This is a genomic window from Microbulbifer pacificus (assembly GCF_033723955.1).
GTDB lineage: Bacteria > Pseudomonadota > Gammaproteobacteria > Pseudomonadales > Cellvibrionaceae > Microbulbifer > Microbulbifer pacificus.
The window spans coordinates 1495515-1553185 of record NZ_CP137555.1; the positions used below are offsets into that span (position 1 = coordinate 1495515).

Genomic DNA, 57671 nt, shown 5'->3' on the forward strand with positions numbered 1-57671 from the left:
GCGTTGAAATCGCAGTTGAATTGCGGTTCCACACCAAAATATTCCGTCAGGTAATCGTTATCCGGCCGGTCCGCCTGCAGGTACACCGCTAGCGGACGCAGGTTCATATCCACGGTTTCCCGAGCAAATTTCACCAGGGTGGCAAGAAAAGCTTCGATCTCTTTGGGGCCGAGTGTCGGGCGCGCGTTGTCTGCGTAATGCAGCGGGTACATGCGCAACGACAGCCCATCTTTTTCTTCTACCATTTCCACCCGACAGGCATCAGACACGATGCGCTTGTAACGCACAATGCGCTGCAATCCGTCTTCCAGAGATGCCGATGACATCATGGCGTAGCCGAGCGCGTGAAACATGCCGGGGTGGAACTGCTCTGCAACCTGCACACTGAAATCCTGCTTCGGCAGATGCGCGTTGCAGTGGGCAACCAGCTTCACCAGTTTGGACACCGCTATACGTGTGTCCTGGGAATTCAGATCCGCGTCGGTAATACCGCTGACCTCGAGCGCTTGTTGCACGTCGATATTGTTCAGCTGCATGGCCTTGGTAATCGGAATTACCCAGCCGCTCAACGCAATGAAATCATCACTCACTGACCAACCCTCTCCATCGCTTTGCATTAACGATTCTTCAAGACACTCGTCAATTAAACACGGATTCGTATTTCGGTCGACCCGCATTCTAAATCGAGTCAGAAGCAACCAACAAAACCGTACACAATTTGTACAAGCGCACCATTTTACTCCTTGTGCGCGCGAGAACAATAGATTGGCGCGCACTGCAATGGTCATTTTCGCCGGCCTGCGTAATGTAGGCATCGACAAATTCAGATACCGCAGGGATATCCGCTGAAATTAAAAAATACATAGACAATCGTCCTATTTTTAATTTCCGCGTCGCGAATTGCGGGCCGTAAGCGAGAGAAAAATATGCTGAAAGTAATGATGGCGTCCGGCCTGGGCGCGCTGATGATGAGCGGTTTCTGCACCGCCGCAATCGCGAAAACAGAAGCGACCCCGAAGCCCGCCAGTGCCGTGACCCTCGCGCAGCAGCAGGCGGTGCGCGATGAACTGCCGTTTGCCGACCGCAAGGATTTTGAACTGGCAGAGAAGGGCCTGCTGAAGCGCCCACAAAATGTGGAAATCCGGGATGACCAGGGCAATCTGGTGTGGAGCCTCGAGCAGTACGACTTCCTCAGCGGCGAGCAGAGCTACGACACCATCAACCCGAGCCTCGAACGCCAGGCCAAGCTGAACATGCACTACGGCCTGTACAAGGTGACCGACCGGATATATCAGGTGCGCGGCTACGACCTTTCCAATATCACCTTTGTCGCCGGCGACACCGGCTGGATTGTGTTCGACCCACTGCTGACGCCGGCCCCGGCGAAGGCCGCCTTCAAACTGGTCACGGAAAACCTGGGTGAGCGCCCGGTGCGCGCGGTGGTGTACAGCCACGCGCATATCGACCATTTCGGTGGGGTCAAGGGTGTCGTCAGCCAGCAACAGGTGGACAGCGGCGAGGTGCAGGTCATTGCCCCGCGCGGCTTTATGGAACACGCGGTAAAAGAAAACGTACTGGCCGGCAATGCCATGCTGCGCCGCGGCAGCCTGCAGTACGGCAATGTGCTGGCCAAGGGACCGAAGGGTCAGGTGGACTCCGCCATCGGCAAGGGCGCCTCCACCGGCGTCATCGGCCTGATCGCGCCGACACGCACCATCGACAAGGATGAGGAAACGCTGGTCATCGACGGTATTGAGATGCGCTTCCAGAACACGCCGCACACCGAGTCCCCCGCGGAGATGAATACGTATTTCCCGCAGTTCAAGGCGCTGTGGACTGCGGAAAATGTGACTGGCACCCTGCATAACGTGTACACGCTGCGTGGTGCCGAGATCCGCGATGCCCAGGGCTGGAGCAAGTACATCAACCGGTTGATCCACGGTTACGGGAAAGAGGCCGAGGTGATCTTCGCTTCCCACAGCTGGCCGCGTTGGGGCAACGAGTACCTGCTGGAAGTACTGCGCAAACAGCGCGACATCTACGGCTACCTGCACGACCAGACCCTGAACCTCGCCAACAAGGGCGTGACCATTAGCGAGATCCAGGACGCGATCACGGTGCCGGACAGTCTCGCCCACGAGTGGTACAACCGCGGCTATCACGGCTCCTACAAACACAACGCCAAGGGCATCATCAACAAGTACCTCGGCTATTTCGATATGAACCCGGCGAACCTGAATCCGCTGAGCCCCGCGGACTCCGGCCCCCGCTATGTGGAGGCCCTGGGCGGCGCCGAGGCGGTGATGCAAAAGGCCCGCGAAGCTTTTGATAAGGGCGACTACCGCTGGGCCGCGGAACTGCTGAACCACCTGGTGTTCGCACAACCGGACAACACCGACGCCCGCCTGCTGCAGGCAGATATTTTCGAACAGATGGGCTATCAGGCAGAAAACATGGGCTGGCGCAACGCCTACCTGGTGGGCGCCTATGAACTGCGCAACGGCCCACCCACCGGCGCACTGGCGACCCGCGGTGGGCCGGACTTTATCAGCGCCATGTCCACCGAATTGATGTTCGATTTCGTCGGCGTAAAGCTGGACACAGACAAGGCCGAGGGCAAAGAACTCATCATCAATTTCGTACTGCCGGATCGCGACGAAACATTCCTGCTGGAACTGGCCAATTCCCACCTGAACAATATCGCCGGCGTGCAGAGTAAAGGCGCGGATGTAACCGTGACCATGAACCGCAGCGACCTCGACAAGCTGTTCACCAAGCAGCAGTCATTCCAGGAGCTGGTGAAATCTGGTGCGCTCAAAATGGATGGCGAGCCGCAGGCCTTCATTCAGTTGATGTCGATGCTGGAAGAGTTCCCCTTCTGGTTTAACGTCGTCACTCCCTGATTTACCCGACACACACGGTTCAAGCAAAAAAAAGGCGGCCCCAGGGGCCGCCTTTTTTATTCCGTCGGGGTGCGTTTATTTTCGCTGCACTTCGACCTTGTCTACCTTCTGGAAACCGCGTGGCAGCTTGTTGCCGCGACGGCCGCGTTCACCCTGGTAGTGCTCCAGTTCCGAGACCTTGATCTTGGTGTGGCGCTTACCGGCGTGGATCACCAGTTGGTCGTCGCCCTCCAGTACCGCGATGCCCACGAGGATTTCCTCGCGGCTGGCCGAGCGGGCCGACGGGATGTTGATGATCTTGTTGCCCTTGCCCTTGGCCAGTTCCGGCAGCTCCGACACCGGGAACACCAGCATACGGCCCTCGCTGGAAACCGCCGCCAGCAGCGCGGCGTCGGGATTCTTGATTTCCTGCGGTGGCAGCACCCGCGCGTTCTGCGGCAGGCTCAGCATCGCCTTACCGGCCTTGTTGCGCGACTGCAGGTCGGCGAAGGTGGCGATAAAGCCGTAGCCGGCATCACTCGCCAGCAACACCTTCTGGTCGTCGCTGCCCATCAGCAGGCCTTCGAAGGTGGCACCGGAGGGCGGGTTGATGCGCCCGGACAGCGGTTCACCCTGGCCGCGCGCTGAAGGCAGGCTGTGGGAGGCGATGGAGTAACTGCGGCCGGTGCTGTCGAGCAGCAGCGCCATCTGGTTGCCCTTGCCATGGGCGGCAAACTTGAAGCTGTCGCCGGCCTTGTAGCTCAGCGAGGTGGGGTCGATATCGTGACCCTTGGCCTGGCGGATCCAGCCCTTGTCGGACAGCACCACGGTGATCGGGTCACTGGTGAGCAGGTCGGTCTCGCTGAAGGCCTTGGCCTCCTCGCGCTCGACGATCGGCGCACGGCGGTCATCGCCGAACTCCTCCGCCGCTTCCAGCAGCTCTTTCTTGATCAGGGTCTTGAGACGGCGCTCACTCTCCAGGGTCTTGGTGAGGGTATCGCGCTCTTTCTCCAGCTCCGCCTGTTCGCCGCGGATCTTCATTTCCTCAAGGCGCGCCAACTGGCGCAACTTGGTTTCGAGCACGTATTCCGCCTGCACGTCGGACAGCTCGAAGCGGCGCATCAGCTCCTGCTTCGGCTCGTCGTGGGTGCGGATGATCTCGATCACCTCGTCGATATTGAGGAACGCGATCAACAAACCGGCCAACAGGTGCAGACGCTTCTCCACCTTGTCGAGGCGGAACTGCAGGCGACGTCTGGTGGTAACGGTGCGGAAGCTCAGCCACTCGGACAGGATCTTGTCCAGGGACTTCACCTGCGGGCGACCGTCGATACCGATCATATTCATGTTGACCCGGTAGCTCTTCTCCAGGTCGGTGGTGGCGAACAGGTGGTTCATCACCTGGTCCAGGTCCACGCGGTTGGACTTGGGCACGATCACCAGACGGGTGGGGTTCTCGTGGTCGGACTCGTCGCGCAGGTCGGCGACCATCGGCAGTTTCTTCGCCTGCATCTGCGCCGCGATCTGCTCCAGCACCTTGGAGCCGCTGGCCTGGTAGGGCAGCGCGGTGATGACGATATCGCCATCCTCCTTGTTCCACACCGCGCGCATCTTCACCGAGCCCTTGCCGGTCTCGTACATCTTCTGCATATCCGCGCGCGACGTGATGATCTCCGCCTCGGTGGGCATATCCGGGCCCAGAATGTACTCGCACAGCTCGGATACCGTCGCCTTGGGGTTCTCCAGCATATGCACGGTGGCATTCACCACCTCGCGCAGGTTGTGCGGCAGAATGTCGGTGGCCATACCCACAGCGATACCGGTGGTGCCGTTCAGCAGGATGTTCGGTACCCGCGCCGGCAGCACCGACGGTTCGTCCATGGTGCCGTCGAAGTTCGGCTGCCAGTCGACGGTGCCCTGCCCCAGTTCCGACAGCAGCACCTCGGCGTATTTGCCCATGCGGGATTCGGTGTAACGCATAGCGGCGAAGGATTTGGGATCGTCCGGCGAACCCCAGTTGCCCTGGCCGTCCACCAGCGGGTAGCGGTAGCTGAATGGCTGCGCCATCAGCACCATTGCCTCGTACACGGCGCTGTCGCCGTGCGGGTGGTACTTACCGATCACGTCGCCCACGGTGCGCGCGGACTTCTTGTGCTTGGCGCTGGCCTTCAGCCCCAGCTCGCTCATGGCGTAGACAATACGGCGCTGCACCGGCTTCAGGCCGTCGCCGATATTGGGCAGGGCGCGGTCGAGAATCACGTACATGGAGTAGTCCAGGTACGCCTTCTCGGTGTAGGCCGCCAGATGCTGGCGCTCGGATGCGTCGTAGACGGAGGGCTCGGTCATACTGCGAGAGTCTCGTTATTCTGCGTAAAGAGGGGGATTATGGCGGGAACACGCGGCGGGTTCAAAGGGCTGCCAGGAGCCAGCCCCCGCAAGATTGCGGATAACGGCAATTTCCTGTTACAACCGTTCCGGCCTGCCATCCCGGTAGCAAAGGTATCTAACTGCCCCCATCAGCAAGGATGTACAGAAAATGTCCGCCTTTTTTGCCTTCCTGCACCACCTGGCTTTTCTCACCATGACGACCGTGCTGACCATCCAGCTGGTGGTACTTGGCCAGCCCCTGACACTGCAGAGCGCGCGCAAACTGCAGATCGTCGACCGGGTTCTGGGCATTGCCGCGGTGGCATTGTTGATCGTGGGCTTTCTGCGGGTTTTCTACTTTGAGAAAGGCGCGGCCTACTATTTTCACAATGCCGCGTTTCACGCGAAGCTCACGCTGTTTGCGATCGCCGCCCTGCTCTCCATTTACCCGACCGTGCAATTTTTGCACTGGCGCAAGTCACTCAAGCAGGGGCAAGTACCGCAGCTGGCGGAGCAACAGCGGCGCCGGATGCGGCTTATCGTGCATGCGGAGCTCACCGCGCTGGTGGGTATGGCACTATGTGCGGCATTGATGGCAAAGGGTATCGGGGTTATTCACTGATCCCGATGCCAATGAATAATTAGAAAAACGGTACTGTCCTTGGCAAAGCTGCAACTCCACCGCGTGGCGATCGGGCAACTAAACGCCGTCGACCTGACAATATCGCCCGGGGAAATCGTCTGCCTGTCGGGCGCTTCCGGTAGCGGCAAAACCCGGCTGCTGCGCGCCATCGCCGATCTCGAACCCCATGCCGGCGAAGTCGTGCTGGGCGATACCGAACAGAGCGCCCTGCCCGGCCACCGCTGGCGCAGTGCGGTGATGCTGGTGCCGGCGGAAAGTGCCTGGTGGCACGACACCGTGGGTGAGCACTTTTCCGAAGCCACGAACCGCCAGTTCCGGGAGCAAACACTGCAGAAGCTCGACCTGCCGGCAGAAGCGTTTGACTGGCAGGTTGCGCGCCTCTCCTCCGGTGAAAAACAACGGCTCGCGCTGGCCCGAGCCCTGTCCCGCAAGCCAGTGGCATTGCTGCTGGACGAGCCGACCGCGAACCTGGACAAGGACAACACCCAGCGCGTGGAAACCTGGCTGTGCGAATACATTCGCCAGCAGCAAATCCCTACCCTGTGGGTCGCCCACCATGAAGACCAGATCCAGCGTGTGGCCGATCGCCACTTTCGCATTGTCGACTCCGGCATCAAAGAACGGCAGGTGACACCGTGAGCGTGATCGAACTCTCCTGGTGGCAGCTGGCACTGGCGGCTTCGCTGGTGATTGCCCTGGCCGTGTGTACTTTCCTCGCACACCTGGGCGTGGGTAAATCCCTGCTGATTGCGGCCGCGCGCACCGCCATCCAGCTCACTCTGGTAGGACTGGTACTGGAGGCTCTGTTCTCGGTGGGCAGTCTGCACTGGGTGGCATTGATGGGGCTGGTCATGTTGCTGCTGGCGGGGCGCGAAGTCGTCGCGCGGCAGAAATATCGCCTGCGCGGAGGCTGGAGTTTTGGCATTGGCACCCTGTCGATGTTTATTTCCGCATTTGCAGTTACGGTACTGACCCTGACCACCGTCATCGGCCCGACGCCCTGGTACACACCGCAGTATGCGATTCCGCTGCTGGGCATGCTGCTCGGCAATACCATGACCGGCATCGCCCTCGCGCTCGATCGCCTGACGGAGAGCGCCCGACGCTCCCGCGCTGTCATCGAAAACCGGCTGATGCTTGGGGAAACCGCGCAACAGGCACTGAGTGAATTCCGCCGCGAGGCCATGCGTGCAGGCCTGACCCCGATCATCAACGCCATGGCCGCCGCCGGCATCGTCTCACTACCGGGTATGATGACCGGTCAGATACTCGCCGGCACGGCACCGGCGCTGGCGGTGAAATACCAGATACTGATTATGTTCACCATTGCCGCCGGCACCGGTTTTGGCACCTTTGCGGCGGTGACGATTTGTGCACACAGATTATTTGACGGACGCGAACGATTGCGACTGGACCGATTGCGCAGCGACGGAAGCACCTGAATCGGCAACAAAACGAGACCAGAAAAAAATAGAAACCAGTGAAGTAGAGAAGATAATAATGAACGATTGCTTGATCATTGGCGGCGGCCACAATGGCCTGGTATGCGCCTGTTACCTCGCAAAGGCCGGCAAAAAAGTCACCATCCTGGAGCGCCGGGATATCGTCGGCGGTGCTGCGGTTACCGAAGAGTTCCACCCCGGGTTTCGCAACTCCGTTGCCAGCTATACCGTCAGCCTGTTAAATCCCAAGATTATCCAGGACCTGAACCTGCACAAGCACGGCCTCAAGGTTAAGCTGCGCCCGCAGAACAATTTCTTTCCACACTCCAACAACGGCAGCCTGTCGTTCTATAAGAATCCGCAGGAGACCCTGGCAGAAATTGCACGCTTCTCGGAAAAAGACGCGGCCGCCCTGCCTGCCTTTTATGAAATGCTGGAAACCGTGGCCGATGTACTGCGGGAGGAACTGCTGCGCACACCACCGAATGTAGGTGGCGGCTTCGCGGACCTGATCCGCGCCGGCAGTTTCGGCATGCGCGCCAGAAAGCTCACCATGGCACAGCGTCGCGATACCCTGGACTTGTTCACCAAAAGCGCCACCGATGTGCTGGACGCGTGGTTTGAAAACGACCATGTAAAGGCCGCCTTTGCGTTTGATTCCATCGTCGGTAACTATGCCGGCCCGAGTACGCCGGGCTCCGCCTATGTGCTCCTCCACCACGTGTTCGGCGAGGTCAACGGCGAGAAGGGGGCATGGGGCCACGCCATCGGCGGTATGGGCGCGATTACCCAGGCCATGCTGAAAGAAGCCGAACATCTGGGCGTCGAGGTAATTACCGGTGCCGAGGTGGAAGAAGTCTTGATTGAAAACGGCCAGGCCAAGGGTGTGCGCCTTGCCAATGGCGACACCCACCGCGCGCTCAAGGTGATCGCCAACGTGGGCCCGAAGCTGCTGTTCGGCAAGCTGATCGACGAACAACACCTGGACCCGGAATTCCAGCGGCGGGTGCGCGGCTTCAAGGTCGGTTCCGGCACCTTCCGCATGAACGTCGCCCTGAAAGAGCTGCCCGACTTCACCTGCCGCCCCGGCAAGGAACTGCAACCGCACCACCAGTCCGGCATCGTGATCGGCCCCAGCATGCAATACCTGGAACAGGCCTACCTGGATGCCAAGCAGTTTGGCTGGTCGAAAAAACCGATTGTGGAAATCCTGATTCCATCCACCGTGGATGATTCCCTGGCACCGGCAGGGCAACACGTCGCCAGCCTGTTCTGCCAGCAGTTTGCGCCGCAGCTGCCGGACAGCAGGAGCTGGGATGAAGAGCGCGAGCAGGCCGCCGATGCCATCATCGACACCGTCACTGAGTACGCGCCGAACTTCCGCGATTCCATCATCGCGCGCCAGATTCATTCACCGCTGGATCTGGAGCGCAAGTTCGGACTCATGGGCGGGGATATTTTCCACGGTGCGCTGGGGCTGGATCAGCTCTGGAGCAACCGGCCGTTTATGGGCATGAGTGATTACCGCACGCCCATAAAAGGATTGTATATCTGCGGCTCCGGCACCCATCCCGGGGGCGGCGTCACCGGTGTTCCTGGACATAATGCGGCGCGGGAAATTTTGAAGGATTGATTGGGCGGTTCGATAAGGAACCGAGACCTGTAGCCGCGAACGGGGGGCCCTGCGGGGCGCCCCAATCTATCGCGCATGTATATATCGAAGACTTAGGACCTCTGTCGGTGCCATATGGCAACCATTCATTGCCAGAGGTCACTCGGCGAGGTTTTTTTCCACCGTCATCCATTTTTTGTGGGCGCTGCCAGTAGTTGAATTCCGGGTCCAGGAATCAGCGCCAAGCCCGGGCATATTGCTCTCGCCCTCCATCACGGGTTGCTCGCTACCCCCAAAAAGACATGGGCCCCGCAGACAGGAGACTGCGGGGCCCATGTTCAAACGAATCTGACAAATTTCAGATTCCGGTGTCGGATATTTCAATCACCATCACCCCAGTGCCGGGCTACCGAATTTCTTTCCCTGCACCGTAAAGTCGGTGTTGTTTTCCACATACTTGTTGAACGCCGCCGCCAGCAGGTTGTCCTTGACCGCATTCAGGCCATAAATGGTTTTGCATTTATCGTAGCTGGCAAAATCGATCATGATGATATTGGGAAAGAAAGCCTTCATCCGCATGACACCGCCGCGGGTCAGGTACTTTATGCGCTCCTGCTGCAGCTGATGGCCAATGGATTGCTCCAGGCCATTGCGCCACAGCTCGTGCATCTTGAATACCCCGGTCTGGCTCCACAGGTGTTCATCCCGCGTGCGGATACTGCTGGTAGAACCGGTTGCGGTCCAGTACATCATCCCCAGTACATTGGGTGAGTTGATGTCATTGGCACAGGCCATATCCAGCATCATCTTTTCCTGTTTGGAGTAGTTCTCCTTGAGTTTGCCCTGATTGGTCTTCCATGCGGCCCACCACCTGGTGCCGCCCTTGCCACAGTACTGCATACCCGGGTAATTCGCTTTATAGGCTGAACCCTCTCCCGAGTTCGCCTTCACGGAACGGAAACTGAGGATACCCTTTGGATAAAAGGAAGCGATGTTCAATTCTGCAAATGCAGCCTCACTGAACACACAAATGACTTTGCCCGCAATCTCACCAAGGGTTAACTTCCCGAATTCTTTTTCATTATTCTTTATATAAATTTTATCTCCCAGAATGGAAATGCAGGTTTCAGCGATCAACTGCCAGTTCTTGCACTTATCGAACTTCAATATCAGAAATTCGTTTCGGGTATCCGGTTCCGAAACAAAACGTTTCGCCTGATTGAGCATGTTCGAAAGCTTCAACCCGGCCGACCCCATTTTCATCCCGGGACTCACAGAAACATCGTGATTCCTGCCGGTATGATCACTGTGCAAGTGCAATTTTTTCGCTTTTTCGCCTTTACCGTGATATCCCAGCAGTGACGCGCCATGCTTGTCCCCCAATGCGAGAATTCGCAGGTCAAACAGCCTCACACCGACTTTCGCCTGACCATAGATATCCAGGTCCTGAGTCTGCACATGGCTTTTCCCGGAGGTAATTGAGGCGTCATGACTACCGGCGAAGATGATTTCATGTAGACGGCGATGCGGCCCGAGCCGGTAATAATTGATTTCCATTTGTTCTCTCCCTGAGCAAAAACGATTTCCGATTCCCCATCTCCAGGCGCCATTCGTGCAGAATTTTTTGACAAACACGGCGTCGATGTGACGCAATCTAGCCATATATAACCAACGGGGTCACGTTATAAAATACGCCAACAGGGCGCTCAGGCGGGAATCCCATTCGCGATGGGAAAAGTCACATGGCAAGGAAGGCGCAAGTGGTGCAGGCGTACCAGCTTATTCCGCTCAAATCTGTTTTCTGACCTGATTGATCAATCCACCTGCAAGCACAGTCGCCACTTCCTCCTCACTCATGTCATGAGTCACTTGCAGGGTTTTGCCGTCGGCGAGCCGCACGTCTATCTCTCTTCCCTGTTGCAGTTGGCCGGGGAAATTTTCCACCGCAAGCGAGTCGCCCTGGTTAAGGCGTGCCAGATCTTCTGCCTTCTGGAACAGCAACGGCACAATGCCAAAGTTGATCAGGTTGCGTCGATGGATGCGCGCCATGGAAACCGCAATCACCGCGCGCACACCGAGATAGCGCGGGGCGATGGCAGCGTGTTCACGGCTGGAGCCCTGGCCGTAATTTTCCCCACCGATCACGAAGCTGTCGCCATCCAGCTGCTTCGCCCGCTTGTAGAAGGTGTCGTCGATACGCGAAAAGGTGTAATGGCTGATGGCGGGTATGTTGGAGCGCAGGGGCAAGATATCGGTGCCGGCGGGAAGGATTTCATCGGTGGATACATTGTTCCCGGTTTTCAGCAAAATCGGTCCGGATATCTTATCCGGCAGCGGTTCAAACTCCGGCAGCGGCTGGATATTGGGTCCCTTGATCAGTTCAATAGCAACCGGAATTTCCTGGGAAAGATCTCGCGGCGGCTGTAGCAGCGGGCGCATGTCCGGCAGTTTTTCCGGTTCGGAAAATACGGGATAGTCCATGTCCATATCCCGGGGATCGGTGATCTTTCCGGTAAGTGCACCGGCGGTGGCCGTCTCGGGACTGCACAGGTAGACCTTGTCCTCTTTGGTACCGGAGCGACCGGGGAAATTGCGCGGCACCGTGCGCAGGCTGATGCGACCGCTGGCCGGCGCCTGCCCCATGCCGATACAACCGTTGCAGCCGGTCTGATGCAGGCGCGCCCCCGCCTGCAGCAGCCGGTTCAGGTCACCGCTGCGACTGATTTCCTCCAGCAACTGGCGGGTGCTGGGATTGATATCCAGTGATACCTGCTCGGGAACCCTGCGGCCATCAACCATTCGTGCCGGCACCACGAAATCCCGCAGCCCGGGGTTGGCAGACGAGCCAATATAACTCTGATAGATCGGCCGGCCCGCCACTTCGCGCACCGTCACCACCTTGCCGGGACTGGACGGACAGGCGATCAGTGGCTCGATGCGCGAAAGGTCCAGGCTGTCGTGGTGGTCGTACGTCGCGCCCTCTTCCGCCTGCAGTTCCGTGAAGTCATCTGCTCGCCCCTGCTGGCACAGGAAGGCTCGCACATTGTGGTCCGCCGGAAACACACTCGCGGTAGCGCCCATTTCCTGGCCCATATTGGCGATAACGTGGCGATCCATGGCGGTGAGATTTTCGAGCCCGGGCCCGTAATATTCGAAGATTTTGTTGACGCCACCCTTCACGTCGTAGCGCCGCAGCATCTCCAGGATCACGTCCTTGGCACTCACCCAGGGCGGCAGTTTGCCGGTGACCTCAACGCCGACCACTTCCGGCATGGTGAGAGAGTAAGGCATCCCCGCCATGGCCAGGGCTACCTGCAGACCGCCGGCACCCATCGCCAGCATCCCCAATGAACCGCCGGCGCAGGTGTGGCTGTCGGAACCCAGCAGGGTTTTGCCGGGTACACCGAAACAGGCCATATGCACCGCATGACTGATCCCGTTGCCCGGGCGGGAAAACCACAATCCCCATTTGCGCGCGGCACTCTGCAAAAACAGGTGGTCGTCGGCATTCTTGAAATCCGCCTGTATCAGGTTGTGATCCACATACTGTGCCGACAGCTCGGCGTTGACCTGCGCCACACCCAGAGCCTCGAATTCCAGCATCACCATGGTACCGGTGGCGTCCTGGCACAGGGTCTGGTCGATTTTGAGCTGTATCGCTTCGCCAGCCTGCATACGACCACTGAGCAGATGCCGCTCGATTAGTTGCTGTGTCAGATTTTTTGCCATGACCGGTAACTCCGTATTGGTTGTGTGTCTTTCCCTGTTCCCCGGTTTTATCTGCCCCCGGTGCATTCATCCTCAATTTGAGAACTCCACCCGTGGCGCGCCGAAGTCGCTACCAACATAGTCCGGGGCACACTGGATAAAATCTTTCTGGTCGAGGCCGGCGTCGATGAAAAATTTCTGCACCTGGCGACTGCGGCGACTGGAAAGTTCCAGCAGTTCTTCGCGCAGCCCCCGCGGTGGGTCGCGATAAAATGCCTCGCGCTGTTCGCGGCTGGTACGTAGCGCGCTCACTTCATACGGGAACATATTTTCCAGATCTGGCACCGTCGCCACGGCACAGATTCCAGGACGCGCCTTGGGATTGTCACGCATTTCCTCGATCATGCTGTTCAGGCTCGCGGTGGCGGAAGCACTCAGCTCATCACTGCCCGGGGCAAACTCCAGCTCCGAAAAACTCGGTGCGCGAAAACGCGCCCACGCGAGCTTGGCGAGGCTGTAAACACCCACCGGGGTGAAATACGCAAACAGCGCCTCTAGGATCGCGCGTTGCAAAAGGTCGCTGAAGATAAAACTGAAACTGAATTTTGGATCGTAGAGGTCACCGGTGACCGGCATTTTGAAGCGTACGTCGCCATTGCCATCTTTCAGCAATGCCAGCGCCAGGCCAAGCGGGATGATGCTCCGTTTCACTTTCAGGTGGTCGGAATCGCGCACCCGCCGCACCTTGATTTTCTGGAGTTCCATCTGGGCAAGTGCATCGACCTGGTTGTCCTCCACCTTCATGTCCACTACGGCATTCAGCTGTCCCTGCAGAATTTTGTAGCCGAGCAGCGCGGCCATATAAGGGGTCGCGGGGATCAGGTTGGCGCCCTCCACATAGCCCAGCAAAGACGCGTCCCAGTGGTTGTTTTCCAGCAGGTTGACCTGCCCGGACAGGTGCATCTCACTGAAACCGCCGGGGCGCGCACTCAGAAGCATCAACGCTGGCGGGTCTTCGTTGTAGTTGCTGAGACCGCGCCACAGCATATTCACACGGTGCACCGGAAGCATGGCCTGGTAGTCGTAAGTGTTGTCGAGCCATAGAAAGCGTCCCTGATCCACCACTAACTGACGCACCCGGTAGCGGAAACGGTTGGCTCTTTGCGCTATGTCCTCGCGCTGAAAGTGATAGCGCTTCAGTGCAGGAGTTTCACTGCGAAAACGCTGCCAGGCTCCCAGGTCTCCCTCGGGTCCGCGGGCCAGCATGCTGTGGGGCTTGATCAGGTCGATGGTGTCAATGTTGAGAATTTTCTCTGCGGGAAAATATTCAAACTGATCCAACCGCAGCAATTCAATTTCGGTATTCCACGGATGATTGACATAGTCCTGCGCGCGCTCGTCGCGGTGAAACAGTTTGCTGTCGGCTATTTCCAGATAGAGCAGACGGAACACGTCTTTTGCGATGGTCAATGCGCGGGCATCGGCGTATTCCGTTTCCAGCAGGCGATCGCCGTCCGTATCCCGCACCCTCAGCTGATCCAGTCGTACCTGCGCAAGCTCCAGCCGGCGAGCGGCAACATCGAAATGACCGGTGGCAAGCAGTTCCTGCAGATCGAAGCAGAAATCGACGTCGTCGATATAGCCGCGGGGAACACAGCTGCGAATGTTTTTCAGCAACAGGTTTTCGCTCACCAGTTCACGGGCGCCAAATCCCAGTTCGGCCGCTTCCACGGTGTCAATTTCCAGCAACGGCGATGGCAGCCCCGCGGGAAAATCCGCCTGGGTCATACGCAGCCCCTCCACGCGGAAATTACGGAAGTGGCGCTGGGTACTGCCGCTGCGCCCTTCCGCCAGCATTATCTTGTGTTCGCTACCAATGGAGACGCGGTCCACCTCGTAACAGGGAGCGAGGGACTTTTCCCCAAGTTTGAATGGGCTGAGACAACCGCTGATCCCGGACAATTCTCCCCGCTGAAGTTCCAACGCGTTGGCGGACAACGCCAGCCCATTGAGGCCGAGCCGGGTAAAGCCGAGGCGCAGGCGGTTGTCCTGGCGCAGCGCAAAGTCCTCCACCGTCACTGCGCCATCGAGGCGCAGTACTTCCCCCTTTTCCAGGGACGGCGAGCCCGCCAGCTGCAGCCGGCCAATGGAGATACACATGGGCTGGTCGCCGGTATCGCTATTGGTACTCCCCAGCACCGGAGGCAGGCAGCCGGAAACCCCCTGCGCCGCCAGATTTTCCACCTGTATGCGCGCGCCGCCGGCCCAGCTCAGAGATTGCCAGGCCAGCTGCGACAATTGCAGCTTCGGTGTTTCGCGCTGGGCTGGCACGAGCTGGAGATCTGCCGCCTGCAGTGGGCCGAGCTGGATGCGGTCCTCATTTCCCCGCCCACTCCCGAGGCGCACCAGGTTGTCGCCACCCAGGTGCAACGGTCCGGATGACAGGCAACCGCGCCAGGTGGCACGGTCCTTTTCACTCGCCGCAAGCCAGTCGTCAAGGCCACAGCCATGCGCCGTCTCCAGGCTTAAGTTGTGCAGGTTCAGCTGCACCGGGTTGCCTGCGGGGCCGCCACGCTGCGCCACCCCCAGTTTTTCCACGTGCAAGCGCCCCAGCGTCAGCTGTGGCGGATCCGCCAGTGACCGGTACAGCGCCAGTTGCGCCAGTGCAACTCCCGAACCTTCGGACTGCAGCCCCTCGCCGCGCGCACAGCGCGGCAGCCTGCGCCCGGAGTTGCCGCGTGCTAGTTGCTCGCCCCCTTGCTTCCCACTACTGGGCCAGCAAACCTCCACTTTATCTGCCTGCAGCTGCTGCAGCTTCCAGTCGGCGCTGGCGCCAGGCCGACGCGGCAGGTTGACCTGCAGTGACTTGCCCGCAAGCTGGTCGATTTCTGCGGACAGCAGATTTTCGTCACCGCTCAACGAAAAATGTGCCAGCACCAGGTCGTTGAGATCCGCATTGAAATGATCGGGCGCGTAATCCAGGGCAAAGCGCCCACCGGTGCGCAGTGTCGTTACATCCACACAGCGCGCGGGGTTCAGACAGAAGTCGGCCTTGTCCAGTTCGGCGCCGGGCAGCTGCAGCCGCGCGCGCGCCGGCTGTGACTGCAGGCGGATATCCGCCTGCGGCAGTTTTAGCTGCGTCACCGCTAGCAGCGATTCATCGTCGGCACTGGTGATATCGGCGCGCTCCAGGGTGAGTTCCGCGGCAGAAAAACCCAGGCGCAAGCCACCCCCGCTGGTATTCCCCTGATCTCTGCTGTCTGCAACCCGCAGCTGCAGAGGTTGCTGCTGGCGCAGCTGGTGTACGGCAAAGCATTCCGGGCGCCGCTTGTTACCGGATACGAGCAGTACCTGCCAGGATGTGGGCAGGCAGCCATCCAGGCTGGTGAGCGACAGCGATGCCAGTTCCAGCTCGGTTTCCCGCCTCACAATGGACCTGCCGATGGCGGTGCGGGCGGCCGCTTCCGCCGCCGCGCGCGTGGCCTTCAACTCCTCCGGCAACAGGCCCTTTTCCGCGCCATCGGAATCCTCCTCCGCCGCCGCGCCGGCTGCTGCGCTTTCGGCCTCGCCCCACCAGTGGGCGTCGCCGCTGGCGAAATACTCGCCCGCTTGCAGCGCCTGGCGGCGCATACGGAAGAAGCCGTTGCCGGTGTACAGCTCGTTCAGCGCAAGGCCAGTCTGCTGTGCCGGGTCTGCACTTAACTGATCCGACAGCAGCAGCGTCGCCAGCCGCAGCTCGCCCAGTACCAGGTAGGGGGATTCCTGCAGATCGAGGATGAAATTGCCGCGCCCCTGCAATTGCCACAGGCGTGCGCACAGCGGAGACAAGCGCTGAGGCAGCCAGCCGTCGGGTACACAGCCACCCAGTCGCCCCAGCGCAACATCCTCCAGCAGGTAATGCCGTTCGTCGGGCGCGATCTCCGCACGCGCCCAGTTGAACCGGGAAAGCAGCAGGGTGGACGGGTCACTGGAACTGTCAGCGGCCGCCGCCTTTTTGCCGCCACCGCTCTCGCGCATCTGGAACTTCGCCAACTCAAGCGGCCCGCTTTCCAGCCGCCAGGACTGGACCGGACCATTGTCCGCGGCGAGTTTACGTGGAAACTGCAGCGCGAAATTTTCCGGCAGTTTCAGTCCGGCAACGGACACACAGTGGTCCTTGCGCCCCCACAACTGCCCGGGCACGCAGCCCGCCGCGCCCTCCAGTGATAACTGTTCGAGCTCGAGACGCCGATTGCTATTTTGGTAGCGCAGCGCCCCCAGGCGCAGGCCGCTGGTGTTGAGGGGATTGGGGGCTGGGCGCGACGCCTCCATATCCAGCACCGTGCCCTGATCCAGGCTTACTTCCGCCAGCTCCGCCTGCAGACCATCGTGCCACGCGATTTGCGTGGGTTGGGGCAGGCGCAGGCTGCCGGCACTCAGGCAGTAGTGATGCTGTCCGCTGCGCAGGCGATTCGGGCACCAGGAAAAGCCGCTGGCACCGGCACTCTGCCAGGTGAGGGATTTCTCGTCGCGCAGGAAGTCGAAATCGTTGATCGCGAGGGTCTGTGCATGCCAATTGGGCTGACGACGGTTGCGGTAACGCAGGCGCACGTCCTGGCCGTTGACCCGGTACCAGGCAATTTCCGACTGCTTGCCAAAGGAAAAACTCGCCGGCCCACGCACCTGCAGACGCCGCGCGCTGGCGCAGTGACCAGTGATGCGCTGCAGCCCCGGCACCGCCTCCGCCCAGCGCTCCGGCGGGCAGCCGGCAAATTTGCGCACAGAGGCTTCCGCCACGGTGAGCTGGTTACCCGGGCGCTCAAACCGAATTGCGCCGGTCTTGAGTCGCACCAGCGCCACTGTGAGATTTTCTCCGGGAGAGCGCCGCATATCCCCCCCGTCACCGGGTTCCTGGGCCAGTGCCCCCGGTGACGAAGGCGAACGCGTTTGCGGTTGTTCGTCCCACGCCAGCAGATTGTCGAGGGTGAAATCGTCGGCACCGATCGCAAACCGCAGCGGTTCCTGTGCCTCGCGGAATCCGCTAACAAAGAAATCGTCCAGTTCCACCTGCCCCAGGCGCACGCAGGTGGGGGTATCCCACTGGGGTTTGTGCTGGTAGCAGACCACGCCACTGCGCACCCGCGCGGACGTCAGATCCACCCGCCAGTTCTTCGGTTTCTTCTCCCCCTCCCCAAGGTGCCAGCCGCCGATCTCCCAAATCCGTCCGCGCTCACCCGGCTCGGACTCCAGATCTATGTAGACGTCGTCAAGATCCACCAGTTTGACGTGAATTTTTCCGCGCAGCAGTTGCCACCAGCTGAGGCCGAGGGTGGCCTCGCCCACTTGAAAGCCGCGCTCGAATTTATTGCGCACGCGCACATTGCGAAGATGCGCGCGCAGGCTCGGCAGGGAAACATTCAGGTATTCAATCTGCGCTTCCAGACCGCGCTCGTGCAACCAGCGCTGCAGCGCACCCGGCAGCACAGCGGATACAAAAATGTTCAACGCGCCAAGTAACAGCAAAAAGAACACCAGCAGCCACAGCAGGCGGCGGGCTCCTCTGTATTCGGCGGATTCCGTTTCCTGGAGTTTGGACATCTAAGCTCGGCGCACTGGATATTTCGCGCGCACAGCATATTTTTATCGCTCGCGCGCCTCCTACATTAAAGACCAGCCGCCATTGGCAAGTTGTCGCCCCAATTTTCATCGCACTATTTTTATGGCGCTTCCAGTGCTTGTTCCGCTTTGAACTATTATTTGAGACGCCACATGCCTCAAAAGCGGGCATCCGACCCGTGCTAAAACGCTGCACACCGTTACACTGTTTACACCTCAATCAACTTGGTACAGTTCCGTTCGCAACGCCCGTGCGGGATCGTTGCAGCGGCAATACGGTCACAGTAGTCAGGCAGTCCGGATACGGCGAATTATTCAGGTGATCAGACCATGCAGGAGCATCCACACTACCAGGACATAGTGTTGGTCGGCGGCGGCCACAGCCACGCCATGGTGTTGCAGAAATGGGCGCAGAATCCGCTACCGGGCGTGCGCCTTACCCTGGTGTCACCGCAGGTACTGGGCGCCTATTCGGGGATGCTGCCGGGTATGGTGGCGGGTCACTACAGTTTTAGCGATATCCATATCGACCTGCCGCGGCTGTGTCGCGCCGCCGGTGCCCGCTTTATCCAGGCCTGCGCCCATCAGATAGATCCCGAGAACAACCGCGTCTCCCTGCTGGGAAGACCGGATCTGGAATTCGACCTGCTATCCCTCGACGTGGGCGCTACCCCGAGCCGGGTCATTACCGGCTCCGAGCTCGCCATTCCGGTCAAACCCGTCGGCCATTTCCACCACCACTGGCAGCAGCTGAAACAGCAGATTCAGACCGTGCACCAGCCCGTGCGCCTGGGAGTGGTCGGCGGCGGTGTCGGCGGTTGCGAGCTCGCCATGGCCATGTCCTGGGCACTGGAGGAACCGGTTTATAGCGGCCGTGTAGAGATCCACTTGATTAGCGCCGCAAACAAACTGCCCCAGGAATATCCACTGCTGGCGCGGCGACTGGTAGCGCGGGAATTGAGCCGGCTCAAGGTACAGGTACACCGCAACTGGCGGGTAACGGAAATCACCCATCGCGGTGTGCACGGCGACGAGGGACAGTTCCTGCCCATGGACAAGGTGATGCTGTGCACCGAGGCCGCAGCCCCGCCGTGGCTTGCCGAATCCGGGCTGTCGCTGGACCAGAATGGTTTTGTACAGGTGGATGAATACCTGCGCACCAATCACCCCTTTATCTTCGCCGCCGGCGACGTCGCCAGCCTGGTTAGCACCCCCATTCCGAAATCGGCGACGCACGCGCTGGCTCAGGGCCATACGCTGTATCGCAACTTGCGCGCCAGCCTGCTTGAGCAACCACTTACTCGCTACCGCCCGCGCCGGGAATTGCTCAGCCTGCTCTCCTGCGGTGGCCAGCGCGCCGTGGCGAACCACAGCGGCTTCGCCGCCGCCGCGAGCGCCCTGTGGCACTGGAAGGACCATTGCGACAGAAAATTTATCGCGCGCTTTCGGGCACTGCCGAGCGAGCCAGCGCAACAACGTCGCAATGCTCTGCACACGTGGTTGCGCCCCGCACCTCACGGACTCACCCAGCGCAACAGCCACAGTGTCGCCGAGGTGCGCAGCACTGGCTGCGGTGCCAAGCTGGGCGCGGATATCCTGCACCATCCGCGGGAAGGCCTGCCCAATGAGCAGTCCGCCCTGCTGATGCACGGCAACGGCGACGGCGCCGCAGTGATCAAGCTACCCGCGGGCAAACTGCTGGTGCAGAGTTCGGACCAGCTGCGCGCCCCGGTGGCGGACCCCTGGTTGTTCGGGCGCCTGGCCGCGCTGCACGCGCTTTCCGATCTGTTTGCCATGCACGCACAACCAGTCACTGCACAGGCGCTGGTGACCCTGCCACTGTCGGCATCGGAACTCGCCGCGCGCGATTTGCAGCAGTTGCTGGACGGCGCGTTGCGCGAACTGAACCAGCACAACTGCGCGCTGAGTGGCGGCCACACCGCCGAGGGTACGGAGCTGCAACTGGGACTGACGGTAAACGGTATTGCAGATCCCCAGCAATTGCTGAACAAATCGGATATGCGCGCCGGGGACTGCCTGATCCTGACCAAGCCGCTGGGTATTGGCACCCTGTTTGCCGCCGAGAGCCAGGGCCGGGCCCGCGGCCGCTGGCTGCAACAGGCACTGGAAGTAATGCTGCAGAGCAACGCCGGCGCCGCGGAAATATTCGCGCACAACAACGCCAGCGCGCTCACCGACATCACCGGCTTCGGCCTGCTCGGCCACCTGCTGGAAATGCTGCAGTGGCGCGACGGCAACCATCCGGCAGCGCCGCCCAGATCCAACCGGCAGTACGAACCGAAACTCGGTGCCAGCCTGTTTGCCGACGCACTACCGCTGCTCCCCGGCGCCACTTACTGTGCCGAACGCGGCCTGCTTTCCAGCCTGCACCGGCACAATGCACGCGTCTACAGCGCCCTGCAGAACCCCGCCGCCTGGCAGACGGAACCGCACCTGCCGCTGCTGGTGGACCCACAGACCTGCGGCGGTCTGCTCGCCTCGGTACCGGCGGCGCACGCGGACAACTGCATCGCCTCACTGCACGCGGCCGGCTGTCGCCATGCCGCCGTGATCGGTTTTGTGGATGAACTGCCGGCGGGCCGCGACCCGCTGGCCAGCCCACCGCAACCTGTCTATCTGGCGCGCAGCGGCGACTGGAAAAAAATGGCCCAGCGCTACACGGAAATGATTTCCTGAGTTTCCCGCGTACTCAGCACACCAGCCGCTGCCGCGGAGATCATTTCCGCTGTAACCATTCTTTGATTGCGAATTAGCTCCGCCCCGGTAATATCTGCCGCTGACAACAGCGGCCCAGCCGAAGGCCGCCGGCAAGCACAAGCCAAAACACGCAAAGAAGAACCGTAAGGTCATCACAGAGAGCGCACCGCAGTAGCGGCAGACGAGAAGAGCACAGAATTTTTTAGCTCTACAGGAAACTCTGTCATGAAAAAAATCGTCATCGTCGGTGGCGGCGCCGGCGGGCTGCAGCTCGCCACCAGTCTCGGTCGTCACTTCGCGTTCAATCGCTTTGGCCGCCGCAACAAATCCCCCGCCGCAGAAGTCACCCTGATCGACAAGAACCGTACCCATATCTGGAAACCGCTGTTGCATCAGGTGGCCACCGGCGCCCTCGACTCCAGCCTCGATGCACTCAATTACCAGGTACACGCGCGCGCCAACGGTTTCCACTTTGAGCTGGGCAGCCTGCAGGGGCTCAACCGCACTGAGAGAACCATCGAACTTGCAGAGGTGTGCGGTGAAGACGGCAAGCCGCTGGTGCCCGCGCGCGAACTCGAATACGACTATCTGGTAATCGCCCTCGGCAGCCAGAGCAACGACTTCAACACCCCCGGGGTGCGCGACAACTGCCAGTTTCTCGACAGCGCGGAACAGGCGCAGAAATTCCACAACAAATTACTCGACCGCTTCCTGCAACTGGAAAACCGCGTGCGCGACACCGTGGCAATCGCCATCGTCGGCGGCGGTGCCACCGGGGTGGAACTGGCGGCGGAACTGGTGGACGCCGTGCACGAGATGGGCCACTACGGGCGCATCAAGAACGGCGACCTCAAGGTGACGCTGATCGAAGCCGGCCCGCACCTGCTGCCGGCGCTGCCGCCGCGCCTCGGCAACAGTTCCGCCAAGGAACTCACCAATCTGGGTGTGCGGGTACTCACCGGCACCCAGGTGGCGGAGGCAAACGCCAATGGCTTTGTCACCAAAGACGGCGAGGAGATTCCGGCGGATATCCGCGTGTGGGCGGCGGGCGTGAAGGCGCCGGATTTTCTCCAGCAACTGGACGGACTGGCGCTGAATCGCCAGAACCAGATCGAGGTGGAAACGACCCTGCGCAGCAAAAGCGACCCGAATATTTTCGCACTGGGTGATTGCGCCGGCTGTATCGACGCACGGGAGCACAAGGTGCCGCCGCGAGCCCAGGCAGCACAGCAGATGGCAAAGACCGCGCGCGACAACCTGATCAATCTGGTGGAAAAACCCGAGGCACCGCTGCAGCCCTTTACCTACAAGGACCACGGCTCACTGGTGTCGCTGTCCAAGTTCGATGCGGTGGGCAGCCTGATGGGCGGGCTGGTCAAAGGCAGCCTCACCATCGAGGGGCGCCTGGCCGGTCTCGCCTACCGCTCGCTGTACCGCATGCACCTTGCGGCGCTGCACGGCTGGCCAAAGGCGATGCTGCTGTACCTTATCGGCCAGGCCAACCGCTTCGTCAAACCGCGCCTGAAAATGCACTGACGCGTATTTTTATTGCGCTAAAGCTATGGCCTGCCCCGTGCGGAAACGCGAGTTTCAATACGCGGCCGGCAACACATCTCCGGGCCTGATCACCACAGGCCCGCCGAGATTGACCCCCGGCGCCTTCCACACTTCGGCCCAGTGGAATTTCCACTCCAGCGGCCAGCTCACCGCGCACAGGGTGCCGGCTTCCGCGAAGCGGTAGTTGATACACGGCAGGTACACATCGCTGATACCGATTTCCGTATACGCCGGCTGGCGATAACTGTAGTGATCGATCAGGTAGCGCAGGCCGTCGTCGATCTGCAGGTACTGCCAGCGCAGGTGCAGCAGCGTATTGGTGGTGCCGGTGAAACCCTCCCCTACCCGGTACCAGTCCTGTAATTCGCCACGTGAGCCGTAGACTCGGGTGAACGTCAGCAGGCTCTGGCGGTCGCCGGCGTCGTTGAAGGTGGCGACGACGGTTTCCCGCAACTGATCGCGGCTGTTGTAGCGGTAGTCGATCACTTCGCTGGCTTCGATATTGCCGTCGGCGTCATTATCCACTTCCATTTTCACCTGGATCAGCAGTGCATTGCTGTTGTAGCGATAAGTGAAAATACGCCGGGACTCCGCGCGGCCGTCAGCATCCGTATCGAACGACCACGTCTGCTCACGCAACAGGCCGCTGCTCAGATAGACAAAGTCATAGGTATTTTCCCGATCCACCAGCCCATCGCCGTTGTCATCGATGCGCTGTATTTCTTTCAGCAGGCGCGCGGCGGCACTGTAGCGATAATCGACGTCACTGCGTTCATCCACCACGCCATCCACGTCGATGGTCTGGCCGTTATCCAGGGTATCCACCTGCTGCACCAGCAGCCCCGCGCTGTTGTAGCCGAACTCGAAACGCTGAAGGCGCTCAATACGACCGTCGGCGCTGAAGTCCGTCTCCTCCTCGCGCAACACCAGCAAGCCGCGGTCGTCGTACAGGCTGCGCACGCGGAAGATGGTGTCGAGAATGCCATCGACAACGCCAACAACACCCGTGGTCACACTGTTGTCCTGCTCAAATACAAACAGCGTATTGTTGCCACCGCTGTCGTATTCAAAGCGGTAGCGCCGGCGATCGCTTACCTCCAGCTGACCGTCCTCTTCGAGGATTTCATACAGAAAGCCGCGCTCGCTGTAGAAGAACTCGGAGCGGTAAAAGAATTCCACGAAACCATCTTGATTGGTGTCGGTTTCCCGCAGCATGAAATCGCGGCGCCCGAGACTGTCGTACTCCAGGGTCAGCCGTTCACGCCAGTAGTCACTGCTTTCCGGAACTATCGTGAGACGGATTTCCCGCGGCAGGCCAAGGCTGTTGTAGTCCCAGCGCACCTCCTGGTCGATGGTGCCGTCATCGGCGAAATCCCGGGTTTCGCGGATCGGCACCCGCACCGGTACCACAATGCCGAGTGCATCGTAGAGGTACAGCAGCGGTGCATCGAGTGGCACCTGGTACTTGATGTCGAACGCGCTCTTGATTGCGGGCAGGGCATCCACGCCGCGGCGATAGGGAAAGGCGTAGAGGTCGTAGGCGAAGTCCACACGGTAATCCGCCAGGTCCCCGTCCCAGTCGGTGAGGTCGATACCGTTTGTTGGGTCCTGGTCGCGGTCGAGGGTGAGCAACAGCAGCATCATGTTGGAGACGAGATCCAGTGCATCCACCCGCTGGTGATCTTCCAGTGCCACCCGCAGATCCACCTCCTCAGTCAGAGGCGCGCTGCCCGCCAGGTCAAACAGACTGAGGTCCGGTGCACCGAGCGCGGTTCCGAACCAGATACCGCCCAGGGAAAAGCGCACCTCCTCGCCATCGCGATAGCGATAGGTACCGTCGACGTCGGTGAACCCGGAAAAACTCGGCGTCTCGTAATATAGGCCCTGAATGTCGCCGGAAAATTTACCGGTCAATTCCGGCCCGCTGCCTACGGTGCCGCCACTGCTGGAACTGGAACTGCTACCCCCTCCTGAGCTGCTCGAGCTGCTGCGGCTGCCGAGGGCACGGTCGCTGTCGGACTTGCTGCCGGAGCCACATCCAACGAGGGCCAGGCACAGCAAAAGGTACAAACACAGGGACAAAACCAGATTGAGTACCGAGCGCACGGACTGGTACCCAGGGGGAAAGCGGTCGACACCCGGTAATGCTAGCCTCACTGGCACGGGGTACTCCTTGTCGCACTTCAACATCCTATCCGCGGCTGCACACACGCGAATACAAATTAACGGCTTCAAAAAGTATTGCTGAAAGGCCCCGATCCCGTTTGCCCGCTAGCGCAGGAATATTCCGATTGGCGCAAATCGAGCGACATTGTCCCCGAAACCGGCGTCGCAAAACAAAAAAGCCCCCGGTAGCTGGGACTACCGGGGGCTTTTTCATCGTTCAGCGTGCTGGTGGGATTAGATCTTCCAGCTCTGCACCTTTTCCAGGCCGTGCTCGGCAACCCACTGGTTCAGTTGCTTGGGGTTGCGCTTTTTCTTCTCAATGGTGGCATTGGTATAGGGGTTGCGGTAGTGACCGGTTTCCAGCTTGGGTTCTGCGGGCTTGGCGGCAGCGGAGGCCTTGCGACCGGCGCTGCGACGGGGCGCCTCTGCGTCACGCTTCAAGGTGCGGGCCACACGGGCCTTGAGGGTACGGATGTAGTCCGGCGCGTCATCATTGCTCAACTGACCAACCAGCCATTCAACGATCTGCTCACCGCGCGCGGAGTACAGTTCTTCCTCGTCCATTTCGAATTCCGCCGCCAGATTGACCAGCGCCTTGTCGAAAGCGATCACACCCTGCTTCTTGCGCTCTGCCTTCGCCATCTGCTCCTGAAGCTCTTCGATTCGGGCCTGGTGCTCGGCGATTTGCTGCTCGATCTGGTCGTAGTCTTGGAACATATATATTGAGCCTCGATATATATAAAAATTTCTGTTTTTGATAGTGCGTTTTTAACGATGAATCAGCGGTTTAGCGATGATCATCCCGATAAAACTCCCGCCACAAAGGCGGCGCGGTTTTGAATTCGCCGTCCTGAATCAAACAATCACATATGAGCCCGAAATATCGCATTGCGCCGATATAAAGATAGACGCAAACACCATATTCAGTGCCAGATTCAAAACGTGTTATACAACTTGCGGCAAATATTAAGTAATACTGCCCACTTCCCGGAATATCGGCGCGTCAACTGCTTTCTTTGTAAAGAAATACAAATTAATCAGGCGTGCTGGCTGGGATTTAACCCCGCGAATAAGCAATAGTGCATCTGGAGTTGCCAATATACCGCGCCTTGCATCGCAAGCCCTGGCCAATAACCAAACTTTCGTCCCTAAACGGAATAAGAACGATAGTTCAATTAAATGAAGATCCAAGGATATGGCTATAGATAATACCAGTTGCCGGCTATTCAACCCGGGCCGGGATATTAAACCCAAAACCGGTGGATAAAAGAACCCCCAAAAATGGGACCTCTGGCCAGGCGCTGCGCATAATACTGATTTGCTTCTAAATAGCCAACAGGGCGAATAATTTTTTATTTAGCGGGTATTATTCCATCCCCGTTCTATTCTTGTTGGGCGTTTTACTGCAACCGGACACTGCCCCGGCGCCCAAATTCGAGTCGCAATCTGCCAAGGAGTACCCAGGCTTATGGCCAAAGTACGGGATATCCACCGTATGCCCACACTGGCGGCACTAATGACGCCATTTCCCTACCATATCGACATCGATGCTCCCATCGAGGCCGCCGAAGCCCTGATGGAAGAACACCGCGTCCACCACCTGCCGGTCACCCGTGACGGCGACCTTGAGACCGTCATCTCCCGCGGAGATATCGAGCGGGTCCAGTCACCCGGCCACCGTCTCGAGGAACAACAACTCTACGTGCGCGATGTCTGCGCCCGCCGCCCCTACATCGCCGACATTCACGACCCTTTGGACAAGATCCTGCTGGCCATGGCGGACACAGGGATAGGTTCGGTACTGGTGATGAAAGATGGCGATCTTGCGGGGATCGTCACGATAACCGACGCTCTGCGTTTCTGCGGCAAGTACCTGGCAGATTTGGCCGCAACACCGGACGACGATGTGGCCTAAAGCGGCCAGACCCACAGCAACATGGGCACGGATACCGCGATAACCAGCAGTTCCATCGGCAGCCCCATCGGCCAGTAATCGCCAAACTTGAATCCGCCGGGCCCCAAAATCAGCGTGTTGTTCTGGTGCCCGACCGGCGTCAGGAAGGCGCAGGACGACCCGATGGCCACCGCCATCAGGAAACTGTCGGGATTCACATTCAGCTGGTCCGCCGCACTGAGGGCAATCGCGCACATTACCGCGGCCGTCGCCGCATTGTTCATAAAATCCGACAGTGTCATTGTCACCACCAGAATCAGCACCAGCGCCACCACCGGGCGTCCCTGCGCCACCGTATCCAGCATCGACTTCGCCACCACATCTGCCGCCCCGCTGGATTCCATCACCTGCGCCACCGAAATAAGCGCCCCCAGCAGCACAATCACCGAACCGTCCACGGATTCATACACATGCCGCAGCGGCACCACTTTCAGCGCCATATACGCCAGCACACAGGTGGCAAAGGAGATCGCCGCCGGTAACAGACCGAATGCCGCGCCCGCCACCGCCAGCGCCATGGCGATCAGCGCCACGTAGGCCTTTTCCTTGTTGGGAATGGTGATATCCCGCTGCGCCAGCGGTACACAGCGCTGCTCGTTGGCAAAATTGCGCAGACTGTCTTCGGTGCCCATCATCAACAGTGCATCGCCGCCCATCAGGGGGGTCGAGCGCAGGCGTTTGACCGAGCGGCGACCCTGGCGGGACAGCGCCAGCAGGTTGATCTCATAGCGGCCGGCGAGGCGCAGGTTTTGCGCGGTGCGCCCGACCAGATAGGAGTCGGGCAGCACCACCAGTTCCCGCATTACTACCTCGGCGCGATCGCGGCCACGCTTCTCTTCCGCCTCCTTTCGCTCCTCCGCGCGTCGCTCACCATCTCGCCGTTTATCCGCGGTTTCCTCCGCATTCTGCGCGGCCTCGCCGGGGTCCCCAAGCTCTGGGGGAACTTCCACTGAACTCAGGTCGATATTCTTACTTAGAGAGGCGGCCGGGGCTTGCATCTCCGCCGGGGATTTTTCTTCACCCTGCTCTGTGCCGCCAGCCTTCTCTTCCTTGTTACTCTTCTCTTTGTCCCTTTTCTCCTTGTCATCGTTGGCCGGATCCGCCGCCAGCGTCAGCCCCAGACTGGAGAGTACCGCGGACAGGGATTCCGGTTCGGATTCGATCACCAGCAGATCCCCGGCGCGCACCCGCAGGCCCGGCATGGCGGTGGATACCCGCGCGTTGTTGTGCACCAGGCCAATCACCTGCGCATCCTCGTCGCCGATCATTTTCACCAGCTCTGCCAGCGACTTGCCGATGGCCGCGCTCTTTTCCCCCACCAACGCCTCGGTGAGATAGGTGCCGGTCTCGAAGGTATTCGCCCCCACCTGTGTGCGCGCCGGCACCAGCCGCCAGCCGATCAGCGCCACGAACAACACCCCCACCAGCGCCACCACCAGCCCCACCGGTGTGAAGTCGAACATACCGAAACTGCCGGCGCCGGCACTGGCGCGGAAACCGGAGACAATGAGGTTGGGAGGGGTGCCGATCAGCGTGGTCATACCGCCGAGAATGGTGCCGAAAGACAGCGGCATCAACACGCGCCCCGGCGGCAGCTGGTAGCGGTCTGCGAGATCTGTCGCCACCGGCATCAGCAGTGCCATGGCACCGACATTGTTCATAAAGCCGGACATGCCGGCGCCGAGGGCAGTGAGTGTGCCGATAGCCAGCGTGACGCCACTTTTTTTCGGAACCACCTTCTGCGCCAGTACGTCCATGGCCCCGGTGCTCTGCAATCCGCGGCTCAAAACCAGCACGCAGGCCACGGTCACCACCGCCGGGTGGCCAAAGCCGGTGAAGGCATTTTCGGGTTCAATCAACCCGGTAAACACACAGGCCAGCAGTGAGGCCAGTGCCACCATATCGTGGCGCCAAGGGCCCCAGATAAACAGCACAATGGTGATGGCAATAATGGCGAGAATAACGATCTGGTCGAAAGTCATAGAAGGGCGGGAATCCGAGGCTGTTTTGCCCGAAGAGAATCAGTGGGCTAACCACAAACATAGTGGATTTGTGGCTGTGCAGCGGATGGCACTCGGAGTGGGATATCGTTTCCGCTATTGATTGGAGAATTGCAGCCGCTTCAGACCAAAGCGCTTTGCCAGCAAGCGGTCCCGCAGCCAGCGGGGCAACCAGCGGGCCATCCAAGGCAACAGGCTGCTCTTGTTGCCAATTCTGAGCAGGGGCGCGGGGCGTTTGCGCAGCAGTTCGGCGGCCAGGTCACGCGCCAGGTCACGCGCCAGGGTGGCGTTTTGTTGCGATTCCAGCGCGCGGGCGCGCACATGGTCCTCACTGCGCTTGTACCAGGAGTCCGGCGCCAGAATTCCACGCAGGGAGGATTCGGCGTGGCGACCGAACTCGGAGGCGATAGCACCTGGCTGCACAGTTACCACGCGGATACCGAACGGCTTCAGCTCCAGGCGCAGCACATCGGACAGGGTATGCAGGGCGGATTTGGAGGCGCAGTAGGCGCCGGAGAACGGAGTGGGCATCACCCCGGAAACGGAGCCGATATTACAGATAACGCCACGGCGACGGGATTTCAGCAGTGGCGCACAGGCCCGGGCCAGGGCCATGGGCGCAAATACGTTGGTGCGGAACTGGGCTTCCAGTACGCGGGTGTCCAGCTCAAGCAGCGGGCCCATCTGGCCGTAGCCGGCATTGTTGACGAGGATATCCAGGCGTCCGTAGGCGGTCTTGATGGCATGTACCACGCGGTTGATGTCGGCCTGGTTGTTGACATCCAGGGCCTCGGTGGCAATGCCCACATCCGCGAGTTCCTGCAGGCTCTCTGCACGGCGGGCGGTAGCGATGACGATGGTGCCGCGGGCGTGCAGTGCCAGCGCCAGTTCGCGACCGATGCCGCTGGAGCAGCCGGTGATCAGCGCCACCCGGTCCGGAACCACGTAACCGCGACCGATCTGCGCCAGGCTTTCAGCGGCGAAGCTCTGATCGGAGGGGCGGAACCGCTTGGCGGGGGGCTTGCTCACGTTTACTGCTCCAAAACTGCGCTCGGTCTTATTCGGACGGGGCCATGGTCGGGGTCGATGTCAGTTTGAAGTGGGGATTCTGGATCAACCCGAAGACGTTGCCGAAGGGGTCGAGGAAACTGGCCATGAGTATGCCCTCCCCCACGTCGACAATTTCACCGTGTTGCCGCGCCCCCAGGCCGTTCATACGCTCGACCTGGGCCGCGATATCCGCAACTCCCCAGTAGGCAACGACGCCATCTGCACGACTGGTCACATTGCGGGCATCCGGGTTCAACCCCAGTTCGAAACCTCCGACATTGAAACCTACGTAGCATTCGGCGTCAAAGTAGGGCTCTACTTCCAGCAGGGTGGTATACCACGCTTTGGCTTCCTCCAGATTACCGACGCCGTAGATGACGCTCTGTACCCCTGAAAACTGACTCACCTCAGACCTTCCTTTGGAGATTTATTTCCGGTGTAGCGGTGCATTCCGAGATCGTTGTCGCCGCGTTGTTTTTGTTTGTTTTTACTCAACCCGCTGGCGTTATTCGAGTTCCTGTTCCAGCTGTTCGAGCAGGTCGAGGGGTTCGATTTCTTCCCCTTCCAGTTCGTCGTTCCAGTTGATGCCGACGAGCAGTACGTCATCGTGCATGCCGGTAAGCCAGTCGTCCATGAACTCTTCGAGGTCGATAGCGACAACCTGGTAATCGGCCCAGTCGTCGGCGATATGCGCTTCGGCGAATTCCCGCTGGGACCAGAAAGGCATTACGTCGCTGCCGGGGCGGGTCTCGGATTCACACAGCGCGAACCCCTCTTCCCCTTCCAGCGCCCAAACGCACCCCTGATCTACCGCCTCCGGCAGAAAGCGGTCGCAGTTTTCCTCAAAATCGTCTCCAAGTGGTTCCAAGTCCATACCGGCTAGCCTTAAAAATGATTTTGGGAGTTTACGTCAGATTGGGCGGGATAAGTAGATTCTTGCGCAGTGTTGTGGGCCTCGTGGTCCCCAGTCGATGGAGTACGTGGCGCTGGATCACTGGGTATGCGTTTTTGGAACCGCTGTGAATACATCCCTGTACGCTGCGTCGGCGACGTCCCTGTCGCCGACGCTTCCAAAAACGCATACCCAGCACTCCAGCTTAAATTCAACCTGTCGCGATACTTGGCCACTAACTGAGGATCGTATGCTTACGAAGTAAAGAGGCGCAATTGAAGCCCGGGTGGCGGGGGAGGGTTTTCAAAAGCGTCGCAAACAGGGATGTTTGCGACGCAGCGTACAGGGACGTATTCACAGCGGTTTTGAAAACCCTCACCCGTTGCCTGGGCGCCACCGAACCGGCTTAAGAAAACGCTTCCCACAAACCCCTAAAGCTGCAACCGATGCCCGTTTTCCTTCAACCACCGTCGTAACGTCCGGTAGTCGGGACAGAGGCTCGCCACCAGATCCCAAAACGCCCGACTGTGGTTGTGGTGACGCAAATGGCAGACCTCGTGAATCACCAGATAATCCACCACCGGCTCAGGGGCGAGGCACACCAGCCAGTTGTACTGCAGCTCGCCGCGAATGGTGCAGTGCCCCCACTTGCTGCGAGTGCGCCGCACTTTTACCGAGGAAAACTCCAGCCCCAGAAGGCCGGCAAAATGACGGGATTTTTCGCTCAGGGTATCCAGCGCTTCGCGCTGATAGAGCTTCTGCAACGCCGACTGAATCTGATCTTCATCCGGTTCGCGCGCACGGCAATACAACTGGATATAGCCATCGCGAATTCCCGCATCCGCCGCACAGGCCGCACGGTCCAGTTCCAGGGATGTACCCATCCAGGGAAACCGCGCACCAAATGCAAAATGATGTTCCGGCACCTGTGTCTGGCGATGCTCCAGCCCGCGCAACTGCTCACGTACCCAGACGATGTTGTCGCGCAGGAACTGATGACCGTGACGCTCCGCGCAGCGCTGGGGAATCCGCACCTCCGCACCTTTCTCCGTCACCACCAACCCAAGGCGTTTGCGGCGCGGGGAGCGGGATAAACGGTAGGAAACTTCCTCGAAGGTAAACAGATCCCCGGTCACGATAGAAACAGAATCATCAAGAAAATTTATAGGGAAGGTACCGGCACCACAGCCATGGTGATGCGGGAAATACAATTGAGCTTGCCGCTGGCGTCGTGCATACGGATTTCCCAGACCTGACTGCTGCGACCGATATGCACTGCGCTAGCTTTCGCAGTAACCAGGCCATCCGCCACCGGGCGCAGGTGGTTGGCATTGATCTCCTGACCGACGCAGTAAAACTTGCTGTTATCCACCACCATATTGGCGGCCATGGAGCCCAGGGTTTCCGCCAGTGCCACGCTGGCTCCGCCGTGGAGGATGCCGAAGGGCTGACGGGTGCGGTCTTCTACCGGCATGGTGCCGACGATAAAGTCATCGCCCAATTCGGTGACTTGCATTCCGAGATAGCTGGGCATGCAGTCGCCCATGCTCTGATTGATACCTTCTACCGTTGGTGCGCCGTGCCAGATCGCCATGGGATTACCTCGTTGATTCCACGTTTAACTGCCGTGAATATCAATAAAACAGAAACGGATTGAAAGCACCAAAGCCGCCAAAGCGCATCATCTCAGCTTCCAGATGGCGCATCTCACGCAGCAGGCTGCGGCGCTGGCTGCGTAAAGACTTTGCCTCTTCCTTCGTTTCCGCCTCTTCCAGTGCATTCTCTACCCTGTGCACTTCACGCTCCGCCTCGTAGTAGCGCCGTTCCAGGGCAATGTACTGTTGCTCGGCCTGGTATACCGCCAGGCCGTTCTGGTAATTGACGAGAAACAGGTCCGCAGTGGGGCCGGTGCAGACGCCCTCGTAATTGCTGCCGCGGCGGCCGACCACAAAGCCATTTTCCGGCGTGCAGTATTGCTCGACGCCCTCTTCATGCCCGCGCAGCCACGCTTCGGTATCGGTGCGTACGCCGTATTCGTGGCACTTCTGCGCGATCTGGTAAACCGTGGCCTGACTGCGACCGCGGGCACCGTCTTCGATACCGCGCTCGTACCAGAGGCCAGCCTGGCATTCATCTTCAGAAATTACCGCACAGCCGCCGCTCAGGGCGACGACTGCGGGAAGCGCGAGGAGAGCAAGCCGTTTCCAGGTTTTCATATTCTTGTCCGCCGGTTTTACGGCTTTATTTCACAACTCTGCCAGTGAACCTGCGCTGAATCAGCCGAAGCGCTTGTCCGCCACAAACGGGTTGGTCTGCCGCTCCTGGCCGAAGGTGGACATGGGGCCGTGGCCGGGGATGAATTTTACCGCATCCCCCAGAGGCCAGAGCTTTTTGGTAATGGAGTCGATCAGGTCCTGGTGGTTGCTCATGGGGAAGTCGGTGCGGCCAATGGAACCGGCGAACAGCACGTCGCCCACCAGCGCCAGGTTGCTGGCGCGGTGGAAGAAGATGACATGGCCGGGGGTGTGCCCGGGGCAGTGCACCACTTCCAGGACCTCGTCGCCGACGGTCACGGTGTCGCCGTCTTTGAGCCAGCGGTCGGGGGTGAAGGTTTCCACCGGTGGGAAGCCATACATCTGGGCCTGGACGACGATTTTTTCGATCCAGAACTGATCTGCTTCGTGGGGGCCTTCAACCGGGAGGTTGAGTTGGCGGGACAGGGGCGCGGTGCCACCGACATGGTCGAGGTGGCCGTGGGTGAGGAGAATTTTCTCCAGTTTGAGGCCGCGCTCTTCCACTGCTTTGAGGATGCGGTCGATGTCGCCACCCGGGTCAACCACCGCCGCGCGCTTGCTGTCGTCGCACCACAGCAGGGTGCAGTTTTGCTGGAAAGGCGTGACGGGGACCGAGTGAAATTGCAGAGCCATGGGAATACCTGTTTAGTCTTCGGGGGCGATTATAACCCCCGGGCGTCTTTTCCGGCTAAGGTGGCTCTGGCGCTTTGAAATTACTCAGGCTATGGCGGTCGCACGGTGCAGCGGGCTCGGCCTGCGCGCGGTGGATTTTTTCAGCAGCTCTGCCACATCCTCAATCAGGTTCTTCTGCACCAGCTCGCTCTGCCAGTAGCCGTCATGGGACACCAGTTGCGGTCCCCAGCTGGCGGCGCTCCATTCCGCCAGAGGGCGGGTCTCGAAGTCGCGGTAGACGGCCTGGTTGTAGGAGGGGCTCAGGGGTTTAAGCGGCCAACCGAAGAGGTCGTCCGGGTGGTAGAAGTTTTTCCAGCGGAAATTGTAACCGCGGGTGTCGGAGGTTACCGCCTGGATCTGGTCGCGCGCCATGCCGGCGGTCCACAGGGGGTTACTGGCGCCCAGGGTGTACCAGTGGGCGAGGGTCTTGCCGCGCAGGAAAAGGTCTTTGGCGGAGCCTTTGTGCACGCCCTTGGGACCGCCATCGCGCCAGATGCCGTGGTTGATGGTGGCCCGCTGCGCATCCCACAGGTAATTGGAGAGAATGCAACAGCCGATAGAATGGCTGAGCAGGATAACCGGGGCGTTGTCACTGGTGGCTTTGGCAGCGCGCTCGAAGGTCTGGTAGATGGCCTGCTGGGTCTTGTCGTAGTTGCCGCCGCGGTGGTGGATATCGGAGAGCTGGGCCGAGCCCTCGGCGAGGCCGTAGAGCATAAACTTGCGTGCGCGCAGGTAGTCCATGTCACGCTTTTGCATGGCCTCGAACACCCGCTCCAGATTGGGCTGCAGGTGCCCCTGGCAAAGGATGGTATCGGCGTGGATACGGGACCAATCGTCCCCGAGACTGTTTTTCAGCGCCTGAAACAGCGGCTCGGCAAAGCCCTCGTCCACGGCACCCATGCCCGGTGCCGCAAGGATTACCAGATCAGCCATGTTCACTCCCGCGAGTATTTGTTCTTGGTTTTCTTATTGGATGCGAATACCTCGCCGGGGTTTGCCCGCGCATCGTGAAATTGTGGAATCTGTGCTGCCTATCTATTAACGACCTGTAACCTGAATACCACAAGCCCGGAAAAGTACCACTGGAAGATAACAATGGGAAGAATCGCGCCAGCAAAGATGAATACTGCGCCAACCGTTGTTTCTTTTGCATCTGGAAAAAGTTTCTGAAAATTTTTATCGCTCAGCAAGGAACTTCAGTGCCAACACCTCGTCAAATTAAGCAGTTCCCCCAGATCACAGTGTGCAAACGCGTGGTGATCGAACTCTCTCATCGTATCTTTGCTTGAAGCCGGCCTTGCGCCGGCTTTTTTTCTGCTTGTGAAAACAAGCCGAGCTTGCTTCGTGTGCGTCCTCCCCCCCGGGGGAGGACGCACACGAAAGGCCGGACCCGTACACTAAAGTTGTACAATTGCGCCCGATGCATTCATTCGGTTTTCCGTTCGCAACCCGGTCAACGCCATGCTATTAGCCTCCAAGTACAGCCTTCCCGACTGCCCGGAACATACCCTGCAACGACCGCGGCTGCAGTCGCTGCTGGAGCAGAGCCAGAGTGACCAGTTGTTACTGGTCACCGCCCCCGCGGGTTACGGCAAGACCACCCTGGTCAGTTCCTGGGCTGCAGAGCAGGACAATCCGGTGGCCTGGTACTCCCTGGACAGCGGCGATAACGAACCAGGCCAGTTCTGCCGCTACCTGGTGGAGAGCGTGCACCGTGCCACCGGCAACGGTGTGCCCGAAACCAGCAAGATTCTCGCCGCCCAGCACAATCTCGATCCGTCCCTGGTGATCAGCCAGATGCTGGCGGAACTGCGCCAGCTCCCCAGTGAGCTGCGCATCGTGCTCGATGACTACCACCAGATCGACAACCCCGTGGTACACGATGCCACTCGCTTCCTGCTGCGCCACGCGCCCGCCGGTATCGGCGTGGTCATCACCAGCCGCAGCCAACCGCCGCTGGGCCTCGGCGCCCTGCGCCTGCAGGGCCGGCTGCTGGAGCTGACCGCGGAAGACCTGGCGCTGACCATCGACGAAACCACCCAGCTGCTGGCGCAGCGCCTGCCCTTCGCCCTCGGTAGCGACCGTGTGGCCCAGCTGCACCAGTTGTCTGAAGGCTGGCCACCAGCGGTGCAGATGTTCGCGCTGTCGGTGCGCAACCAGGAGGAGGTGGACCGCTATCTGGGGGAACTGGAGCAGGGCCACGGGCATATCCTCGACTATCTCGCGGAGGAAGTACTGGAACGGCTCGAGCCGGAACTGCGTCAACTGTTGGCCCGCACCTCCATTCTCACACGGGTGAACGGCCTGCTGGCGGAACGCCTGAGTGGCCAGAGCAGCGGTCAGCAGCAGCTGGAAACCGCTGCCAGCCGCGGTCTGTTCCTACAGGCGCAGGATTCCAGCCGCCAGTGGTTCCGCTTCCACCCGGTGTTCGCGCGCTTCCTGCAACGCCAGCTGGGAGATGGCGAAGAACTCACCCGCCTGCACCAGACCGCCAGTGACACCTGGCAGGAGCTCAAGCAGCCGCTGGAGGCCCTGCGCCACGCCCTCAAGGCACATGACCGCGAGCGGGTACACCGCCTGATCGCAGAGCAGGGCGAGCAGTTCCTGCGCGAGGGCCAGTTCCGCGTACTGAACGACAGCCTCAACTGGCTCGGCGAGGAGCAGATCAAACGCCACGCCTCATTTACCCTGCTGGCGGCGCGCCTCGCCCGCGACTCCTTCGACTACGAGCGCTGCAACAAACTGCTGGCCGCCGCCGAGAGCTGGCTGCAGCGGGAAGACCCCAAACAGTGGCAGGCCTACGAGGGCGCTTTTGCCGCGATGCGCGCCCAGGTTTCGATCTCCCGCGGGCAGATCCTCAAGGCCAAGGAGTACGCCCAGGAAGCACTGGAATTACTGCCGCAAGAACAGGACAGCGAGCGCATCGCCGCCCAGCTGGTGATCGGCGAAACCAGCTTCTGCCTCGGCGAGCTGGACCAGGCCATGCATCATATGGAAGCGGTGGAAAAAGCCACCCTCGCCCGCCAGGATATTCCCAACGCCGCCTGGGCCCTGTGCCAGCAGACGGAAATCGCATTTGCCAATGGCCTGCTGAAAAAGGCCAGCGCGCTGCAGGCGCGCGCACAGCGACTGGTGGAAGAGCACCACCTGGTGGGGCTGCCGATCTCCGAATTTATCTACCGCCTGAAGGGCCAACTGCAGTGGGAAGCCGGCGACCTGGACGGCGCGGCCGAATCCGCGCGCCGCGGTATGCAGATCAACCGCAAGGTGGGGGAGCGCTGGCTGCTGCCGGAATACACCCTGCTTCTCAAGGTAGCGCTCGCGCGGGGCGACAAGGACGAGTGCCTGGAGTGGATGGAGCGGGTGGAACACCTGCTGGCCGGCGAGCACTATCACCGCGACTGGGTGGCCAATGCCGACGCCGCGCGTATGCGCGTATGGCAGGCGCTGGAAAATTCTGCGGCCATCGCCAGCTGGCAGGAGCAGGCAGAGCCGGTGGCCGACCGCCCCAGCAATCACTTTGAGCAGTGCTATGGCCGCAACCATGTGCGCGCACTGATTTCCCTGCACCGCTGGTCCGACGCCAACCGCCTACTGGGCCGCCTGCAACAGGTCGCGGAGGAGTGTGGACTGATTACCGACCAGCTGCGCAACCGTGTCCTCGCCGCGCACCTGGCCTGGCTGCGCGAGCGCCGTGAACTGGCGCTGGAGCATCTGCGTGCGGCGCTCACCATCATGCAGGAGAGCGACCTGACGGCCAGTTTCCTGCAGATCGGCAAGCCCATGATTGTGCTATTGAAAGCCGCACTGGAGGAAACCGGGGAACTGGCCCTCAGTGAACAGCAGGCCGACAAGGCCCAGCAATTGATCAAGCTCGCCCAGCAGCAGCCGGAACTCGGGGGCGGCATCCGCATTGAACTGGATGAAACCATCGTGCGCGAGATCCTCGCCAGCGACGCGGTGCCCGATTTCCTGCGCCACTCGCCCCTCACCCCGCGGGAGTGGCAGGTGCTGAATGCGATCCACTCGGGCCTATCCAATGAGCGCATCGCGCGGCATTTCAAGGTGGCGCCCAGCACCATCAAGACCCATATCCGCAGCCTGTACCAGAAGCTCGATGTAAAGGACCGCCAAGAGGCGATTGCCCTGGCGGAGCAGCTGCTGCGGTCGGTACAGGATAAGCCCTGACCATCAGCCTCCAGACCGTCACCCGTACCCCCCTCCCCCCCCTATCGGGGAGGAGGTAAGCGTCCACCGGCGTCGCCATACTGACCCTAACCTAATAAGTATCCAATAACGGACTCACGGCATGAGCGGTATTCACACAGGCAACACAAACGCGGAATGGTGGCGCAACGGCGTTATTTACCAGATTTATCCGCGCAGCTTTTGCGACGCCAATGGCGACGGGATCGGCGACCTGCCCGGTATCTGCCAGAAGCTCGACTATGTGAAATCCCTCGGCGTCGACGCCATCTGGATCTCGCCGTTCTTCAAGTCACCGATGGCGGACTTCGGCTACGACGTGTCCGACTACCGCGATGTTGACCCGATTTTCGGCACCCTCGAAGACTTCGACCGCGTGATCGAGAAGGCCCATGAACTCGGCCTGAAAGTGATCATCGACCAGATCCTGAGCCACACCTCCGACCAGCACCCCTGGTTCGAGGAGAGCCGCCAGAATCGCGATAACCCCAAGGCCGATTGGTACGTGTGGGCCGACGCAAAGGCAGATGGCAGCGCACCGAATAACTGGATGTCCAACTTCGGCGGCAGCGCGTGGCGCTGGTGCACCCGCCGCCGCCAGTACTACCTGACCAACTTCCTGAAAGAACAGCCGGACCTGAACCTGCACAACCCGGAAGTTCAGGAACAGCTGCTGGCAGACCTGCGATTCTGGCTGGACCGTGGAGTCGACGGCTTCCGCCTGGATGCCATCAACCACGCGTTCCACAACCGCTCGCTGCAGGACAATCCGCCGCGCCCGGTAAAGCTGGACAATAACGGCCTGCCGCCGGTGAACAGCTACGAGTACCAGTGGCACATCCACGACAAATCACAGCCTGAGAACCTGGTGTTCCTGCAGCGCGTGCGCGCCCTGCAGGAAGAGTACCCGGGCACCATGACCGTGGGCGAAGTGGGCGACGACAACACCCACAAGATCATGGCCGAATACACCACGGAAAACCGCCTGAATATGGCGTATTCCTTCGACCTGCTGTCGGAAAACTGCAGCGCGCAGTTCCTGCGTGACACCCTGGAAAAGAACCGCCAGGTAATCGAAGAAGGCTGGCCCTGCTGGTCCATCTCCAACCACGATGTACCGCGCTCCTTTACCCGCTGGAACAAGGGTTTCGATAACGAGACGGCCATGGCGCGCGCGCCGATGTACCTGCTGATGCAGCTGATGCTGCGCGGCAGCGTGTGCCTGTACCAGGGCGAGGAGCTGGGCCTGCCGGAAGCCGATGTGGCCTTCGAAGATCTGCAGGATCCATACGGCATCAACCTGTGGCCGGAGTTCAAGGGCCGCGACGGTTGCCGCACCCCCATGCCCTGGTTCAACGGCGGTGAGATCAATGCGGGCTTTTCCAAGGTGAAACCGTGGCTGCCGGTGGCGGAGGAGCACTATCACCTTGCCGCTTCGGTGCAGGAAGATGACCAGCACTCCATGCTGAACCGCTTCCGCGATTTGCTGCAGTGGCACGGGACGCTGTCGCCGGCGCTGGCCACCGCAGACCAGACCATTGTGGAAACCGGCGATGACCTGCTGGTGTTCGAGCGCAACAGTGACGCGGAAAGCTATTTCGTGGTGCTGAACCTGGGCCACGAACCCGCCGCGTTCGCCCTGCCGGAAAAATTTGCCGGCAGTGAAGACATTACCCCGAGCGGCTTCGGCGGCTCCGTCAACGGCGCGCAGATTACCCTGCCGGTTGCCGGCGCGCGGGTCTTCTTCAAAAAATAAGACTGCAAAGGAAACAGGAAATAATTCGGACTTTATTGAGAAATTGGCGCGCACTTATGCGAGTGCAGCGAACCAGCCCGGGGCAAGTTACTCAAAGGGTTACCTCTCAATAAGATCGTCAGCTTTGTTGCTCTCTCGTCAAAGCACGCTTTCCAGATCTTCTGGAATGTTTGAGGCCGGCTCTTGAGCCGGCTTTTTTTTGCCCACATTTCTGTCTATCACCGGCACCCGTCATTCCATTTCAATGTAAAACCCCAAATACCCCGACCCTACCATGCCTCTCACTTGCCCAGAGGTCTGCAAGACCAACCGGCAGGGCTCATCCCGCGGCCAATCCGGGAAACACCGGCGCGCCGCTTTGGGGAAATTCACAGGTCAGGTAAGTGCACTCCGGTGCAGGGGCTCGTTCGTCCCTGAATTTCCGGAAAAGGTATCCGCTGCGGTTCTGCTAATGTGAACCGGCGGCTGCGGCATTCCTGCCTGCAATTGCTCGCGAGAGCAGATGAGGTACGCATGCAACGCTCTTCCACTCTTCTGAAACGCTCTGTTAAAAAAATCCTGCTGGGCGGCAGCCTGCTGCTGGCGGCGTCTGCACTACTGGCGCCAGTTGCACAGGCGGGCGACTATCCACATCCGTACCAGCAACACAGATCCATGACCGACGGCAGCGCCTGGTGGCGCCCGGAAGTGATCGGCGGTGCGCCACATATCATCATCGATTTGAGTGAACAGCGAGCCTATTTCTACAAGGGCGGTCAGCTCGCAGGCATCACCCCCATCTCCACCGGGGTTGCGGGCAACCGCACGCCCACCGGCAGCTTCCGCGTGTCGGAAAAAGAGGTGTATCACCGCTCCAATCTGTACGGCCACTACGTGGACCGCGCGGGTTATGTGCGTATGAGCAGCGTGGATGTGCGCCGCGACCGGCGCCCTGCCGGCACCGTGTTCCGCGGCGCGTCGATGGATTTCTTCATGCGTGTAAATGGCGCGGTGAGCATGCACGCCGGCAAGGTAACCGGGCGTCCGGAGTCCCACGGCTGCATCCGCCTGCCCTGGCACATGGCGAAGATCTTTTATGAAAACGCCCCGATGGGCACCAAGGTGACCGTGCGGAATTAACCGCGCACACAAAAAAGGGCAGCTTTCGCGGCCCTTTTCTTTTGCTGCAATGGCCGGGACTTACCCGAGACTCGCAAGTACGCTCGCCTTGTCCCAGAAGTCCCACCCTTCGGGCAGCCGTTCGCGCTCGCTACTGCTGGCAACGATTCCGCGACGATGCTCCGGCCACGCCAGTACCGCAATGCCGTCGTAGCCGGCAAAGCGATGGAAAAGCACCGGCGCTGCCAGATTTCGCTCCAGCAGCTCGCACAGTGGGTGCCAGGCCAGCGGAAGACGGGGGCGCACGCTGTGCCAGCTCCGCTCTTCCCCGCCATCAGCCGCGTCCACAGCGGTCTCATCCGCGGTGGCGCCCTCCCCCGCAAACGCACGGGCTGCAAGCCGCTGCTGTTCAAAGCGCACACGGCTTGCCGCGAGTGCACGCTCTTCCGGCAGAATCAGCACACCAGCCGCCTGCTGCTGGGCGCAGAGCACACAGGCATCGATAGTCAGCCCCAGTTCCACACCGCGCTCCACCGGCACAAACCAGGACTCCTCGCTGTCTTCAGGCTCAGGCACCTGCCATTCGCAAAAACCGCAGGTCCCCGACTGTGTCGAGGCCGACGGGACCATCTGCTGCAGTCGCTGCGGCGCCTTGCCGGGCGTCCAGAAACTGGTAACGCCGGCCGGGAAAAACTCCCCGGCATACTGGTTCACATGCCAGTGAAAACTGAGCGCCGAGGCCACCTTGCCGCGCTCTCTCGGCGCCAGTGCGCGAAAGCCCCGGTGGTTGACCTTGGCCAGGCAATACTCACAGGCGTGAGGCGGTTGCTCGAGACCCGGTGCGCTGAGGTTATTGCGCGCGGTACCGATCCAGACCACCTGCGCGGGATCTTCCAGCGCGCCGCAACAGCTGGCCAGATGCACACGGTGATAGAACTCCTTGCGCACCTGTGGATCTTCCACCGCAGCGACATCTACCGCGAACACCATCACCGGGTGGCCGCGGAACATCCAGCCGTGGGCGGTCTCGTCGAGATCTCCCAGGGTGACTTCCATACCCTGGATAAGTGCCTGGTCCACCGTTTCCGGGGCGAAGCCAAGCTCTTCCTGCAGGGTTACATCCGCGCGCTCGTCGGCGACAGGTACAGCCGCGACGGTATCGCCGGAAGGTTCCGCGTTCAGTGGCGAAATAGCCCGGGCGAGCGCCTCCAGATGACGGCTCCATGAGGGCATCAGAAGGATTCCTCGAGAATGCTGTGGATTTTCATTTCAGAATTGGTAATCACGCGAAAGGCCACTCGCTTGGACTGGTCGATATTCTCACTGCCGTCGGCATTGTAAATCGGTCGCGAAGATGAATATCCGACCGCCGCCACATTCTGCATCATCCACAGGTGATGCGCAGCCACGGCGTCCAGGGTGTAGACAAAGCGCAATACCGAACGGGCGCGGTCCTGGGACAGACGCAGGTTATTGAAATAACTCGCATCTGCATCGCTGCTGATTACCCCCCAGCCGGAGCTGGTGTGCCCCTCGATGCGCACCGCCTCAATGGATGCCTTGTAGGGCGCCAGCACATCCATGTAGCGCGGGAAAAATTCCTCGAACACCACCTGATAGTGCAGGTTCAGGTGCGCGGCGCCGGTGTCGAACATGGCATCGGAGTTGATGAAAGCGACGGTCAGGGTATCCCGGTCGATCACGGCCCCCCAGCGCTCGAGGTCGTCGTGAAACTCCCGCTGCAGGGATTCATAGATCGCGAGCTGGTTTTCCTTGTAGGACATGGCAATGGTGCGGATCTTTTCCCGCTCGATCATCACCGAGCGCATCATCGCCACCGCGATGCACAGGAACACCATCATCAGCCCCGCCATCAGGTCCGATACGCTGATCCAGGATGCCTCGTCTTCGCCGCGAGCACCGAGGCCAAGCCGCCCTGCCATTAAGCGATTTCCCTGTGACTGCTACGCTCTGCCGCAATGGCGCCGGCCTGGGTAATACGTTGCATCTGCGCAATTAACTGGCGGTAATCACGGGTGAACTGTCCGCTAATGGTCGCCAGCGCCTCGCCCATGGCGGAGATAACACCCTCGACCTCTTCCTCCATGCGGCGCTCAACCACCTGGTACTGCTTGCCGATGGAAACCTCGGCGTCGCCGATGCTCTTGCGAATCAGATGACTCAGCGCATCCACCATTTCCTTATGGGTGCGCGCCTGTTGCAATGCCAGTTCCTGCATGCCGTTGCGGTGCGTGGTAACGGTCTCCTGTACCAGCGACTGGATAAAGTCCGCATCCAGGCTCGACATTTTCTCGAACGCACCGGACACCGCCTCGATCTGTGCGCCCAGCAATTCGCTCTGCTTGCTGATACTCACCAGCGACTGTTTCATCTCGCTGTCCATCACCTGCTGCACCACATCGAGCCCGCGCACAAACTCCTCGATGCGCTCGCCGAGCTGCGGCAGCACCGCTTCCACCTGCGCGCTTACCCCGCGGTAGCGATCCAGTTGGGTCGCCAGCGCCGCCAGCTGTTCCCGCGCCTCAACGCCAAACTGCTGCATGCCGGAAAGGAACTGCGGAATCTCCGCCAGTTGTGAATGCACCTGCTGTAAATCACGGGCCACCTGGACCATGCCCATCACCGCGGTATCACAGTGTTCGGACCAGTATTCGACACGCTCCTCGTGGGCTTTGTATTCGCTGGTAAGGGTTGCCACCATGGCATCGAACTGCGCGAAATTTTCACCAAAGCGTGTCATGTTCTCGCCGAACTGGGCCTCAACCCGCTGGTTGAAATTCGTAACGACCTGTTCCATTTCGGTGACCAGCGCCTTGGCGCAATGCTCGGAAAATCGCTCCAGCATGTCACTCGCCTGCGCCAGCTGCCGCTGCTGCCCCTGCTCCATACTCAGCTGCAATGCGCTCAAGGATTGCTGGATATCCGCGAGATCCACCGCACGCGCCTTGCCTGGCACCGCCACAAAGCGGGTCAGCGCGCGCAAAACCACAGACAGACCGATACCACACACGCTGGTGATAAACGCGGTTTTGAGCCCGTCGAGCAGGGTCGCGATGCTGTTGTCGATGTCCGCGAGCTGAAATTCGAACAGGCCAATGATCACACCGGTAAAGGTGCCGAGAATACCGAGGGACGTCAGCAGTCCCGGCGCCTGATCCACAAATTCCTCCGCGCGTGACAACACGCGCGCAACCAGGGCCAGCGCAAACACCACCAGCATCGCCCACAAAAAACCTTCGGTCACTGCCTCCGGGCTCAGGGCAAGAAACAGAGTACGCAAGAATTCAGACATGGAGTGAAGTCCTCAGGGTTTGTATTGCAGGACGAATTCCTGATAGGAATCGCCACTGGGCAGGCGCCCTATCTGATGATTGTGAAGGCGGTACCCCGGTAGCAGGCGCATCAGCTCCGCGGTGCTGCTGAGAGAGCGGGAACATTTACCGGCGGCAATACCAGTGACCGCAACCTGGCCATCATCCAGCACCTCAAAGGTGGCAGGACGCTCCGGAATCTGCGCCGATTTGTACACCACAAAATGCAGGGCGGCACCGGGTGTCATACGCGCGCCGAGCAACTCGCCGAGCTGTTGTATTTGCTGCGGGCTGTAGAAGTTGAGCAGGTCCCAGAGAAAGACACCGTCGAGGCGAGCACCGGGATCCATACTGAAAATGGATGCACTGAATCCAGACTCATCCCCATGTAATTTTTTTTGCCAAGCCATCGATGCGTGCAGGTCTTCCACATAAAGGGAGCCTACTTTCTTTTTCAGGGCATCGATATTACGGCCGTTTTTCCGCCCGCACTCCAGTACGGTTGGCGAGGTCGTCAAGGTATTGATACAGGACATCGCCTTTTCCACGCCGGGCATGGCAATGCGCTCGTCCTCCCGCACATTGCGAAAATAGGCGCTGACATCGGAGGCGCCGCCGCTTCGCACCTGATTGCGCGAAGTCACACTCTCGTATTCGAGAAAATGCTCGGTAACATTCTGGTCCATGCCCTCGCGTTTCATCAGCGAGTTGAACAGGCTGAAACGATCCATGCACTTAAGCAGGGTCACGGTAGAGTGACCTTTCGACGCCACTTCGGGATAACTCGGGTCATCCACATACTCGAAACAGAAATTTTCCAGCAGGCGAAAACGACGGGGTTTGTGCGGCTGCTGGCGCCCGGTGTAGCGCATCGTATGCAGAATGGTGCCCTGTTTCAGGTGTGGCTGTAACAGGCGAATAAGATGCTGGATCACGTCCAGGTCAAGGAAGTTCAGCAAATCCCAGCACAAGATCACATCAAACTTGAGATTCGCCGGCTTGGGCAGCAAATGTTCTTCTAGCGCCTTGAGCGGATCTCCACAATTCTGGTTTTCAGAGAGGTACTCAACCAGGTCTTCGATATGACACTGGCAGTTGAGGCGTAAAAAGGCCTGGGTTGTGCCGGAAGAGAGTGGACCCAGGTCGAGAATTCGGTCCCCGCTTTTGACCATCTCGGTCGTTAACGCAGCGAGGCCAAAAGATCGGTGTTGCATCGGTTATCGCAAAGATTCGGGGCAAATGCCAGGTTTGGAAATACGGCACCTGAGCAAGTGCAGGTGCCGCAGCAACGAAATCAGCTATCGGCTGATTCCATTTCCTTCGCCGGTTCCTTGGCAGCGAACGATTTCTTCACGGTAGCGGGCTTGCTGGCAAAGTCGTCTTTCGGCGGCAGATTCGGGTGCACCAGTTTTTCTTTGAATTCGCTGTGGCGCGCGCGCATCTCTTCATCGGTGTCCACCATATCCATGGAACCGCGGAACTTACCGCCGTCGTCCAGCTGGATACGCGGCGCGATCAGGTTGCCCTTTACCACGGCGGTATTGCGGATTTCGATCAGTTCATCCGCCAGTGCGTCACCGGTCAAAGTGCCGTTGATTACAATGTTCTGCGCGTGAATATTTGCGTTGATCTCACCCTCGCGACCGATGGAAAGGTCATGACCTTCCATGATAACGGTGCCTTCGATGGTGCCTTCAATGTGCAGGTCTTCGGTACCGATCAGCTCGCCGCGAAACTTGATATTTTTACCAATGACAGAGCGACCTTTCGCCATGGTGGACTCCAGCTTGTCCGCAAAGGGACGCTCGCGTGCACCATGATCGTTCATACCGGACAGGAAGGAGTTGGATTCCAGATTGGCCTCTGGCTTCGGGTCAAGAGGGTTAGCCATTATTCCACCTAAAGTAACCGTAGAAGGATTTTGTTTTTCTAAGAGGCAGTGTTTTTAGCGCTTTTCCCAAAAACTTCCCAGAGCAGAAGAAACAAAACCCAAACAATTACGCCAAGTTTGTGAGAGCAATCACAATTAGTTTGCAGGCGGTCAAAATACTAATTATTGAAGCGGACAAAATACGCTCAACCGCCACCTTTTTTAGCCGATTAAAATCAACTGAAAATCGATGAAATCTTGGCGCAACAAGCGAAACTTTAATCGAGTGAAAACCTGAACTGCCGCACAAATCAAGTGCGACAGCGCAAGCAAAGCGGCCTATTCAGGCCACCTTGTGAAGGATTTATTTAACGCGTGAATTATTTGGGATCGAACCGGGCAAAGTAGCTATCGGCCGCCCGGGTAACACGGCGGTGCAACATCAGAGTCGATGTCATCGTCGGAATCGCCATCACCGCATACATGCCGATGATGATGTTGTTGACGATACTGAGCGACGCCACTGCCCCGATAACAATCAGCCCGACGTAAATCGCGGTATATACCGACTGCCAGCGCGGGCCAAACAGGAAGTTGAAACACTTAACCCCGTAATACCAGTAGGTGACGATGGTGCTGAATGCGAGTGGCACCACCATGACAAGCAACAGCAACGGCCCCCAACCGCCGAACACATGCGAGAAGGCATTTGCGGTCAGCGACACACCTTCAACCCCTTCACCGTGCTGCCACACGCCGGTGAGCAGAATCACCAGCGCGGTGCAGGTGCAAACCACCAGGGTATCGACGATAGGCCCGAGCATCGCCACCACACCTTCCCGCACGGGTTCGGTGGTTTTGGCCGCGCCGTGTGCGAGGGATTCGGAACCGATACCGGCTTCATTGGAAAACGCCCCGCGGCTGATACCGGTGGCAATCACGGTTCCCAGCACACCACCGGCGGCGGCCTGGCCGCTGAAGGCGTCGCTAAAAATCAGGGCGAACACGGCGGGCACTTCCCGCCAGAAGTAGCCGATCACGATCAGGGTCAGCGCCATGTAGAACACCACCATGGCCGGCACTACTCGCACCGCGAAGCGGCCGATACGCTGGATGCGCCCGATGATTACCACCATGGCGGTAACCGCGAGGGCAACCCCCAGGGACAGATCGAAGGTAAAGGTGTTTTCCGCCCCCACCCAGCCGAGCGGCAGCGCGAAAGACTCGCGCAGCAGCTGCACCGTCTGGTTGGACTGGAACACCGGCAGCAGGCCGCAGAGTCCGGCGAGCGCAAACAGGTAGGCAAGTGGCAGCCATTTTTTCCCCAACCCTTCGCGGATCACATACATGGGGCCACCCTGCAATTCACCACTGGCATCGCGGCCGCGGTACATCACTGCAAGCGTGGCGGTGAAAAACTTCGTCGCCACCCCCACGAGCGCGGTCACCCACATCCAGAAGATCGCACCGGGTCCGCCGGTACTGATGGCCAGTGCCACCCCGGCAATATTGCCGAGACCGAGGGTGCCGGAGAGCGCGGTGGAAAGCGCCTGGCGGTGGGGTACCTGCCCAGGGTCATTGGGATCGTCGTACTTGCCCCGCAACAGATCGACGCTGTGGCCGAGGTGACGATAGGGGCGGGCGCGGGAACTGATCAGCAGAAACAGCCCGCCGCCCACCAAAAGCACAAGCAGCGGCGTGCCCCAAGCGTATTCGACAAACGAGTTCAGGGCAGATTCGAAGGAGTTGAGAAAAGACATGGAAATAGGACGTGTCCGATTGCGAAACCGGTAATGCTCTCGCAATCCAGCGGGAATCTCAAACCGCGCCCTCGAACCCACTCATTCACGGCAGAAGTACCGCAAAAAAAAAGCCCCTGTAGCAGGGGCTTTCAGAAGTCTGATCAGGCAGTGGCCACTTGGCCATCCTCGGCGGCAGTCGACACCTGCTCCTCACGCACGAAGAACACCGAGATCGCACCGCATACCATGAACACACCGGCGAGCATGATGATGTAGATGGCCTGGTTGTCGAACAGGGTTGCCAGGATCGGGCCCGCCACCAGCGCGGAGACGATCTGCGGCGCGGCGATAGTGAAGTTGAAGATACCCATGTACACGCCGGTTTTGCTCGCCGGCAGCGCGTCGGAAAGGATCGAGTACGGCATGGCCAGGATCGCGGCCCAGGCGATACCCACACCGATCATCGGCAGCAGCAGGCCAATGGCTCCGCTGGGTACGGTCACTTCGGTAATCAGCAGATTCACCTGGGTGGCTTCGCCGCCCTGGAACAGCACAAAGCTCATATAGCCCAGGCCGCCCAGCAGCAGCGACAGCGCGTAGGTGAGCTTGCGACCGAGGGTATTCGCCACCCGCGCCAGCACGATGGAGAAGAGCGCGGCAAACAGCGAGTAGGCAGCAAAGATAATACCTACCCAGTCACCGGCAGCGCCCTTGGCGGCGGCAATGTGCGCAGGAATTTCACCAACAGATTCGAGGTAGTGGGAGTCGAACCATTTGGCCTCCACACCCCATACGTGCTGGGTAATGGCCGGGGTGGTATAGACCCACATGATGAACAGCGAGAACCAGGAGAAGAACTGCACCAGCGCCAGCTGGCGCATGGTCTTGGGCATGCTCACCAGCAGACGGAAGAAGCCGCCGAGGCGCTGGGCCAGGGACTTGCGCTCCGCCAGCTCGCGGGCCAGTTCCGCTTCATCGATCCCTTTGTAGGCGTTGTACTCCTTCGGTGCATACTCCTTGGTGCGGAATACGGTCCACAACACCGAACCCAGCAGCACCGAGGCGCCAATATAGAAGGCCCAGATCACCGAGGGTGCCACCTCACCGGTACGGGAGCTGTTCTCGAGGCCAATCACGTTGGTCAGGATAAACGGCAGCATGGAGCCCATCACCGCACCGATGTTGATCAGCAGTGACTGCACCGCGTACCCCACGGTGCGCTGCTCCGAGGGCACCATGTCCGAGACCAGCGCGCGGAACGGCTGCATGGTGACGTTGAAGGCCGCATCCATCAGCGCCAGCATCACCCCGCCGAACAGGATCGGCGCGATGAACGCCACCGCGATACCGGCATTGGGCATAAACGCCATGCCCACGGCAGCAGCGATGGCACCGAACAGGATATAGGGATTGCGGCGACCGAAGCGGTTCCAGGTGCGGTCGGACGCGGAGCCGACGATCGGCTGCACGATGAGCCCCATCAGGGGCGCCACGATCCAGAACAGGGACAGTGAGTGCAGATCTGCACCCAGGTCGGAGAGGATCCTGCTGGCGTTGGCATTCTGCAGGGCAAAACCGAACTGCACCCCGAGAAAACCGAGGCTGACGTTCCATACCTGCCAGAAGGGAAGCTTGGGCTGTTTGTTCATCGCATTGACCGCCTGTTTATTGTTTACGTCGGGCGTGAGCACCGGGCTGTTGCGGTGCGGCGCTCTGGTTATGCCGGCATTGTGTCAGCCGGGACAATGCCGGCCATCCTCCCCGGCGGGGGTGGAGGGCAACGTTATTCACGTCGCCGACTGCCGTGCAGCTGCCGCCGACGGCACGCCAAACTTAAAATCCACCACCCATAAAGTCCTTAAATTTGGATATAAATTATATTTTTATGACTTAAGTTCCATATAAAGGACATTGAATGAATATATTGCAATATCCTAAATTAGGGACATAATCCCCATAAATACCACTTAAATCCCAATTAACGCACCTTATGGACCACGGAATGAAATCCCCCGCCGCGATTGCGGAGACCCTGGGCCAGCGCCTGAAACAGGCGCGCCTGAATCGGGACCTCACCCAGCAGGAGGTGGCCGAACGCGCCGGCGTCAGCCGCAAGGCGGTGCTCAATGCCGAAAAGGGCAAGACACAGCTGGAGGTGCTCATCGCCATACTGCAGGCGCTCGATCTCACCGCCCAGCTCGACAACTTCCTGCCGCCGCAACCGCCCTCCCCCATCCAGCTCGCCAAGCTGCAGGGCAAGCAGCGCCAGCGCGCCTCCGGCCAGCGCGGCCAGGGTGCCAGGGATAAAGATGAAGACGAACAGGAGGTACCCGAATGGTGATGGAAGTCATCGGTGTGGAATACCAAGGGCAGAGCGCCGGCGCGGTCAGCTTCGACACGGATACCGGCGTCGGCGCCTTTGAATACGATCCCGCCTTTATCGATAGCGGCATCGAACTCTCTCCCCTCAAGATGCCCCTAGCACGGCGCATCTATAGCTTCCCGGAACTGCGCTTCGACACCTTCCGCGGCCTGCCCGGGCTGATCGCCGATTCCCTGCCCGACGACTTCGGCAACGCGGTACTCAACGCCTGGATGGCCGCCCAGGGCAAACACCCGGACGACATCAGCCCACTGCAACGGCTGCAGTACACCGGCAAACGCGGCATGGGCGCACTGGAATACACCCCCGCCACCCGCATCAAGAGACTCAACGCCTCTCAGGAAATCGCCATTGATGAACTGGTGGCCATCGCCCAGGAAGTGCTCGACCACCACAGCGGTTTCAGAGTGCACCTGGACAAAACCGGCGAGGACAACCGCGAAGCCATGATGGCACTGATGTCCGTCGGCATGAGTGCCGGTGGCGCCCGCCCCAAGGCGGTACTCGCCTTCAACAAGGACTTCACCCAGGTGCGCTCCGGGCAAACCGAAGTACCGGAAGGCTTCACCCACTACCTGATGAAGTTCGACGGCGTCAGCGAGCACAACAAGGACCGGGAAACCTTCGGCGACCCCATGGGCTTCGGTGCCATGGAATACGTTTACCATCAGATGGCCACCGACTGCGGCATCGACATGATGCCCTGCCACCTGCTGCGCGAGGGCAACCGCCGACATTTTGTCACCGAGCGCTTCGACCGCCGCGGCAACGACAAGATCCACATCCAGACCCTGAACGGTATCGCCCATGTGGACTACAAAATTCCCGGCTCGTTTTCCTATAGCGAACTGTTTGCCGTCGCACGGCAACTGAAACTCCCCGCCAAAGACGCCGAACAGCTGTTGCTGCGCATGGTGTTCAACATCGTCGCGCGCAATCACGACGATCACGCTAAGAACTTTGCCTTTCAACTAGCCGGAAAAACCTGGCAGCTTGCACCGGCTTATGACCTTGCCTATAGCTACAAGCCGGGCAGCCGATGGGTAAACAACCACTGGATGAGCCTCAACGGCAAGCGCGACAATTTCACCCGCGAGGATATTTACAGCCTGGAAAAAATCAGTCCGCTGTTTAGCCGGCGGAAGATCGACGGTGTTGTGGATAATGTGGTGGAGCAGGTGTCGCGCTGGCGAGATCTGGCAACTGAGCACGAAGTCCCGTCTTCGCTGGTTGAGGAGATTGAGGGGAATCTTAGGCTGAAGCTATAGAAAAGATAGAAGAATGAAGATGGCTCAAAGGAGATCAGCATAACCGTGGAAAGATGGTACTTCGATTGCACCCTTGCGGATTTACAGAATCAAAGCTCAGAAACGATCCTAGGACACCTCGCAGCAAAGCACGACTTTGCGCTAGATCATTTGCAGCGTGAATCGTGGATCAACGAAATCAAACACCTCCGAGAAACACTTACCAGCATTTCCAAGGGGCACCTGTTTTTCGAGTATACAATTCCAAGGATGGGTAGGCGCGCAGATATCGTATTGGTAGTGGGCGCAACCATATTCGTGATCGAATATAAGGTCGGCGCCACGAAATTTAATACGGCCGATCAACGTCAAACTATCGGCTACGCTCTTGACCTTGAATGTTTTCATGAGGGCACCCACGATCGAAGAGTCGTTCCTGTCCTGCTTGCAACCGCCGCTCGCGAGCAACGATCACAGCTTCCAGATTTTGGTTCAGGCGTATGTGAAATAATCTGTACTAACGGCCTATTGCTTCGAAAGGCAGTCCTCGCAGCCTCAAACATCCATGATTCACCCATCGACCCGATGGTTTGGGCCAAGGCTCGCTACAAGCCAACCCCAACGATCATCGAAGCAGCCATGAGCCTCTACGCGGGGCACAATGTGGCCGACATATCCCGAAGCGATGCAGGTGCAGTCAATCTCACGACTACAGCAAAAGCCGTTTCAGCCATTATCGAAAACGCGAAACAAACTGACGAAAAATCTATCGTGTTCGTTTCTGGCGTCCCGGGCTCCGGCAAGACGCTTGCCGGCCTAAATATCGCCACGGCTCGAGCACGCCAACACGAAGAAGACCACGCGGTGTTTCTCTCTGGAAATGGTCCACTCGTCGAAGTACTAAGAGAATCCCTGGCTCGTGATCAGGTGGACCGGGCCAAGACAGGTGGAGAATCTATCACCAAGGAACAGGCCATACGCCGAGCATCTTCTTTCATCCAGAACGTTCACCACTTTCGCGATGAAGCATTAAGAGATATGGATGCTGCCCCTATTGAACGCGTTGCAGTCTTTGATGAAGCGCAACGAGCCTGGGATCAAGAAAAGACAACTAAATTCATGCGCGAGCGCCGACGCGCCAACCACTGGGAAATGTCAGAACCTGAATTTCTGATCTCCGCGATGGATCGCCACGAAGGATGGTGCGTCATCGTGTGCCTCATCGGCAATGGCCAAGAAATCCACACCGGCGAAGCAGGTATTACAGAATGGTTCGCCGCACTTAAAAACCGCTTCCCACACTGGCAAGCGTACGTCCCACAATCCCAAGATCTGCAGGCATCAGAAATTCACTACATCAACCAAAACGTGAATACAAAATCACGGCCTGGTCTACATCTCTCAACATGCATCCGTTCATTCCGCTCCGAAGCCGTCGCCGCCTGGGTCAATGCAGTGCTCAGCGCAGATGCTGAAAGCGCTCAGGCGGTGCTAGAAAAGCCTAGTGAATACCCGATTTACGTTAGTAGAGACCTTCAGGCTTGTCGGGAGTGGCTTCGTGAAAAAGCTAGAGGCACTGATCGGGTCGGGCTTGTGGCAAGCTCCAATGCTCTGCGCCTCAAACCCCATGGCATTCACGTGAAGGCAGGCATAAGCGTCAAGAACTGGTTCTTGGATTGGGAGGACGACGTCCGATCTAGCCAAGCTCTCGAAGACGTCGCCACCGAATTTGCCGTTCAAGGGCTCGAGCTGGATTGGAGCGGAGTATGTTGGGACGCCAACTTACGCTTCACTCATGGCGCCTGGGAAACTCATAAGTTCAGTGGCTCAAAATGGATGGCCATCAAGAAAGAGGCAGACCAACGCTACCTTGTTAACGCCTACAGAGTCCTTCTCACCCGGGCACGAAAAGGTATGATCATATTCGTTCCTGAAGGAGATACTGCAGACTTAACGAGGCTTGCAGCCTACTACGACCAGACATACGAGTATTTGCTTACATGCGGTGTCCTACCACTGGCGGAGCACTCTGAGGCTGCTAGAAATTTTCTGCCTAACACACCGCCAAACAAAATTCCGCTCCCCTCCATCACTGCGTAGGAATTATTAAGTTTAAAGCAGGTTTTTTATTGTCAAGTTTTATTGATACGTCTCCCAACCGTTTTCTTTGCCAGAAAGATAGCGTGTCGCGCTCCCTTGCCGGGGCGCTCGCGCACGGTTTTCACTTCGACCTGAAAACCAATCTTTTTCAGGCGATTGGCGTAAGTGGTATCGGGCGACGCTGACCACACCGCCAGCACTCCGCCCGGCGTAAGGCTCTTGTAGATACTGCTGGTACCTTCCACGGAGTACAGCCAGTTATTGTCGCTGTGGGTCAGCCCCTCGGGGCCGTTATCGACATCCAGCAGCACGGCGTCGTAGCTGCCGTCGCGATTCACCAGCAATTCACCCACATCGCCGATATGTACGACGACGCGGCTATCATCCAGTGGTCGTCCGGCGCAGGCGCCCAGTGGCCCGCGATTCCACTCAACAACTTCGGGGATCAGGTCGGCGACGATCACCTCGGCGCTAGACGGCACTGCATCGAGCGCCGCGGCTAGCGTGTAGCCCATGCCCATGCCGCCCACGACGACACGTGCTTTCTCGTGATTCTTCAGGTGGGCACAGCCCAGCACTGAAAGCTGCTGCTCGCTGTTAAACCGGCGGCTGTTCATCAATTCGCCGCGGGGACCAGACAGGGAAATGGAGAACTCCTGGTCGCGCTGGCGCAGCGTGAGTATGCCGCCATCGTTGGGAATATGGGCGGTACCGAGTTCAATCCAGGGTTTCATGGCGTGGGCTCACTATAGTTCGGAGGAGATAGCGCGGAGGAAACAGGGCGGGCAATGTAGCACACGTTGGTTGGCGGTGCTGCTGACGTTAGAATTACGAGGACCTGCTTGCGCCCGATTACTGTCGTGGCCAGCTATACCGCTTGTTTATACCCGCAACCCCGCCGAGTGAGTCATGAATCGCAGGAAGAAAGTCAATCAGATACTGAAGAAAAAGGCCAAGAAGTCCAACGACAAGCTTAACCCCAAGAGCAAACCGCGCTATATATCTAAGGCCGAGCGTGCCAAGCAGGCACAAAATGCCGACGAGCAACAACAGAAAACGACTCCAGCACAACATAATTGAGGCCAACGCCAACAAGCTTGACAGGAAAACCCACTACTGATTTTCGAGCCAGCACGTTGCTCCGCTCCAGAATGATTATGCGCAGATCACTCATATCGTTGCTCATTCCACTGCTTTTCTCGATCCAATCTTTATGCACATTTGCAGAGGACAGGATCGCGTACAAAATCGAGCACCTTAAAGATAATGTCTACCGCTTCACCGCCGGGCATTACCACTCCGTTTTTATGGTGACCAAGGAAGGGCTATTTCTTACCGATCCTATCAGTGAAGAAGCCGCCACTTATTTGCGAGAACAACTTTCACAACGATTCAAGGTGCCCATCCGCTATATCGCCTATAGCCATAATCACGTCGATCACACTCTGGGGGGCAATGTCCTGGCTAAAGATGGCGCGACCGTGGTGGCGCATGAATATGCGGCCGAAGACATAAAATGGACCCGCGCTCCCACCGCAATTCCCGACATTACCTTTCGCGACCAGCTGGCTATCGAGCTGGGTGATAGTCGCGTCGAGCTTCGCTATCACGGGCCGAACAATGGTCGCGGCTCGGTAAGCATGCGCTTTATGCCGGCGAATGTTCTATATGTTGTCGACTGGATTGTCATTGGCAGGATGCCCTATCGGGACCTGCTAGGGTACGACATCCATGGCATGATTCACTCCACTCGCGAGGTACTGGCGGCCGACCCTTTCGATCTATTTGTCGGTGGTCACGCCAATACCGGAACACGCAAAGATGTTCAGCGGTACCTGAGCTATCTTGAAGCACTATACGACGCGGTCCTCGACGGCATGCTGGCGGGGAAAAGCCTGGAGACACTCCAGTCCGAAATCCGGCTTCCCGAATATGCGGACCTACCAATGTATGAAGAGTGGTTGCCGCTGAACGTTGCCGGCGTATATAAAACCCTGGTGGAAATGTCGTATTTCAATTTCCGCACGGATATCGATGCTGAATTCTGAACAAACTATTAAAAATAGATAAAGCGAAATAAAACGCCGGAGAACTCCATGAACAGAGCGAAAAGGCTCAGTTACCTGAGCATCGCACTTTATGTATTTGGCATTGTCTTCATCGCAGGCGTTCCGGCGATGATGATGTTCATCTGGCCTTCCGGCTGGGGTTGGACACCTTCACAGCCAGAATATGAACAGATGATCATGGGTGTTTACGCGACCCTTGGGGTGTTTTTGATTCTCGCCGCAAAGGATCCCATGGCAAACAAGAGCCTTATCTGGTTTACCATCTGGTCGAGCATTGTTCATGGCGGCATCATGTTCATACAGGCCCTCGCCGATGAGACCGACCGCGCAAATTTACTTGGGGACATTCCCGCGTTATTCCTGGTGGCCGCGGTACTCTTTTATTTGATGCCCAAGAAATCGGATATTTAAGAGGTTCCCTGCCGATAACATCACTTGTGAACTCCGTTAATTGAGCGGCAAGAACTCCGCACTTAAGCGAGAAAAGCATGTACTACATAGTGGAAACCAATAAGACTTTCGATGTCGCAGCGGGTGACCTCGAGCAGGCGGTCAAACAGAATAACTTTGGTGTTCTGCATGTCCACGATCTGGCCACGACGCTGCGCAGCAAGGGCATTGAATTCAATGAGAAGTGCAAGGTATTCGAGGTCTGCAATCCGCTGCAGGCATCGAAAGTGATGGCGCTGGACATGCGGCTTAATATGGCCCTACCCTGTCGCATCTCTGTCTACACCGAAGACGGCAAGGTCAAAATCGGCTATATCAAGCCGGTTGAGATGCTCAGCGCCCTGTCGAGCGATCCCGCACTGGCAGATATTGCCAGTGAGGTTGAGTCGTCGATGATAAAAATCCTGCGCGACGCACAATAGTATTCCCCTGGCCCGTCCTGTCACCGGAAAGACGGTGCAGTGGCGGGCACACCCGAAGTACCCTGACCATGCAAATAATAGATCTGTCAGAAATGCCGCAGGCGATTGAAACACTGGCCCGCTGGCATTACAGCGAATGGCAGCATCTGTACCCCGGTGAAACCCAGGGGGATTTCGAGAAAGATCTCCGCGCGTCAATGGCTGTGAATGTGATCCCGAGCACTTTTGTTGCCGTGGATAAAGGCAACGTCATCGGCTCTATCAGCCTGCTCGAGCGCGACATGGATATCAGCGAGTCGTGGACGCCGTGGCTGGCAAACCTGTTCGTACATCAGGATTACCGCCAACAGGGTGTGGGCAAGCAGCTGATCGAGTATTTAACCCGATTCTGCAGCGTCAATTCGATCAATCACTTGTACCTGTTTACCCCGGACAGCCGATCCTATTACCAGACACTGGGTTGGGCACTGTTGAGGCATCAGGTTTACAAGGGTGAACAGGTGGATATCATGGTCCGCGAATTATCCGCGGCAGGTAAATAAACAGCAGCCATGAACGTAGAAATCGTTGAATTCCCCGAGACCCGCGTCGCCGCCATCGAGTACAAGGGGCCACCGGAAACGGAACACCTATCCGTCATGAAATTGATTCAGTGGCGCAAGGAAAACAACTTTCCACCCTCCCCCGCCTACCGAAATTACGGACTCCACTACAACGACCCGCGCAAGGTGCCGCCGCAGGAGTATCGCGTCGACCTGTGTATTTCGGTGGATCGTAAAATAGGAGAAAACCCCTACGGCGTGATCAACAAGGTGATTCCCGCCTGCCGCTGCGCCAGAGCACGACATCTGGGCTCGCGGAAGAAGGTGCTGGCGGCCGAGTTTCTTTACGAACAGTGGTTGCCGCAGAGCGGCGAACAGCATTCCGGCCTGCCTATTATCTTCCACTATGTGAATGTCGGCCCGGATATCCGCGAGCAGGACATGATTACGGATGTGTACCTGCCACTTAAGTAACTGAAGAGAGCGTTCTTTGCACCCGAACAACAGTTTCACTGTGGCACCAAAATCCCCCTCCATGCAGCAGTGATAGCCGTACCAACTGCAAACAAAATATATTGGTCTATACTGGCTGACCGGGGAGTCTTAACCCGCCACTATCTACCCCGTCGTCGAAGCACCAAGAATAAATGAAATAAATGTGCTCCCCTGTACAGCCTCCTGGAGCACCCACCGCGCTGTCTAACTGCCGCGCATGTGTCATCTGCCGGCTACTACTTGCTTACAACAAGGGAGTCCTCCCATGGAAGAAGAGGTATACCCGGCCGGCCCGGCCAGCATCCCCGAAACACTGACTCGCCCCTCACGGCGATACAAAATTAACGCCTGGCTGGCGGTGTTTGGCCTGGTGTTATTTCTAACCGCGTACTTGTCCCTGGCGATGT

At 59.1% G+C, this 57671-nt stretch carries 45 protein-coding genes (2 of these 45 cut by a window edge); 21 read left to right on the top strand and 24 right to left on the bottom strand.

Translation table 11 applies throughout. From position 1 onward, the window contains the following. A protein-coding gene (locus R5R33_RS06700) for an AraC family transcriptional regulator (protein ID WP_318955248.1) crosses the window boundary here: on the bottom strand, nucleotides 1–590 show its 5' portion. The gene continues 430 nt to the left of window position 1, outside the view; 590 of the gene's 1020 nt are visible here — the first part of the coding sequence; its start codon is at nucleotides 588–590; its stop codon lies beyond the left edge, outside the window. Between the two features lie 336 nt (nucleotides 591–926). On the opposite strand from R5R33_RS06700, the gene R5R33_RS06705 reads away from it, so the two are divergent. Continuing rightward, on the top strand, nucleotides 927–2903 hold the full coding sequence (locus R5R33_RS06705; RefSeq protein ID WP_318955249.1) for an alkyl/aryl-sulfatase: 1977 nt from the start codon (nucleotides 927–929) through the stop codon (nucleotides 2901–2903). A 75-nt stretch (nucleotides 2904–2978) separates the two neighbouring features. On the opposite strand, the gene parC is transcribed toward R5R33_RS06705, so the two are convergent. Next, nucleotides 2979–5228 carry a DNA topoisomerase IV subunit A gene (gene parC / locus R5R33_RS06710; protein WP_318955250.1) on the bottom strand — a complete coding sequence of 750 codons (2250 nt, stop codon included), beginning with the start codon at nucleotides 5226–5228 and terminating at the stop codon, nucleotides 2979–2981. Nucleotides 5229–5418: 190 nt separating this feature from the next. Here parC and R5R33_RS06715 point away from each other — a divergent pair, with 190 nt between their 5' ends. The 4 genes from R5R33_RS06715 to R5R33_RS06730 are packed head-to-tail and all read left to right on the top strand — an operon-like array spanning nucleotide 5419 to nucleotide 8967. Continuing rightward, nucleotides 5419–5871, top strand: a complete 453-nt coding sequence (locus R5R33_RS06715) for a DUF2214 family protein (protein WP_318955251.1) — start codon at nucleotides 5419–5421, stop codon at nucleotides 5869–5871. A gap of 39 nt (nucleotides 5872–5910) precedes the next feature. Beyond that, the gene (locus tag R5R33_RS06720; RefSeq protein ID WP_318955252.1) at nucleotides 5911–6531 is read left to right on the top strand and encodes an ABC transporter ATP-binding protein; all 621 of its coding nucleotides are present in this window, start codon (nucleotides 5911–5913) and stop codon (nucleotides 6529–6531) included. Beyond that, the gene (locus R5R33_RS06725; protein ID WP_318955253.1) at nucleotides 6528–7334 is read left to right on the top strand and encodes an ABC transporter permease; all 807 of its coding nucleotides are present in this window, start codon (nucleotides 6528–6530) and stop codon (nucleotides 7332–7334) included. The genes R5R33_RS06720 and R5R33_RS06725 overlap by 4 nt, the downstream gene beginning before the upstream one ends. Then, complete coding sequence (locus tag R5R33_RS06730) at nucleotides 7264–8967, top strand: phytoene desaturase family protein (protein ID WP_318955254.1); 1704 nt, start codon at nucleotides 7264–7266, stop codon at nucleotides 8965–8967. Before R5R33_RS06725 ends, R5R33_RS06730 begins: the two co-directional genes overlap by 71 nt. Nucleotides 8968–9336: 369 nt before the next feature. Here R5R33_RS06730 and R5R33_RS06735 read toward each other — a convergent pair whose 3' ends face one another. From R5R33_RS06735 to R5R33_RS06745, 3 genes are all read right to left on the bottom strand, one after another. Then, entirely contained in the window at nucleotides 9337–10503 is a 1167-nt protein-coding gene (locus R5R33_RS06735; protein ID WP_318955255.1) for a PI-PLC domain-containing protein, read from the bottom strand. Between the two features lie 231 nt (nucleotides 10504–10734). Next, on the bottom strand, nucleotides 10735–12675 hold the full coding sequence (locus tag R5R33_RS06740; RefSeq protein ID WP_318955256.1) for an aconitate hydratase: 1941 nt from the start codon (nucleotides 12673–12675) through the stop codon (nucleotides 10735–10737). A 72-nt stretch (nucleotides 12676–12747) separates the two neighbouring features. Next, entirely contained in the window at nucleotides 12748–18231 is a 5484-nt protein-coding gene (locus R5R33_RS06745) for a DUF748 domain-containing protein (RefSeq protein ID WP_318955257.1), read from the bottom strand. Between the two features lie 348 nt (nucleotides 18232–18579). On the opposite strand from R5R33_RS06745, the gene selD reads away from it, so the two are divergent. Then, nucleotides 18580–20946 carry a selenide, water dikinase SelD gene (gene selD, locus R5R33_RS06750; protein WP_318955258.1) on the top strand — a complete coding sequence of 789 codons (2367 nt, stop codon included), beginning with the start codon at nucleotides 18580–18582 and terminating at the stop codon, nucleotides 20944–20946. A gap of 246 nt (nucleotides 20947–21192) precedes the next feature. Beyond that, nucleotides 21193–22503: an NAD(P)/FAD-dependent oxidoreductase gene (locus tag R5R33_RS06755; protein WP_318955259.1), complete on the top strand. Its 1311-nt coding sequence runs from the start codon at nucleotides 21193–21195 to the stop codon at nucleotides 22501–22503. 54 nt (nucleotides 22504–22557) lie between these two features. Here R5R33_RS06755 and R5R33_RS06760 read toward each other — a convergent pair whose 3' ends face one another. Beyond that, a complete protein-coding gene (locus R5R33_RS06760) occupies nucleotides 22558–24687 on the bottom strand; it encodes a hypothetical protein (RefSeq protein ID WP_318955260.1) in 2130 nt (709 codons plus the stop codon). A 237-nt stretch (nucleotides 24688–24924) separates the two neighbouring features. After that, nucleotides 24925–25407 carry a hypothetical protein gene (locus R5R33_RS06765; RefSeq protein WP_318955261.1) on the bottom strand — a complete coding sequence of 161 codons (483 nt, stop codon included), beginning with the start codon at nucleotides 25405–25407 and terminating at the stop codon, nucleotides 24925–24927. A 751-nt stretch (nucleotides 25408–26158) separates the two neighbouring features. On the opposite strand from R5R33_RS06765, the gene R5R33_RS06770 reads away from it, so the two are divergent. Then, complete coding sequence (locus R5R33_RS06770; protein ID WP_318955262.1) at nucleotides 26159–26605, top strand: CBS domain-containing protein; 447 nt, start codon at nucleotides 26159–26161, stop codon at nucleotides 26603–26605. Here R5R33_RS06770 and R5R33_RS06775 read toward each other — a convergent pair. From R5R33_RS06775 to R5R33_RS06815, 9 genes are all read right to left on the bottom strand, one after another. Then, nucleotides 26602–28626 carry an SLC13 family permease gene (locus tag R5R33_RS06775; RefSeq protein ID WP_318955263.1) on the bottom strand — a complete coding sequence of 675 codons (2025 nt, stop codon included), beginning with the start codon at nucleotides 28624–28626 and terminating at the stop codon, nucleotides 26602–26604. The two genes, R5R33_RS06770 and R5R33_RS06775, sit on opposite strands and share 4 nt — an antisense overlap. A 114-nt stretch (nucleotides 28627–28740) precedes the next feature. Then, nucleotides 28741–29673, bottom strand: coding sequence for an SDR family oxidoreductase (locus R5R33_RS06780; protein WP_318955264.1), 933 nt, complete (start codon nucleotides 29671–29673; stop codon nucleotides 28741–28743). Nucleotides 29674–29701: 28 nt separating this feature from the next. Next, complete coding sequence (locus tag R5R33_RS06785) at nucleotides 29702–30100, bottom strand: VOC family protein (protein WP_318955265.1); 399 nt, start codon at nucleotides 30098–30100, stop codon at nucleotides 29702–29704. 99 nt (nucleotides 30101–30199) lie between these two features. Next, nucleotides 30200–30568, bottom strand: a complete 369-nt coding sequence (locus R5R33_RS06790; RefSeq protein ID WP_318955266.1) for a DUF2750 domain-containing protein — start codon at nucleotides 30566–30568, stop codon at nucleotides 30200–30202. Nucleotides 30569–31017: 449 nt separating this feature from the next. Beyond that, entirely contained in the window at nucleotides 31018–31722 is a 705-nt protein-coding gene (locus R5R33_RS06795; RefSeq protein ID WP_318955267.1) for a M48 family metallopeptidase, read from the bottom strand. 26 nt (nucleotides 31723–31748) lie between these two features. Continuing rightward, nucleotides 31749–32180: a hotdog fold thioesterase gene (locus tag R5R33_RS06800; RefSeq protein ID WP_318955268.1), complete on the bottom strand. Its 432-nt coding sequence runs from the start codon at nucleotides 32178–32180 to the stop codon at nucleotides 31749–31751. Between the two features lie 40 nt (nucleotides 32181–32220). Then, nucleotides 32221–32802 carry a DUF2799 domain-containing protein gene (locus tag R5R33_RS06805; protein WP_318955269.1) on the bottom strand — a complete coding sequence of 194 codons (582 nt, stop codon included), beginning with the start codon at nucleotides 32800–32802 and terminating at the stop codon, nucleotides 32221–32223. 60 nt (nucleotides 32803–32862) lie between these two features. Then, a complete protein-coding gene (locus R5R33_RS06810) occupies nucleotides 32863–33513 on the bottom strand; it encodes an MBL fold metallo-hydrolase (protein ID WP_318955270.1) in 651 nt (216 codons plus the stop codon). Between the two features lie 84 nt (nucleotides 33514–33597). After that, on the bottom strand, nucleotides 33598–34485 hold the full coding sequence (locus tag R5R33_RS06815) for a hypothetical protein (RefSeq protein WP_318955271.1): 888 nt from the start codon (nucleotides 34483–34485) through the stop codon (nucleotides 33598–33600). A 528-nt stretch (nucleotides 34486–35013) separates the two neighbouring features. Here R5R33_RS06815 and malT point away from each other — a divergent pair. The 3 genes from malT to R5R33_RS06830 all read left to right on the top strand — a co-directional run bounded on the left by malT (nucleotide 35014) and on the right by R5R33_RS06830 (nucleotide 40633). Further along, nucleotides 35014–37740: an HTH-type transcriptional regulator MalT gene (gene malT / locus R5R33_RS06820; RefSeq protein WP_318955272.1), complete on the top strand. Its 2727-nt coding sequence runs from the start codon at nucleotides 35014–35016 to the stop codon at nucleotides 37738–37740. A 121-nt stretch (nucleotides 37741–37861) separates the two neighbouring features. Then, nucleotides 37862–39514 carry an alpha-amylase family glycosyl hydrolase gene (locus tag R5R33_RS06825; RefSeq protein WP_318955273.1) on the top strand — a complete coding sequence of 551 codons (1653 nt, stop codon included), beginning with the start codon at nucleotides 37862–37864 and terminating at the stop codon, nucleotides 39512–39514. Between the two features lie 513 nt (nucleotides 39515–40027). Beyond that, nucleotides 40028–40633 carry a L,D-transpeptidase family protein gene (locus tag R5R33_RS06830; RefSeq protein ID WP_318955274.1) on the top strand — a complete coding sequence of 202 codons (606 nt, stop codon included), beginning with the start codon at nucleotides 40028–40030 and terminating at the stop codon, nucleotides 40631–40633. A gap of 60 nt (nucleotides 40634–40693) precedes the next feature. Here R5R33_RS06830 and R5R33_RS06835 read toward each other — a convergent pair whose 3' ends face one another. From R5R33_RS06835 to R5R33_RS06865, 7 genes are all read right to left on the bottom strand, one after another. Continuing rightward, entirely contained in the window at nucleotides 40694–41845 is a 1152-nt protein-coding gene (locus tag R5R33_RS06835; RefSeq protein WP_318955275.1) for a hypothetical protein, read from the bottom strand. Then, nucleotides 41845–42555 (bottom strand): OmpA family protein, encoded by a 711-nt coding sequence (locus tag R5R33_RS06840; protein WP_318955276.1) that lies wholly within the window; start codon nucleotides 42553–42555, stop codon nucleotides 41845–41847. The genes R5R33_RS06835 and R5R33_RS06840 overlap by 1 nt, the downstream gene beginning before the upstream one ends. After that, nucleotides 42555–43925 carry a hypothetical protein gene (locus R5R33_RS06845; protein WP_318955277.1) on the bottom strand — a complete coding sequence of 457 codons (1371 nt, stop codon included), beginning with the start codon at nucleotides 43923–43925 and terminating at the stop codon, nucleotides 42555–42557. The genes R5R33_RS06840 and R5R33_RS06845 overlap by 1 nt, the downstream gene beginning before the upstream one ends. 12 nt (nucleotides 43926–43937) lie before the next feature. Then, entirely contained in the window at nucleotides 43938–45158 is a 1221-nt protein-coding gene (locus R5R33_RS06850; protein ID WP_318955278.1) for a class I SAM-dependent methyltransferase, read from the bottom strand. 80 nt (nucleotides 45159–45238) lie between these two features. Continuing rightward, nucleotides 45239–45835: a bactofilin family protein gene (locus R5R33_RS06855; protein ID WP_318955279.1), complete on the bottom strand. Its 597-nt coding sequence runs from the start codon at nucleotides 45833–45835 to the stop codon at nucleotides 45239–45241. Between the two features lie 359 nt (nucleotides 45836–46194). Continuing rightward, nucleotides 46195–47574 carry an alanine/glycine:cation symporter family protein gene (locus R5R33_RS06860; RefSeq protein ID WP_318955280.1) on the bottom strand — a complete coding sequence of 460 codons (1380 nt, stop codon included), beginning with the start codon at nucleotides 47572–47574 and terminating at the stop codon, nucleotides 46195–46197. 143 nt (nucleotides 47575–47717) lie between these two features. Then, nucleotides 47718–49205: an MFS transporter gene (locus R5R33_RS06865; protein WP_318955281.1), complete on the bottom strand. Its 1488-nt coding sequence runs from the start codon at nucleotides 49203–49205 to the stop codon at nucleotides 47718–47720. Nucleotides 49206–49558: 353 nt separating this feature from the next. On the opposite strand from R5R33_RS06865, the gene R5R33_RS06870 reads away from it, so the two are divergent. Genes R5R33_RS06870 through R5R33_RS06880 form a run of 3 tightly spaced genes read left to right on the top strand, consistent with a single transcriptional unit; the run spans nucleotide 49559 to nucleotide 53286 of the window. Next, nucleotides 49559–49897 (top strand): helix-turn-helix transcriptional regulator, encoded by a 339-nt coding sequence (locus R5R33_RS06870; RefSeq protein ID WP_318955282.1) that lies wholly within the window; start codon nucleotides 49559–49561, stop codon nucleotides 49895–49897. Beyond that, entirely contained in the window at nucleotides 49891–51207 is a 1317-nt protein-coding gene (locus R5R33_RS06875) for a type II toxin-antitoxin system HipA family toxin (RefSeq protein WP_318955283.1), read from the top strand. Before R5R33_RS06870 ends, R5R33_RS06875 begins: the two co-directional genes overlap by 7 nt. A gap of 45 nt (nucleotides 51208–51252) precedes the next feature. Further along, the gene (locus R5R33_RS06880) at nucleotides 51253–53286 is read left to right on the top strand and encodes a DUF2075 domain-containing protein (protein WP_318955284.1); all 2034 of its coding nucleotides are present in this window, start codon (nucleotides 51253–51255) and stop codon (nucleotides 53284–53286) included. Between the two features lie 32 nt (nucleotides 53287–53318). Here R5R33_RS06880 and R5R33_RS06885 read toward each other — a convergent pair whose 3' ends face one another. Then, nucleotides 53319–54020 (bottom strand): spermine/spermidine synthase domain-containing protein, encoded by a 702-nt coding sequence (locus tag R5R33_RS06885; RefSeq protein WP_318955285.1) that lies wholly within the window; start codon nucleotides 54018–54020, stop codon nucleotides 53319–53321. Nucleotides 54021–54195: 175 nt separating this feature from the next. Between R5R33_RS06885 and R5R33_RS06890 the strand changes: the two genes are divergently transcribed. The 7 genes from R5R33_RS06890 to R5R33_RS06920 form a co-directional block, all read left to right on the top strand. Continuing rightward, entirely contained in the window at nucleotides 54196–54366 is a 171-nt protein-coding gene (locus R5R33_RS06890) for a DUF2986 domain-containing protein (RefSeq protein WP_318955286.1), read from the top strand. A 77-nt stretch (nucleotides 54367–54443) separates the two neighbouring features. Next, nucleotides 54444–55334: an MBL fold metallo-hydrolase gene (locus R5R33_RS06895; protein WP_318955287.1), complete on the top strand. Its 891-nt coding sequence runs from the start codon at nucleotides 54444–54446 to the stop codon at nucleotides 55332–55334. Between the two features lie 48 nt (nucleotides 55335–55382). Then, nucleotides 55383–55766, top strand: coding sequence for a DUF6632 domain-containing protein (locus tag R5R33_RS06900; RefSeq protein ID WP_318955288.1), 384 nt, complete (start codon nucleotides 55383–55385; stop codon nucleotides 55764–55766). Between the two features lie 77 nt (nucleotides 55767–55843). Next, complete coding sequence (locus tag R5R33_RS06905) at nucleotides 55844–56227, top strand: DUF302 domain-containing protein (protein WP_318955289.1); 384 nt, start codon at nucleotides 55844–55846, stop codon at nucleotides 56225–56227. 68 nt (nucleotides 56228–56295) lie between these two features. Further along, complete coding sequence (locus tag R5R33_RS06910) at nucleotides 56296–56769, top strand: GNAT family N-acetyltransferase (RefSeq protein ID WP_318955290.1); 474 nt, start codon at nucleotides 56296–56298, stop codon at nucleotides 56767–56769. Nucleotides 56770–56778: 9 nt separating this feature from the next. Continuing rightward, nucleotides 56779–57243, top strand: a complete 465-nt coding sequence (locus R5R33_RS06915) for an AraC family transcriptional regulator (RefSeq protein ID WP_318955291.1) — start codon at nucleotides 56779–56781, stop codon at nucleotides 57241–57243. Between the two features lie 286 nt (nucleotides 57244–57529). Further along, a protein-coding gene (locus tag R5R33_RS06920; protein WP_318955292.1) for a M48 family metallopeptidase crosses the window boundary here: on the top strand, nucleotides 57530–57671 show its start. The gene runs 3701 nt beyond the window's last position; the window shows 142 of its 3843 coding nt (coding positions 1–142); its start codon is at nucleotides 57530–57532; its stop codon lies beyond the right edge, outside the window.

What these genes read in the sequence shown, in the direction of transcription:
- R5R33_RS06805 (WP_318955269.1), bottom strand. Translation starts at nt 32,802, where the DNA reads ATGAAAACCTGGAAACGGCTTGCTCTCCTCGCGCTTCCCGCAGTCGTC.
- R5R33_RS06745 (WP_318955257.1), bottom strand. Translation starts at nt 18,231, where the DNA reads ATGTCCAAACTCCAGGAAACGGAATCCGCCGAATACAGAGGAGCCCGC.
- R5R33_RS06770 (WP_318955262.1), top strand. Translation starts at nt 26,159, where the DNA reads ATGGCCAAAGTACGGGATATCCACCGTATGCCCACACTGGCGGCACTA.
- R5R33_RS06855 (WP_318955279.1), bottom strand. Translation starts at nt 45,835, where the DNA reads ATGGCTAACCCTCTTGACCCGAAGCCAGAGGCCAATCTGGAATCCAAC.
- R5R33_RS06765 (WP_318955261.1), bottom strand. Translation starts at nt 25,407, where the DNA reads ATGTTCCAAGACTACGACCAGATCGAGCAGCAAATCGCCGAGCACCAG.
- R5R33_RS06885 (WP_318955285.1), bottom strand. Translation starts at nt 54,020, where the DNA reads ATGAAACCCTGGATTGAACTCGGTACCGCCCATATTCCCAACGATGGC.
- R5R33_RS06835 (WP_318955275.1), bottom strand. Translation starts at nt 41,845, where the DNA reads ATGCCCTCATGGAGCCGTCATCTGGAGGCGCTCGCCCGGGCTATTTCG.
- R5R33_RS06875 (WP_318955283.1), top strand. Translation starts at nt 49,891, where the DNA reads ATGGTGATGGAAGTCATCGGTGTGGAATACCAAGGGCAGAGCGCCGGC.
- R5R33_RS06815 (WP_318955271.1), bottom strand. Translation starts at nt 34,485, where the DNA reads ATGGCTGATCTGGTAATCCTTGCGGCACCGGGCATGGGTGCCGTGGAC.
- R5R33_RS06775 (WP_318955263.1), bottom strand. Translation starts at nt 28,626, where the DNA reads ATGACTTTCGACCAGATCGTTATTCTCGCCATTATTGCCATCACCATT.
- R5R33_RS06705 (WP_318955249.1), top strand. Translation starts at nt 927, where the DNA reads ATGCTGAAAGTAATGATGGCGTCCGGCCTGGGCGCGCTGATGATGAGC.
- R5R33_RS06840 (WP_318955276.1), bottom strand. Translation starts at nt 42,555, where the DNA reads ATGGCAGGGCGGCTTGGCCTCGGTGCTCGCGGCGAAGACGAGGCATCC.
- R5R33_RS06825 (WP_318955273.1), top strand. Translation starts at nt 37,862, where the DNA reads ATGAGCGGTATTCACACAGGCAACACAAACGCGGAATGGTGGCGCAAC.
- R5R33_RS06735 (WP_318955255.1), bottom strand. Translation starts at nt 10,503, where the DNA reads ATGGAAATCAATTATTACCGGCTCGGGCCGCATCGCCGTCTACATGAA.
- R5R33_RS06830 (WP_318955274.1), top strand. Translation starts at nt 40,028, where the DNA reads ATGCAACGCTCTTCCACTCTTCTGAAACGCTCTGTTAAAAAAATCCTG.
- parC (WP_318955250.1), bottom strand. Translation starts at nt 5,228, where the DNA reads ATGACCGAGCCCTCCGTCTACGACGCATCCGAGCGCCAGCATCTGGCG.
- R5R33_RS06890 (WP_318955286.1), top strand. Translation starts at nt 54,196, where the DNA reads ATGAATCGCAGGAAGAAAGTCAATCAGATACTGAAGAAAAAGGCCAAG.
- R5R33_RS06870 (WP_318955282.1), top strand. Translation starts at nt 49,559, where the DNA reads ATGAAATCCCCCGCCGCGATTGCGGAGACCCTGGGCCAGCGCCTGAAA.
- malT (WP_318955272.1), top strand. Translation starts at nt 35,014, where the DNA reads ATGCTATTAGCCTCCAAGTACAGCCTTCCCGACTGCCCGGAACATACC.
- R5R33_RS06865 (WP_318955281.1), bottom strand. Translation starts at nt 49,205, where the DNA reads ATGAACAAACAGCCCAAGCTTCCCTTCTGGCAGGTATGGAACGTCAGC.
- R5R33_RS06845 (WP_318955277.1), bottom strand. Translation starts at nt 43,925, where the DNA reads ATGTCTGAATTCTTGCGTACTCTGTTTCTTGCCCTGAGCCCGGAGGCA.
- R5R33_RS06755 (WP_318955259.1), top strand. Translation starts at nt 21,193, where the DNA reads ATGAAAAAAATCGTCATCGTCGGTGGCGGCGCCGGCGGGCTGCAGCTC.
- R5R33_RS06850 (WP_318955278.1), bottom strand. Translation starts at nt 45,158, where the DNA reads ATGCAACACCGATCTTTTGGCCTCGCTGCGTTAACGACCGAGATGGTC.
- R5R33_RS06740 (WP_318955256.1), bottom strand. Translation starts at nt 12,675, where the DNA reads ATGGCAAAAAATCTGACACAGCAACTAATCGAGCGGCATCTGCTCAGT.
- R5R33_RS06860 (WP_318955280.1), bottom strand. Translation starts at nt 47,574, where the DNA reads ATGTCTTTTCTCAACTCCTTCGAATCTGCCCTGAACTCGTTTGTCGAA.
- R5R33_RS06800 (WP_318955268.1), bottom strand. Translation starts at nt 32,180, where the DNA reads ATGGCGATCTGGCACGGCGCACCAACGGTAGAAGGTATCAATCAGAGC.
- R5R33_RS06895 (WP_318955287.1), top strand. Translation starts at nt 54,444, where the DNA reads ATGCGCAGATCACTCATATCGTTGCTCATTCCACTGCTTTTCTCGATC.
- R5R33_RS06790 (WP_318955266.1), bottom strand. Translation starts at nt 30,568, where the DNA reads ATGGACTTGGAACCACTTGGAGACGATTTTGAGGAAAACTGCGACCGC.
- R5R33_RS06905 (WP_318955289.1), top strand. Translation starts at nt 55,844, where the DNA reads ATGTACTACATAGTGGAAACCAATAAGACTTTCGATGTCGCAGCGGGT.
- R5R33_RS06910 (WP_318955290.1), top strand. Translation starts at nt 56,296, where the DNA reads ATGCAAATAATAGATCTGTCAGAAATGCCGCAGGCGATTGAAACACTG.
- R5R33_RS06715 (WP_318955251.1), top strand. Translation starts at nt 5,419, where the DNA reads ATGTCCGCCTTTTTTGCCTTCCTGCACCACCTGGCTTTTCTCACCATG.
- R5R33_RS06915 (WP_318955291.1), top strand. Translation starts at nt 56,779, where the DNA reads ATGAACGTAGAAATCGTTGAATTCCCCGAGACCCGCGTCGCCGCCATC.
- selD (WP_318955258.1), top strand. Translation starts at nt 18,580, where the DNA reads ATGCAGGAGCATCCACACTACCAGGACATAGTGTTGGTCGGCGGCGGC.
- R5R33_RS06900 (WP_318955288.1), top strand. Translation starts at nt 55,383, where the DNA reads ATGAACAGAGCGAAAAGGCTCAGTTACCTGAGCATCGCACTTTATGTA.
- R5R33_RS06810 (WP_318955270.1), bottom strand. Translation starts at nt 33,513, where the DNA reads ATGGCTCTGCAATTTCACTCGGTCCCCGTCACGCCTTTCCAGCAAAAC.